This window comes from Parvibaculum sedimenti (genome assembly GCF_009184905.1).
GTDB lineage: Bacteria > Pseudomonadota > Alphaproteobacteria > Parvibaculales > Parvibaculaceae > Parvibaculum > Parvibaculum sedimenti.
Genome location: NZ_WESC01000018.1, coordinates 1 through 57,671, shown reverse-complemented (window position 1 = coordinate 57,671; position 57,671 = coordinate 1). Strand labels below are relative to the sequence as shown.

Sequence of the window (57,671 nt, the reverse complement as noted above, 5' to 3'; positions counted from 1 at the left end):
GACGGCGTCAAGATTCGCGGAAAAGTGAAGCCGGGCTATGAGCGTGTGCTCACTGCCGACGCCATCGCTTTCGTCGCCGAGCTTGAGCGCAAATTCGGTGCCCGCCGTCGCGAACTCCTCGCTGCCCGGGCCGAGCGTCAGAAGCGCTTCGATGCCGGCGAGCTTCCCGACTTCCTGGCCGAGACGAAGTCCATCCGCGAAGGCGACTGGAAGGTTGCGCCGATCCCCGCCGACCTGCTCGACCGTCGTGTCGAGATCACGGGCCCGGTCGACAACCGCAAGATGGTCATCAACGCGCTCAATTCCGGCGCCCAGTCCTACATGACCGACTTCGAGGATGCGGCCGCGCCGACATGGGACAACATGATCGGCGGCCAGCTGAACCTCATCGACTATTGGGACGGCAAGATCGGCTTCACCGACGAGTCCAACGGCAAGACCTACAACGTCAGCGACAAGCATGCCGTGTTGAACGTCCGCCCGCGCGGCTGGCACCTCGACGAAGCCCATGTCGAGATCGACGGCCTACCCATGTCGGGCTCGCTCTTCGACTTCGGCCTCTACTTCTTCCACAACGCGAAGAAGCTGAAGGCGCACAAGACTGGCCCTTATTTCTATCTGCCCAAGATGGAAAGCCACAAGGAAGCCCGCCTGTGGAACGACGTCTTCGTTCATTCGCAAAAGGCTCTCGGCATTCCGAACGGTTCGATCAAGGTCACCGTCCTCATTGAAACGCTGCCCGCCGCCTTCGAGATGCACGAAATCCTTTATGAGCTGAAGGACCACATCGTCGGCCTCAATTGCGGCCGCTGGGACTACATCTTCAGCTACATCAAGCGCCTCGGAAAGAACCCGAACTACCTGCTGCCGGACCGCGCGCAGGTCGTCATGGGCAAGAACTTCCTCAATGCCTATTCGCTCCTTCTGGTGAAGACCTGCCATGAACGCGGCGCCTTCGCGATGGGCGGCATGGCCGCGCAGATCCCGGTGAAGGGCGACGAGGCCGCGAACGAGGCCGCCTTCAACAAGGTGCGCGCCGACAAGGAGCGCGAGTCGACAAACGGCCATGACGGCACCTGGGTCGCCCATCCTGACCTCGTTCCCGTCGCCATGGAAATCTTCGGCAAGCTCACCGGCCCGAACCAGCTCGCCCGCCAGCGTCAGGACGTGCATGTCGGCCAGAAGGAACTGCTCGAGCCGCATCAGGGTGAGCGCACCGAGGAAGGCATGCGCGAATGCTGCCGCGTCGGCGTGCAGTACATCGAAGCCTGGCTCGGCGGCCGCGGCGCGGTGCCGCTCTACAATCTGATGGAAGACGCTGCGACAGCTGAAATCAGCCGCACGCAGATCTGGCAGTGGCTCTACCACGCCGCGAAGCTCTCGGACGGACGCACGGTGACGCCCGAACTCTTCCAGAACGTGCTCGACGACGAAATGAAGACGCTGCGCGCCACTCTCGGCGAGACGCGCTGGACGCAAGGCCATTTCGACGAGGCGATCCGCCTCTTCGCTGAAATGGCAACCGCCGAGGAATGCGAAGAGTTCCTGACGCTGCCGGCCTACAGGCTGCTCGTCAGCCACGAGAACTGAGACCCGAGATCACCTACCCCGACTGTTGACCCCTGAGGACAGACCCATGAGCAACAAGACCTTCTACGACCTGATCCCGAGCGCGCCCAAGGGCCGCTTCGACAATGTGAAGCGCAACTACTCCGTCGAAGACGTGGAGAAGCTGCGCGGTTCGTTCCCCATCGAGTACACGCTCGCCACCCGCGGCGCGAACAAGCTCTGGGAAGGCCTCCACACGGAAGACTACATCCACTCGCTGGGCGCGCTCTCCGGCAACCAGGCCATGCAGATGGTCCGCGCCGGTCTGAAGGCGATCTATCTGTCGGGCTGGCAGGTCGCCGCCGACGCGAACACCGCCTCGTCCATGTATCCCGACCAGTCGCTCTACCCGGCGAATGCTGGCCCGGAACTCGCGAAGCGCATCAACCGCACCCTGAAGCGCGCCGACGAGATCGAGCACTCGGAAGGCGGCGCGAAGCGCGACTGGTTCGTGCCGATCGTTGCCGACGCGGAAGCCGGCTTCGGCGGCCCGCTGAACTGCTTCGAAATCATGAAGGCCTATATCGAAGCCGGCGCTTCGGGCGTTCACTACGAAGACCAGCTCGCCTCGGAAAAGAAGTGCGGCCATCTCGGCGGCAAGGTTCTGATCCCGACCCGCGCGCATGAGCGCAACCTCAACGCCGCGCGCCTCGGCGCCGACGTCATGGGCGTTCCGACCCTCATCATGGCCCGCACGGACGCGGAATCGGCGAACCTGATCACCTCGGACATCGACGAGCGCGATCACGAGTTCATCGACTTCGACAAGGGCCGCACGGTTGAAGGCTTCTACCGCCTGAAGCCGGGCACGGGCGTCGACCATTGCATCAAGCGCGGCCTCGCCTTCGCGCCCTATGCCGACCTGCTGTGGTGGGAAACCTCGGTTCCGAACCTCGCCGACGCGAAGCGCTTCGCCGAGGCGGTCCGCAAGGAATACCCGGACCAGCTGCTGGCCTACAACTGCTCGCCCTCCTTCAACTGGGAAGCGAAGCTCGACAAGGAAACCATCGCGAAGTTCCAGCGCGAAATCGCGGCGATGGGCTACAAGTACCAGTTCGTGACGCTGGCCGGTTTCCACCAGCTCAACCACGGCATGTTCGAGCTGGCTTCCGGCTACCGCGATCGCGGCATGGCGGCTTACTCGGAGCTGCAGCAGGCCGAGTTCGCCTCGGAAGCCAAGGGCTACACGGCGACGCGCCATCAGCGCGAAGTCGGTACCGGCTACTTCGACCTCGTCTCGCTGGCGGCCGCCGGCGGCGAAAGCTCGACGACCGCTCTCGGCGACTCGACCGAAGCCGCGCAGTTCAAGTCGGGCCACTAATAAACGGCACGCCTAAAACGATCAGGCCGCGGAGAGCAATCTCCGCGGCCTTTTTATATGTGGGTGCTCTATCGCAACCGACGCTGATGAACGCCATGAGACCGGACCCTCTCGCCACAACGCACCTTCAACTGACAACTTGGCGCGACGGCGCAGTATCAGGTACCAATATTCTGCCTACACGTGCGCAGTCGTTATCTTTGCATCTTCGGGGGAGCGCTCGATATGATCCGGCTTGCCGCTACTTGTCAGATGTCATGGCTCGCTACCGCGATCTGCCTCTTCGCTGTAAACGCGAATGCTGCCCCACCGCGAATTTGTGAGAGCAAAGAACAGGCGATAGCCGTCGCTAAGGACATTTTGTCTTACGTCTACCTCGAGTTTCAGGCGGAGCGCCAAGCGTGGAGGCCGATAGTTGAGATTGAAGACGTTAAGACCTGGCAATATTGGGTAATCACATATGTCCCGTCCGGTAGCACAACTCTAGGCGGAGGACCGAAAATCGCACTTTCAAAGCCTGACTGCCATGTTCTTGAAATTCGCGAGACGGACTGAGAATCTTCATTGATGCCAGATGCCGATGATAGCCGGCCGCAACTCGCTGGAAGCCGAGCAGTTCCAGTAGGCACGCGCGCACATCCTGCGATCAGGCCGCGGAGAGCAATCTCCGCGGCCTTTTTCTTTGCCTCAGGTCGATCTTTGGGAGAGGCTACCGTTACACAAGAAAATCTCGGGAGAAGACAGGATGGACAAGACGGCGACAGATCAGCACGCCCAAATCACTCCCTACATTCCTTTCCCGACGACCGGTTCATACCCCGTGCGACATGGCAACATCGTGCGGCCTCTGATCGACGGCGAACCGGCCTTCCGGCGCATCGGCAAGGCCGTCGAAGCAGCGCAGAAGAGCGTGTGGGTTACCGTCGCATTCATGCATCCGGATTTTGAGATGCCGGACGGGAGAGGCAGCCTCTTCGATGTCCTCGATGCAGCCGTTGCACGAGGCGTCGATGTGCGCGTCATTTTCTGGCGCATGAACGAGGACGTGAATTTTCCAAGAACCTCCGTCTTTTCCGGCGAGCCGCATCATCTCGACCATCTCAGCAAGCGCAGCACTCAATTCCTCGTCCGCTGGGATCGCGCCCACGGTGCCTACTGCCAGCACCAGAAGAGCTGGCTGATCGACGCCGGCTTGCCGGAGGAAATCGCCTTTGTCGGAGGTATCAATCTGGATCCCGAATCCGTCGTGGCCCCCGGACATGGGAGCCATGCCGGAGAAAGTACGCATGACGTCTATGCGGAGATCAGGGGACCGGCTGCGACCGACGTTCATCACAACTTCGTCCAGCGCTGGAACGAGGCCAGTGATCGCGCCGAACGTGACGGCGTCTGGCCATCGCATGAACTGCAAGGCGACTTGCCGTTCCCGGGAGCGATTTCTCCCGCTGCGGGCGACGCCATCGTGCATATCCAGCGCACGGTCCGCGCTGGCCGTTATACCGACCCGACACCTCCGCCGGGCGGTGAGCCCTTTGCGATCCATGAGGGCGAGTCCAGCATCCATGCCCAGTATCTCGCCGCAATAGATGCGGCGCGACGCACGATCTATCTGGAAGATCAGTCCATAGCCTCGCAAGACATCGTGGACCGGTTGGACAGCGCCCTGACGCGCGGGGTCGATGTGGTCTATCTCGTTCCCGCCGACGCAAACGGATTCACGAAAGAAGCACGCGCCAATCCCCGCAGCCGTTCATTCTTCGAAAAGCTGGCTTCGCTCAGTCGTCATCCGCATTTCTCGCTCGTGGGCATCGCGGCGAGGGGAAGCGACGGGATTTCACGGAATGTCTATGTGCATGCGAAGATCTGCCTGATCGACGATTGCTGGGCAACCATCGGGTCTTGCAATGTCGCCAACCGTTCCTTCTTCGGTGATACGGAACTCAACGCGAGCTTCTGGGCGCCCGATGTGGTCAAAAGTCTGCGCCGCGACCTTCTCGAAGAACACCTTGGCATCGACACCTCTGCTCTCGACGACCGGTCGGCGCTCGAACTCTATCGGGAAATCGCGCGCGCAAATACCGAGCGACGCGCAAAGGGCGAGGAGATGGCCGGACTCGCCTTTGAAATTGATCCTGCCACCTACGGGACCTGACGCCGGGAAACGCACCGCTTTTCGGTTTGTCTGCCGGTCCTTCGGGCCTATTTCGCCATTCTGTCTGCGCGTTCAACTCCGGATATCAAGATGACCTCCCCCGCCACCACCGATCTCTCCGACGCACATCCCGACATTCAGCATGCCGAACCGATCTTCCGCGATTTCGGCGGCAAGCTCGCTTTCTCGGGGCCGATCACGACGTTCAAGACCTTCGAGGACAATCCGAAGCTGCGTCAGGCGCTTGAGGGGCCGGGAAATGGCCGTGTGCTGGTGGTCGATGGCGGCGGATCGCTGCGCTGCGCGCTTTTCGGCGGCAATCTCGCCGTGCTTGCGGCCAAGAATGGCTGGGCGGGCCTCGTCATCAATGGCTGCGTGCGCGATACAGCCGAGATCGCGGCGCAGCCTGTCGGCGTGAAGGCACTCGCCGCCCATCCGAAGCGGAGCGACCGCAAGGGCCTCGGCGAATATGATGTTGTGGTGAGCTTCGCGGGCGTGACCTTCCGCCCCGGCGAATATCTCTATGCGGATGCCGACGGCATCGTCGCCAGCGCCCAGAAAATCGACTGAGAAGATCGGCTGATGCGAAAGATCGTCAACGCCGCGCGGCGTCGACGATCTCCCGCACATAGGCGGGAAGCGCGAAGGCGGCCTTGTGAACTTCGGGCGTGTAATAACGCGTCTTGAAGCCCGCCGCCGCGAAACGATGTTCCAGCGCTTCGACCGTCACGGCCTTGGCGAATTCGTCATCCGTGCCGATACCCATGGCCATCGGTCCGCCGACATAGGTGGGGATCGTCGCCAGGTAGCAGCTGCAGACCTTGAAGAGACGGTGGAACTTCGAAATGGTGCTCGCAAGTTCCGCAGGTTGCAGGAACGGCACGCCGTTCTGCGTCACCATGATGCCGCCTTCGGTGAGACGGCCCCTGGCGTTGCGATAGAAGCTTTCCTCGAAAAGCACCGCACCGGGACCGACGGGATCGGTTGAGTCGACGATGATGACATCGTAGGTCTCGCCCTCGCCCTCGACGAATTTGGAGCCGTCGGCGAAAACGAGTTCGAGGCGCGGATCGCCGAAGGCGCCCGCCGAAATCATCGGCAGGTGGGACTTCGAGAAATCGGTCACCGCCGGGTCGATTTCGACCATGGTGATCTTCTCGATGCCCTTGTGCCGCGCGGCCTCGCGCAGGATGCCGCCATCGCCGCCGCCGATGATGAGCAGCTTCTTCACATTGCCATGCGCCAGCACGGGCACATGGGTCATCATCTCGTGATAGACGAACTCGTCGCGCTCGGTCACCTGCGTAGCGCCGTCCAGCGTCATCATCCGGCCAAAGGTCGGATTGTCGAAAATGACGAGATGCTGGTGTTCGGTCCCTTCTTCGAAAAGAACGCGGTCCGCGCGATAGGAGGTGCGAAGCCCTCCCTCTTCATGGAGGGTCTCCGTCACCCAGCGCGGACCGTTCTTTCCGTCGGTCATCAGACCATGCCCTGCCCGCGACGCAGTTCTTCGACGCGGATATTGGAAGGCCCGAAGGCTTCCTGCAGCACCGCGATCGAATTCTGCGGCTCAGCCTCGCCGCACATGAAGACGTCGAGAGCAGCATAATCCGCCTCGGGCCAGGTGTGAATCGAGATATGGCTTTCCGACAGCACCGCCACGCCCGACACGCCGCCATTGGGCGTAAAGTGGTGGAGATGGATGTGCAGAAGCGTTGCCTTCGATACTTCGACGCAGCGGACCAGCGTCTCCTCGATATGGGCGAGATCGTCCAGACGGCTCGCGCCGATCAGGTCGATGATGAGATGCGTGCCGGCGAAACGGACGCCATCGCGCTCAATGAAGAAATCCTTCCGCTCTTCGGCATGCGGGCGCGGTCCTTCGGACAGCGTCTCGACATTGGCGAGATCGGCAGCGTGATGAGGGAACTCGAGAACTTCCGCCTGGGTCTTCCTTGAATCGCGATTCAAGTCGATCCCCAATTGGAAGAGGGCGCGGGGCTCGGACATAGCCACTCTCCAACCAGTAGATGACCGGGCTTGCCGGACGCGCTCCGCAACAACGGAATATCCCTTCCGGGATGCGCCGGGGCCCATGAAACAAAAGCTTTCTTGAAGAAACGCTTCGCTAGGTTTTTGCCGAGTGCGGGGCGGTCTCGCCCGGCCTGTCCAGCTTCGCAGGACGGCTCGACTTTAATCCGGGGCGTTAGCCCCTCAGACTATAATCCGGCATATGCATTCTCCCTCGAAACCCAGCGGGTTTTGCCTGATGCGGCAGGCCGCCAAACTTTCCAAAAGAGACGCGTACGCCGTTACGTAACCAGTCTGGCCAGGGGCACGTGCGATTGCGTTTCGAGCGCTGATGTAATTGACGCAGTGCAGCGTGTCAATGAAAACCTAGGAAAACTGCCGCTTAGACGTGCAAAATTCACATTTCCGCCCATCACGAACGACAGGCCGCGTCGGTCGCCCACCCCCGTTACTATTGCGACTAATTCTCATTTGCGATATTCTTCGCTCGTCGCCCCAGCAGCGGAGATCACCGATGAAACAAGCCGACCGCGCCTTCTTTCCCAATCCCGCCACCCGCCACGCCTATTTTGCCGATCAGCCCGTTGCGGAACTCGGCTTTGCCGAGCAGTTCGCGACCTGGGCTCTGCGTGTGCAATGGACCCATATTGGCACCGGCAAACAGCGCTCCCTGGTGCTGCAGGGCGCCTTCGATGCTCTCGACATGCCGGAGGGCGCCGGACTGGTGGCGGATCTTACCGACGCATTGACGCAGGCGACCGGGCGGCCGCTTTCCATCCCCTGCCCGAAATGGCGCGTCCTGACGAGCGATGAGGCGCGCATCCTCATGTTCCTCGCCGCCATGCAGACACGCGACGGCACGCCGCTCGCCGCCTGCGATCCGGCATGGGCGTCTCGCGACGCGAAAAGCCTCTGGGCCGCCGCGCAACGTCTTGCGATAGCGTTCAACGCCACCGGCCTCCGCTTCGGCATGACGCGCATGGGCGAGTTGCCCTTCCCGCACGCCATGCCGCGCCTGCATTGAAAATCAGCCGAAGTTGCGTGCGCTCGCGTAGCCGCCCATCCGCTGCGAGATGGCGAAGAACTCCTCGACCATACCGTCGATGATCTCCTTCACCGGCTTCACCTCGTGAATGAGGCCGACCGACTGGCCGGCAAGCGCTGGCGCCGCCTCCATGTCGCCACCGAAATAGACATCCATGATGTTCTTCAGGATGTCGGGCGGCATGCGGCCTTCTTCATGAATCGGATCGAGCACCTTCGCCTTCAGCGCACGGATGCAAGGCGTCGCCTTCTTGTTGAGGACGTAAGTGCCCGTCTCCTTCGAGTCGATGATCTTCTGCTTGTAGTTCTGATGGACCGGGCTCTCGGCGGCGCTGACAAAACGCGTGCCCATCTGCACGGCCTCGGCGCCGAGCGCGAAGGCAGCCGCCATGCCGCGTCCATCCGCGATACCGCCCGCCGCGATGAGCGGCACGTCGACGGCCGCGCGGATTGCCTGCAGCAGCACCAGCGTGGAGACTTCTTCCGGGTTCTTGAAGCCGCCGCCTTCAGCGCCTTCGACTACGAGCCCGTCAATGCCCGCCTCGGCGCATTTCACCGCCGCGTCGAGCGTTGGTACGGCGTGATAGACGGTAATGCCCGCATCTTTAAGCGGCGCGATGAACTTCGCCGGACTTCCCGCCGAAGTCGTGACGAATTTCACGCCCGAATTGCAGACGAATTTCAGCATCGCGTCGTCGCGCAGGAACATGATCGGCAGGTTGACGCCGAAGGGAAGACCAAGCTCGATCATCTTCATGATCTCGGCCTTGCAGTTTTCCGTCTCACCCGACGATGTTTCGATGATACCGATGCCGCCCGCCTTCGACACGGCGGAAGCCAGCGGGTAGCGGGCGATCCAGCCCATCGGCGCCTGGACGATCGGATATTTGGCGCCCGTATGAGCGAGTACGCGGTTCATGGCAGTCCTCCCGGTCAGTTTTTAATGGCTTTGAATGCGAGTAAGCCCGGTCGCGCGGCGGCGCGCAATGGCAGGCAAAGCCTCGCGCAAAGAAAAAGCGCGAGGCCTTTCGGACCCCGCGCCCGCATCTCGCCAATCGGGGCGCTTACTTGAAGTGCCCATAGGCTTTGGCAACCGCCTCGGCCAGTTCCTTGTAGGCCCCCTCGACGCCGATCTTGATCTCGTCGAAGGCGCTTTCGCCCTGCCCCGCGAGAACCTTGAGCCGCTTCTGGAGCGCGCCACGGTCGGTCTTGAGCTGCGCGACCAGGCCGCGATAGCGCTTCTCCGCAGCCTTCAGAGCCTTCTTCGCTTCGCGCTCGGCCTTGTCGATATCGCGCGAAATGGTCTTGACCTGCTTTTCGAGCGCCTTCTTGGCCGTGGACTGTTCGGGCGAAAGCTTCGCAGTCTTTGCTGCTGTCTTGCGCGGCTTTGCCGCCGTCGTCGCCTTGGGCTTGGTCGTCGCCTTGGCCTTTGCCGGCGCAGCCTTTGTCGCCTTCTTCGCGGGCCGGGCCGCCGCCGGTCCTGCTCCCGCAGCGGCGCGTGCGGCGGCGCTGCGTGGCGCCTTGCGTGCAGTCGTCTTTCGTCTGTCCGTCATGATCATCCCCGATGAAGGTTTGGCGCCGAGCGTCCCGTACCGATCGGCATAACGGAAAGAGTGCCGACAATGTAAGGATCAATCAAGCGGCGCCTCGTCGCGCGCCGATGCCTCAACCCACCGCGAGATATTCGAGGCAGCCGGCTTCGCGCAGAGCCGGTGTGAGCCGCTCGCGCGCGGCGCCGCTCAAGGCGCGGAAACGCTCGCGCAACTGGGCAAGGCATTTCGCCTGATATCTGAACGCACCCTGCTCATAGCCCATGCCGAGCGCAACGAAGGAAAAGGTCTCTGCGCCCTCTTTCAAAGCCTCTTCATTGGCGACGAGAAACGGAAAATAGACTTCGCCCGCCATGGCGAGGAGCCCCTTCACCGCCGGCGAAAGCGGCGCGGCGGGGTTACGCCACTCGCCTTCGATACCCGACGCATCGTCGAGCTGGGCAAGCCAGCGGAATGTGTAAGGCGCGGCTTCGCGCATGAGGTCGGCGGGCGTCGGATCGACAGCAAGCTGCGAGAGCTGTCCCATCCAGCCGAAATCGGCCAGCGACGGTCGCGAGCCAAAGAGATAGGGCTCTTCGGTGACATGGACCTCGAGCAGGGCGAGGACGCGCCGCGCCGTTTCCTCAATCAGGGGCTGGTTCGCTGCCGTGCAGCCGACCAGCGCCATGCGGCCGATCTGCCGCGCGGCGAACAGTTCCGCATGCCTGTCGATCGACGCGCGGCCATGCCCCGCAAGCCTGTCGAAGGCGAGCCACTCCGACATCTGCTTCTGGTCGCGCTGACGGAACCAGCGGTAATGAAACATCATCTTGGTGCCCCACTCATCGGCCATGTCCTCAAGCAGGAAGGCGAGAAAGGCCTGCCCCTCGTCGTCGGGCACGATCGAACGCTGGCCGGCGTGAAGCCGCTCCAGCTCGAAGATCATCGGCGTCGAATCATTGTGCAGGGAACCGTCCGGAAACTGAATGATCGGAATGACGGCGGGCTTGACGTTGGCAATTTCGTAAGCGTTTCTGTCGTTCAATTGTACCCAGACATGCGGGAGTCGCCTGTAACGCAGGACGGCCCGCATTTTCATGGAATAGGGCGAGCCGAGCCCTCCGAGAATCCGATAGGTACCGCTGTTCATGATGCTTCTCCTCCCCAGTTCTTCCGGACGCCGCCGCAGCTGCGCCTTGCTTAATGATGAACATTAACATGATCTCGGGATGCGTGGCGAGCGGACGCGAGCGGACGATCATGCTGATCCACGGCATGTGGAGCCGCCCGGATGTCTGGGCCAACTTCCAGCACTATTTTGAAGATCGGGGTTATCGCGTCGTGACGCCGATCCTGCGCCACCGCTGCAGCGGTGGCGATACACACCCTCACCCGGACCTCGGCACGACAAGCCTTCTCGACTATGCCGCCGACCTTGAGGCAGACATCCGCAAGCTCGACGAGCCCCCCTTCATCATCGGCCATTCAATGGGCGGGTTGCTCACGCAGATGCTCGCCGCGCGTGGCCTCCTGCGCGCGGGCGTCCTGCTTGCATCCGCGCATTGCGGGCCTATCGTCGCCATCAACTCCTGTGTTGCCCGCATCTTCGCAAGCACGATGCTTCGACGGCGCTTCTGGGAGAAGCCGCAGCTTCCGTCCTACCGGACCATGCGCTGGGGCGTTCTCAACGGCTGCTCGGAAGAAGAGGCGGTCAAGCTCTACACACAGCTCATACCGGAATCGGGTCGGGCGCTGGCCGAAATCGCCTTCAACTATCTCGACCCTCATCGCGCCTCGTTGATACGGCGCGAAGAGATCAATTGCCCTCTCCTCTTTCTCACGGGGCGGCATGACCGTATAACCTCGCCCGTGCTCGCCAAGCGCAATGCCGAATATATCGGTGCGATGGCCCGGTTCGAACTGCTGCCAGGCCACGCTCATTGGCTGCCGAGCGAAGATGGCTGGCAGAAAATCGCCGAACGCGCCGCTCTTTTCCTCGAACATGAAGCCGCACGCATCGCTGCCGAAGTGCAAATGAAAACGGGCACCCCCGAAAGAGCACCCGCTCGTCGATGGGCCCTACCGGCCTGATTATTCGGCTGCGCGCGCAACGGGGGCGGACTTGTGCCCGCGCACGAGCTTGCCCGGCAGCGCGCCGGTATGCTCGCCGTTGCGATAGATGACTTCGCCCGAGCAGATCGTCGCCACATAGCCGTCTGCTTCCTGCATCAGACGCCGCGCGCCGGACGGAAGGTCGTAGACCATATGCGGCGGGCGCAGTTGCAGCCGCTCAAAGTCGATCACATTGACATCCGCCTTCATGCCCGGGGCGATGAGGCCGCGATCAAGAAGGCCAACCGCCTCGGCCGTGTCGCGCGTCTGGCTTTTCACGACGAAGGGAAGATCGAGCCGCTCGCCCCGCGTCCGGTCACGACACCAGTGCGTCAGCATATAGGTCGGCACACTCACATCGCAGATCGCGCCGACATGCGCGCCGCCATCGCTCAGGCCGAACAGCGTGTTCGGATTGCGCATCATGGTCAGCGTATTGTCGAGATTGAACTCGGTGTAGTTGTGCAACGGGAAGAAGAGGAAGCCCGTGCCGCCATTCGCCGTCAGAATGTCATAGACGATGGCGTCGGGATTCTCGCCCGTCGCTTTCGCCCGCGCGGCGATGCTCTCTTCGGGCGCCGGCTCGTAATTCGGCGGATCGCCGAGGTCGAACATCTTGTGGTAGGCGCCCGCAAGCGAATTGACGAAGGGATGCCCCGCCTCCGGCGCCTCGGCGAGAAGCTTCTCGCGGAATGCGGGTTCCAGCATGATGGCCACGCGCTCGGCAAGCGGCAGATGCGCGATCTTCTTGTAGGAAGGGCGCGTGACGAAGGGGTGGACCGAGCCCTGAAGCCCAAGCATCAGACCGACGGGACGCCCTTGCACCTGCGCCTTGATCGGAAGGCCGGCATCCGCCGCCTTGTCGAGACGCGCCATCAGATCGCGCCATTGGTTCGGAATCACATCGGCCTGCACCATGGAGAAGCTCAAAGGACGGCCCGACACCTGCACCAGTTTTTCGACGAGGTCGAACTCATGATCGAACTCGCGGAAATCCGATACCCATTGCAGGACACCCGCCCCCGCCTCGCGAAGCCCCTCGGCAATGGCGATCATCTCCGCGTCTGCCGCCCCCACGGTTGGCGTCAGATCGCCGTCGGCAGTTCGATGCACCATGGTGCGCGTGGTCGAGAAGCCGATGGCGCCGGCCTCGATCGCCTCGCGCGTCAGCCGCTTCATCTCGGCAATCTCGGTTTCCGTCGCAGGTTCGCGCTTCGCGCCGCGCTCACCCATCACATAGACGCGCAGCGCGCCGTGCGGCACCTGCGTCACCACGTCAATGTCGTGCGGCACCTTCTCGATCGCATCGAGATAATCGGCGAAGCTCTCCCACTCCCAGGAAAGCCCCTCATGGAGCGCCGCGCCCGGAATATCCTCGACGCCTTCCATGAGGCGGATCAGCGTGTCGTGGTCCGTCTTGCGCACAGGCGCGAAGCCCACGCCGCAATTGCCCATGATGACGGTCGTCGACCCGTGGATGGACGAGGGCGTCATCCGTTGGTCCCAGGTGACCTGCCCATCGTAATGCGTGTGGATGTCGACCCAGCCGGGCGTGACGAGGAGGCCCTTCGCGTCGATCTCCTCACGCCCCTGCGCCGAGACGTCACCCACCTCGACGATCACACCCTTGTCGATCGCGACGTCGGCGATGCGAGGGCTCCCTCCCGTTCCGTCAACAACCGTTCCACGACGGATAACCAGATCGACCTGGCGCATGTCTTCCTCCCAACATTCTTGAATCGCGTTTGTGATGTCTTGTTACGATCAGTCTAACGCTCGGGGCTCTGGCGGCAAGAAAGCCTCGCAAGACCGCAGCCGTTAACCGCCTTTCGTTAAACTTATACTAAAACTGAAATACGAATTTCACCCGCCTTTAAGAGACCACCCGTTAACTGATGAAAACCCCTTCAGTTAGCGTTACGGTCCCAGATGTCCACCAGGCCTCCCGGCATTCAGTCCCAATCCGACGCCAGACCTGCGGACGGAGGGCAGCAGGGGCGCAAGATCCTGGAGGGCAAGCGCATCCCGCAGCAGCTGATCGCCCGTATCGAAGAACTCCATCGTCGCTATCTGCTTCGCAAACCCAATGGCTGGCGCGCCCATCTTCGCGATTGCGATCTCAGTGGCCTCGATCTGCGCGGTCTCAATTTCGCCGAGGCGCAATTCGTCTCCTGCAATTTCGCCAATGCCGATCTTGAGGATGCGAGATTCTCCCGCGCCGACCTCTTCAGCGCGAATTTCGACCGCGCCAATCTGACCCGCACGAATTTCGATGGCGCGGATCTGCGTGGCGCGCAGTTCGAAGGCGCGGAACTCAACGCCGCGACGCTCGACGGCGCCAATCTCGGCCTCGGCGTGGTTTTCAAGCACGGCGCGGACAGCAGCATTCGCCAAAGCGTGTCGAGCTTCAAGAGCGCGAATTTGCGTGGCACCAATCTCTCCGGCGCGAAGCTCTCCGGCGCGAGCTTCGAGGGCGCGGCGCTCGACCGTGTCAACATGAAGGGCGCAGATCTCCGGGACACGAAATTCGCGGGCGCCAAACTTGTCGATGTCCTGCTCGCCGCCGCCAATCTCGACGACGCGGATTTGCGCGAAGCGATCATGGACGAGGATACGTTCAAACGTACGGACCTCTCCGGCGCAAGGCGATCCCGGCGCGCGCCATCGCCGGAGCATCTTGAGCAAATCCTCGCCGCCCATATCCTCTGGATTCACTCCGACCGCCGCGAAGGCATTCGCGCCGACTTCACCGAAACCTTTCTCGGTGGCTGCAACCTGGCGGGCAAAATCCTCGCCGGCGCGAAATTCGAACGCGCGATCCTCTCCGATGCCAATCTGGAAGGCGCGATCCTTGCCGCAGCGAATTTTCGCGGTGCGGTGCTGACCCGCGCAAATCTCTCCCGTGCCGACCTTCGCGGCGCCGACCTGCGCGGCGCAGACCTCACCGGCGCAAAGCAGGACCGCGTTCTCACCGGCAACCTCGAAGGCACGTCACTCGCGACACGGCGGGCCTAAAGCCGGAAACTGATCCGTCCGACCTCTTCGAGGTCTTCGGCCGAAAGCTCCCACTCGCCGGCCCTCACGTTCAACTCTACCTGTTCCGGCTTCGTTGCGCCCGCTATCACGCTGCCTACATGCGCTTGAGATACTAGCCAGCCGAAGGCGAGATCGAGGATCGTGCGATCGCGTGACGAGGCAAAAACTTCGAGCTTTTCGACAATATCGAAATTGTCGTCAGTGAGGATCGACTTCGCCCGCTCGCCCCACATGACGAGGCGGGAGTCGTTTGGCCCTGCCTGATTGCGCTTGTACTTACCGGTAAGCATGCCGCTCGCGAGCGGAAAATAGGGAAGCACGCTGGCGCCATAGGCATTTGCGGCTGGCACGATTTCCAGCTCGATCTTGCGGTCGAGCAGATTGTAGTGGTTCTGCGCAGTGATGAATTTTGAAAATCCGCTCTTCTCGGCGGCATACCAGGCCTCGACGATCTTCCAGCCCGCGAAGTTCGACGACCCGATATAGCGAACCTTGCCCGCCCTTACGAGATCGTCCAACGCCGAGAGTGTTTCCTCGATCGGCGTCTCGGGATCGGGAAAATGAAGCTGATAGAGATCGATATAATCCGTACCCAGCCGTTTCAGGCTCGCCTCAACCGCGTTGATGATATAGCGACGTGAGCCCCCCTTCATATACTCGCCATCGCCCATGGCCATGCCGAACTTCGTCGCGAGCACGATGTCCTTACGCCGCGCACCCAACGCATTGCCGAGCATCGTCTCCGACCCACCCCTGTTGCCATAGATGTCGGCCGTGTCGAACAGCGTGACGCCAAGATCAAGCGCGCGATGCACTACCGCATCGGTCTGCGCCTGATCGCACTTCATGCCGAAATTGTTGCAGCCCAGGCCCACGACCGAAACCTTAAGCCCCGATTTTCCGAGGGTTTTCATTCGCATCTGCGTTACTCCCCAATGCCGACAACATGTGAATACGGATGAAAGAGCTTAACGTATCTTGCAGCGCACAATGAGTAACAGTTCTGTCAGTAATCGCTCTTGCGCCGCGATTGCACCTCCAGGGCAAAATCTTTAGACTCCGGAATTAGGGCAATTACCCTAAAACAGAAGGCGGCCGCAAAAGAGCCCCCAAGGGCCCGGCGAGCGCGCCTGTCTCAGGAGGAGGAGACGGCCAATGAAATTCACCTGGTTCAATCTGATGCCATGGCCCTATCTACCGGACGACTTCCGCGAGAAGCATCGTTCGGTGTGGGTCGATATCGACTCGAAACTCTTCGATCCCGCGAAGAGCCACGACGTCTACAACTCGCATATGGACCTGCTCGAATACGCGTCGACGCTCGGCTTCGACGGCATCGGCGTCAACGAGCATCACCAGAACGCCTACGGCCTCATGCCGTCTCCGAACATCATCGCGGCAGGCCTTGCGCGGCGCACCAAGGATGTCGGCCTCGTCGTGCTCGGCAATTCCATCGCGCTCTACAATCCGCCGGTGCGCGTCGCGGAAGAATTCGCGATGCTCGACTGCATCTCCGGCGGCCGCCTTGTCGCGGGTTTCCCGGTCGGCACGTCGATGGACACGAATTATTGCTACGGCCAGATCCCGGCACTCACGCGCGAGAAATACAGCGAAGCGCACGACCTCATCAAACGCGCCTGGTCGGAACCGGAGCCCTTCGCCTTCAACGGCCGCTATAACAAGCTGCGTCATGTGAACATCTGGCCGCGCCCGATTCAGAACCCCATGCCGGTCCATATTCCCGGCGGCGGCTCGGTCGAGACCTACGACTTCTGCATCGACAATACCTACTCCTATTCCTACCTCTCCTTCTCCGGCTATATCCGCGCCAAGGCGTTGATGCAGGGATATTGGGACCGCGTCGCCGAACGCAATGCGCCTGATGCCTCGCCCTATCGCGCCGGCTTCGCCCAGACGATCTGCGTCGCCGAGACGGACGAGGAAGCCGAACGTCTCTACTCGGAGCATGTGAGCTATTTCTACAACCGCTGCCTCCATGTCTATGGCGGCTTCGCGGATGCGCCGGGCTATCGCACCATCAAGACGATCCAGACGGGCGCACTGTCGCAATACGCCCCGCCCGGCGAAGGCGGCTACAGCAAGCTCACCTGGAAGGACCTGATTGAGCAGGGGCACGTCATTGCGGGCAGCCCCGAAACGGTGCGCCAGCGCATGGAAGACCTCATCAAGGGGCTCCGCGTCGGCAACATCTTCTGCCTCCTCCATGTCGGCGACATGCCGAAGGAAAAATGCATGTATTCGACGAAGCTTTTCGCCGAGCGCGTCATGCCGAAGCTCCGCAACATGTTCCCGGAATATGCGGACGACAACCGATTCTGGTGCAAACCGCTGGCGAAGCAGGCAACGCCCGGCATCAGCGCGAACGAAATGAATATGGCCGCCGCCGTCGGAGGGAAGGACTGATGGAAACCAAGACGCTCGACACACACCACGTCCCCGTCCGCTATTTCGAAGGCGGCAAGGGTCAGCCGTTGGTCTATCTCCACGGCGCAGGCGGCGTTCTCGCCGAGGATCCGCTGCTTGTGAAGCTGGCACAGAAATATCATGTCTACGCGCCGCTTCTTCCCGGCTATGGCGACTCTCAGGAATGCGGCGAGCTGCGCGACATGCTTGACGTCACGCTGCATACCGCCGATGTGGTCGCGGGGCTGGGCCTCAAAGACCCGATCCTCGTCGGCCATTCGATGGGCGGCATGATCGCAGCCGAAATGGCTGCCGTGGCTCCGAACGATTTTTCGCGTCTCGGACTCATCTGCCCGGCAGGTCTCTGGCTCGACGATCATCCGATCCCCGATCTCTTCGCCATGCTGCCTTATGAGATGCCGCAATATCTCTTCCACGACGTGGAAGCCGGCACGAAGCTGATGACGGCGGGCGTCGCGCTCGATGACCCGGAATGGCTGAAGGCCTTCCTCGTCATGAATGCGCGCCAGATGGGCATGGCGGGAAAGATCCTCTTCCCGATCCCGGATCGCGGGCTCGCGCAGCGGCTCTACCGCGTGAAGGCGAAGACGGTTCTCATCTGGGGCGACAGTGACAGGCTCATCCCGCCTGCCTATGCCCATGCCTGGAAAAAGGCGATCAAGGGCTCGGAGCTGGTCTCCATCGCGGAAGCGAGCCACATGGTGACGATCGAAAAAACCGATCAGGTCATCGCCGCGCTCGGAAAGCTCGGTTGAAGGAATTCGGCGTCAATAAAAACGAACGGGACGTTGGATAGGAGCGAAGGGCCGGTGGAAACACCGGCCCTTCTGCTTATGCGTCAGGCATGCGCCGAGAAGGCGGCCATGAGGAGCGTGATGAGCGAGCCGACCAGAAGAATGGTCGTTGCCAGAATGCCGATGGTGAAGCCCAGCCCGCGCTTTTCGGCCGCATTGTAATAGCCGCGCGCATAGAGGATGCGCCCGACCGGATAGAAGATGCCGATGGCCGCCGCCCAGAGGTCATGTGTCGTGAGCGCGAAGAGCCAGAGCACAGGCAGGAAGAGAATGAGGCCTTCCATCGTGTTCTCATGGACACGGATATAGCGCATGAGTTCTTCCGGTCCGTTCATCGCAGGCGCAGGAACACCGTGCTTTGTTCGGGCGCGCCCTACATTGAGCGCCATCCAGAAATAGACGAGCAGCGAAAGCACGGTCACGAGGCCCGTGTGCGGATAGGCGAATGGCATGTGATTCCTCCCCTTTAAGCCTGCGGCATACTACAGGGGCGCGGCCATCCGCACCAAGCGCCCCTTGGGACTGGCGCGGGCCCCACCCTTCGAATTATTCTCTCCCCCAATCATTGGAGGATTTGAGATGCAGCTTTCACTGAACCCTGAGGACGAGGCTTTCCGGCAGGAAGTCCGCGCCTTCCTGAAGGAAAAACTGCCCCGCGACGTCGCGGAGGCGCATTCCGTCGGCATCAGTGTTCCGAAAGTCGCGCTCAAGAAGTGGCATCGCACCCTTTATGAACAGGGCTGGATCGCCCCCGCCTGGCCCGAAGCCGCCGGCGGTACCGGCTGGACGCTCACCCGGCAGCACATTTTCCAGGAAGAATGCGCGCAAGCCGGGGCCCCGTCGCTCATGCCATTCGGCCTCTCCATGGTCGGCCCGGTAATCTACACCTTCGGCACCGTGGCACAGAAAGCGCAGCACATTCCGGGCATCCTGTCGGGCGATGTCTGGTGGTGCCAGGGCTATTCGGAGCCGGGTTCGGGCTCTGACCTCGCCTCGCTGAAGACCAGAGCCGTGCGGGACGGCGACCATTATGTCGTCAACGGCCAGAAGATCTGGACCTCCTATGCCCATGAAGCGGACTGGATTTTCTGCCTCGTGCGCACCGACGATCAGGTGAAGGCACAGGAAGGCATTTCCTTCCTTCTCATCGACATGAAAACGCCGGGGATCACCGTTCGCCCCATCGTCTCCATCGACGAATTGCATCATCTCAACGAAGTTTTCTTCGAGGATGTGCGTGTACCGGTGGCGAACCGCATTGGCGAGGAGAACAAGGGCTGGACCTATGCGAAGTTCCTCCTCGCCCATGAGCGGACGGGCATTGCGGGCGTCGCCTCGTCGAAGAAGGCCGCCGAGGAGCTTCACCTCATCGCGGGCACCGAGCGCGCCGGCGACGGACAGCGCCTCGCCGACGATCCGGCGTGGCAGGCCGCGCTCGCCGAAGTCGAGGTGAAGCTCGCCGCGCTCGAGATCACCAATCTGCGCATTCTCTTCGCCGCCGAAAAGGGCGGTAGCGTCGGCGCCGAAGCATCGATCCTCAAAATCCTCGGCACGGAAGTGCAGCAGACGCTTCAAACGCTCGCCATGGAAGCCATCGGCTATTACGCACTCGCCTCGCATCGCGACCGGCTCGAAGGCCGCAGCAACGAAGCGATCGTCGGCCCTGACTATGGCGAGACCGTCTATGCGAATTACGGTTTCGGCCGTGCCTCCACGATCTATGGCGGCTCGAACGAAATTCAGCGCAACGTGCTGTCCAAAGCCGTCCTCGGCCTTTAATCAACGCGCAAAGAGCCTCGCTGTCGTTCCAGCGAGGCTCAGACCCGCGATGGCCAGCGCCATCGGCATGGCCGTGCCGTCATTGAGCGCGCCGACCAGCGCGCCCGCGCCTGCGGCAAGCGCAAACTGAATGATGCCGGTGAGCGCCGCCGCCGCGCCGATGCGCTCTCCCGCCCGCGCCATGGCTGCCGCCGTCGCATTGGCGCCGATGAAGCCGAGACTTCCAATCAGTATGAAGAGGCATACCATCAGCACCGCGAGCGACTGAGGCATGAAGATGCTCGCGCCCAGCAACGCAAGCGCCGCCGCGAGATGCGCGCTCATCGACGCATTGAGAATGGTTCGGCCCGACACCCGTCGAAGCAGAAAGGCATTCACTTGCGAGGCGGTGATGAGACCGAAGGCATTAAGGCCGAAGGCCATCGCATAATGTTCGGGGCTCAGCCCGTGCAGCGTGATGAAAACGAAGGGCGAACCGGTGATATAAGCGAACATGGCCGCCGAGATGCAGGCATTGGCCAGCGAAAACGCCATGAACGGCCCGTCGGCAAAAAGCCCGATATAGGCGCGCAGCACATGGCCGAGCCCGCCATGCGAGCGCTTTTCGCGCGGCAACGTTTCGCCGAGCCCGAGCCAGACCGCAATGAGGCAGGCAAGGCCGAAGCCTGCCAGACACCAGAAGATGACCGGCCAATGATAATGGGCAATCAGAAAACCGCCGATCATTGGCGCAAGAATGGGCGCGAGGCCCATCACCAGCATCAACATGGAGAAGACCTGCGCCGAGGCCCGCTCGTCGAAAAGATCGCGCACCATGGCGCGCGAAACGACGATGCCTGCGCAACCGCCCAACGCCTGCACAAAGCGCGCGGCGACGAGGCTTTCGATATTGGGCGCTTGCGCCGCCCATATCGCGCCGAGAACAAAAGCGCCGATGCCGAGAAGCATCGGTGGTAGCCGTCCGGTGCGATCGGAGAGCGGCCCGAGGACGCTCTGACCCAACGCAAGGCCGACGAAATATATGGCGAGCGTCGCCTGCACCTCGCCGGCACTCGCGTGGAAATGCGCAGCGATAGCGGGAAAAGCCGGCAGATACATGTCGATCGACAGCGGCGCGAAGGCGGTGAGCGCGCCGAGAATGACCACAAATTTCAAGTGATCCGTGTCGAAGCGCCGCACTGCCATGAATACGATCCCTGATGAGCCGCCATGCGAAGTCTTACACGCAAACGCGCCGCCTTGCCAAAGCGGCGCGCCGGGATCATCGGAGTTATCGTGTCAGATCTTCTTGTCGCCCTGCCAGTAACGGTCGCGCACTGCGCGGCGAACGATCTTGCCCGACGGCATACGCGGAAGGTCGTCCGTGAAGTCAACCGAGCGTGGGCGCTTGTAGCCGGGGAGCCGCTCGGCTGCGAAGGCAAGAAGCTCCTGCTTCAGTTCTTCGCTAGGCGCGACGCCCTCCTTGAGCTGCACCACAGCCTTGATTTCCTCGCCCCATTCCTCATTGGGCACGCCGACGGCCGCGACATCGAAGACGGCGGGATGCTTCAGTATCTCCTCGTCGATCTCGACGGGGTAGATATTGACCCCACCCGAGATGATGACTTCGGCGCTCCTCCCTGTAAGGAACAGGAACCCATCCTCATCGAGATAGCCCATGTCGCCCATCGTGAAGTGGTCGCCGCGATAGGCGCCCTCGGTCTTTTCCGGTGCCTTGAAATATTCGAAGCGGCCCTGCGCTGGCGCCTTGAAATAGATCGTGCCGACCTCGTTTGCGGCCGAAGGCTCGCCCGCATCGTTGACGACGACGAGTTCGACGCCGGGAAGCGCGCGCCCGACCGTGCCAGGCTTCGTCAGCCACTCCTCGCTCTCGACGAAGACGCCGCCGCCCTCGGTCGCCGCGTAATATTCGAAGACCACGGGCCCGAACCATTCGATACTGTTCTGTTTCACATGCGCGGGGCAAGGTGCCGCGCCATGAAGTATCCACCGCAGCGACGAAGAATCATACTTGCTCCGCACCTCCGACGGCAGACTCAGCATACGGTGAAGCATGGTCGGCACGACATGCGTATGCGTTACGCCATACTCCTCGACCAGACGCAGGGTTTCCTCGGCATCCCATTTGTCCATCAACACGCAGCCGACACCGGCATTGAGCGGGAATACGAGATTGAGCGCGAGCGGCGCCGCGTGATAGAGCGGCCCCGTGACCAGGGCCATATCCTCGCCCGGACGGAACTGCGCGGTCTCGGCGAGCTTCACCTGAAGCGGCGCAACCGGTGGCGCCTCACGGCGGAAAACACCCTTCGGATAACCCGTCGTGCCTGATGTATACATCATCTGCGTGCCGAGCACCGGATCGTCGAGATCGTGATGCGCCTCAGGACTCACGACATCGTCATAGGAAACGAAGCCTGGAATTTCGCCACCGACCGCAAGCCGCGCCTGTACCGCCGGCGCCATCGAGGCGGCTTCAGTGGCATTGCCCGCGAAACGCACATCGGCGATGAAAGCTTTCGCCTCGCAATTGTCGACGATATAGCCGATCTCGGATCCCTTGAGATGCCAGTTCACCGGCGTCAGGCGAAAGCCGCCGCGCTGACAGGCGCTGACCACCTCGACAAATTCGGGCCGGTTGGAGCAGAGAAGCGCAACGGCGTCGCCTGCCTGCAGACCGGCGCGGCGAAGCGCACGGACGAGCTGGTTCGCGCGCGCATTAAGCTCCCCGTAACTGCGCCTGCCTGCCCCCGAAATGATCGCCGGACGATCCGGGTCTTGAGCAGCGTGCCACGCGAGCACCATTCCCACGGCGGCCGCAGCCTCGCGGCTCGCGGCTGCGTTTTGCGCTATATTCATGTTTCCCTCCCCAGGGTGGCCGGTTCTTGTTTTTGAAGCTTGACCGCCACCATTGGACAGCGGTGCCGGCGCCATCGTCAAGCACGCTGGTGACACCGGGATGTCGAGACTTGAACAGCTGTTTGTGATTACATCATATGGGGGGTATCTGGAGTTTTCACTGCATGACATCCGTTTGCCGCGTTCTATCCGCAGCCTCGCTCCTTTGCGCTGCCACAATGGGCACGGCCCTGCCTGCCTTCGCGGAAGAGATGGATAACGGCTTCATCTCGCTGCAGGTCGAGAACGATCTCTTCGCCAAGCTCGCCAATACTGACCGGCACTATACGAACGGGCTTCAGGCCGCGTGGCTCTCGGCCCCGCGAGACGACCTGCCGGAATGGCTGAACAACCTTTCCGCGCCCCCGCTTTTCGGCCTCTTTACCGACGACGCGAATGTCGTGAGCGTGACGCGGCGGATCGGCGTCAATATCGGTCAGGAAATCTTCACGCCCGACGATACCGACGCGACCGCACCTCTTCTCCACGACCGGCCCTATGCGGCATGGCTCCATTCCACCTTCACGCTCCAGAGTGTGCGCGAGAACGCGGCGGGTGGCGCCTGGCAGGACCAGTGGAAACTCGATCTCGGCGTGGTCGGCCCCTGGGCTCTGGGACGGCAGGTGCAGAATGGCTGGCACAAGCTCATCAATGTCGAACAGGCAAATGGCTGGGCAAACCAGCTCCGCAATGAACCGACCGTCAATGTGAGCTTCGAACGCGCATGGCGTTCGGAGCGGACTGATTCGATCCTCTTCGATCTCGACACAGACACGATCCCCTATAGTGTCGTCGCCCTCGGCAATGCGCAGACCTATGCGGGCGTCGGCGCCATCATCCGCTTGGGGCCGGACCTGCCCGATGATTTCGGCCCGAGCCGCATCTATCCCGGCATCGGCGGGTCGGACTGGTTCCGCGCGACGCCCGGTTTCGACTGGTATGTCTTCGGCGGCGGCGAACTGCGCGGCGTCGCGCGCGACATCTTCCTCGACGGCAATACGTTTCGCGACAGCCAGAGCGTCGACAAGAAGCCCGTCGTCACCGACATCAAGCTCGGCGCGACCGCGATCCTCGGCGATACCCGCCTGAGCTTTACCCATGTGTTCCGCAGCAAGGAATTCTACGACCAGCCGAAGGCCGACCAGTTCGGCTCCATCACCCTCACCTTCGGCCTCTAGGCGCGGGCTTTCGCAAGGCGGCGGAAGCGGACTAGAATAAAGGCCCCGGCAACGACCGGGCCGACTGCAAAATACAAATCCCCGGGAGCGAAATCATGGCCATCATGTCCGTCGGACAAATACCCGCCTATTGGGCAGCGCGCGATCCGAATGCGCCTGCGCTGACGCATGAAGGCCGCACCGTCACCCGCGCCGAATTCGATGCCCGCACCAACCGGCTTGCCCGGGCCTATCAGGAAGCCGGCGTCGGGGAAGGCGATCTCGTCACCATCGGCCTGCCAAACGGCATCGAATTTTTCGAAGCCTGCTTCGCCACCTGGAAGCTCGGCGCGACGCCGCAGCCGGTTTCCTCGCGTCTACCCAAGGCGGAGCGCGACATGATTGTTGAGGTCGGGCAACCCACGCTCGTCGTCGGCGCGGAACCCGGCATGCATGGCGGAACGCCCTGCCTCCCCATCGGCTTCGAACCCGACGAGTCCCTGTCGGACGCTGCGCTCCCGGAGATTACCGCACGTTACTGGAAAGCGCCGACATCGGGCGGCTCGACGGGCAGGCCCAAGATCATCGTGTCGGGCATGCCCGGCGCCTTCGATCCAGATGAGGCCCTCTACCATCAGCAAATTGGACGCGCGCAGCTCGTCCCCGGGCCGCTCTATCACAACGGTCCGTTCAGCTTCTCCATGCTCGGCTTCATGACGGGCAACCACATCGTCATCATGTCGCGCTTCGACGCGGAGGAAACGCTGCGCCTCCTCGCCGAACACAAGATCGACTGGGTGATGCTGGTGCCAACCATGATGCATCGCATCTGGAACCTGCCGGAAGACGTGCGCAACAAGTACAACCTCTCGCATCTGCGCGTCGCGTTGCATCTCGCGGCGCCCTGCCCGACATGGCTGAAGGAAAAATGGATCGAATGGCTCGGCGCCTCTCGCATTCACGAACTTTATGCCGGCACGGAAGCGCAAGGCGGCACATGGATCACGGGCGAGGAATGGCTCGAACATCGCGGCTCGGTCGGCAAGCCCAACGCCGGCTGCGAGATGAAGATCGTCGGCAAGAACGGCGAAACACTGCCGCCGGGCGAAGTCGGCGAGGTGTTCATGCGCCCGCTTTCGGGCCCCGGCACGACCTATCATTATATCGGCGCCGATCCGAAACAGATCGAAGGCGGGTGGGAGTCGATCGGCGACGTCGGCTACATGGACGAGGACGGCTATCTCTATCTCGCCGACCGTCACACGGACATGATCCTCTGCGGCGGCGCGAACATCTATCCCGCCGAAGTGGAAGCCGCGATCGACTCGTTTCCCGGCGTTCGCTCGAGCGCCGTCATCGGCCTGCCGCATGACGATCTCGGCAACGTGGTCCACGCGATCATCGACGCGCCCGGTGGTTTCGATGAGGGGGCGCTGAAGGAATATCTCGCCGAACGTCTCGTGCGTTACAAGATTCCGCGCAGCTTCGAAGTCGCGCATGAACCCTTGCGCGACGATGCGGGCAAGCTTCGCCGCTCAGCTCTGCGCGCGGAGCGGATCAAGGCGCCGGCAAGCTGAAGGTCGAAATCAGACTTCCGTCTTGGTCCCGAGTTCGACGACGCGGTTCGGGGGAAGCTGAAAATATTCCGTCGGGCCCAGCGCGTAGTCCATCAACAGGATGAACAGGCGCGACTGCCAGGCCGGCATCTTCGAAGAGTGCTCATGCACCAGCGTCTGCCGGCTGACGAAATAGGATGTTTCCATCGGCGGGAAATCGAGGCCGAAGGTGCGGCAGCGTTCCAGCTGCTCGGGCACGTCGACCTGCTGCATGAAGCCGTGACGAATTTCAATGCGGGCGAAACCGTTGGTCAGCGTCTCGACCTTGAGCTGCTCGGCAAGCGGCACGCGCGGCGTGTCCTCGGTGCTGACGCGCAGCAGCGCCACACGCTTGTGCAGAACCTGATTGTGCTTGAGGTTATGCAGAAGCGCGGTCGGCACGACATCGAGGTTCGCGGTGAGGAATACCGCCGCGCCCTTCACACGCTGGATCTTCTGATCCGCCGCCTGTTTGAGCAGCGTCTCGAGCGGCACGGCGCCATCGAGGAACTGCTCGGCCAGAAGCTTGCGGCCGCGTCGCCACGTTTCCATCAACACGACGAGAGCAAAGCCCACCGCGATGGGCAACCAGCCACCTTCGAGAACCTTGGTCAGGTTCGAGGTGAGGAAGCTGATATCGATCGTGAGGAAGATCGCAACGACGATCGCCGTCGGAATGAGCGGCCACTTCGCGATGCGGCGGAAATAGTAGAAGCCGATGAGGGTCGTGATAACCATCGTGCCAGTCACGGCAATGCCATAGGCATAGGCGAGGTTCGACGAGGATTCGAAGCCGACCACGGTGGCGAGCACGCCGACCATCAGCGCCGCGTTGATCTGCGGCACATAGATCTGGCCCGCTTCGCGCGCAGAGGTATGACGGATGCGGACACGCGGGAGCCACCCGAGTTCCACGGCCTGGCTCGTCACCGAGAAGGCACCCGAGATCACCGCCTGCGAAGCGATGATGGCGGCCATGGTAGCCAGCAGCAGCAGCGGCACGCGCAGGATTTCCGGCGCAAGGAGGTAGAACGGATTTTCGACAGCAGTCGGATCGGAGAGCAGCAGCGCGCCCTGACCGAAATAATTGAGGATAAGCGCGGGCCAGACGAAGACAATCCAGACGCGCCGGATCGTCGCCCGGCCGAAATGACCCATGTCCGCATAAAGCGCCTCGGCGCCGGTGATGGCGAGCACGACGGCGCCAAGCAGCAGCAACGGATGGGTATGGCCCGCCATCAGCAGGTCGATGCCGTAACGGGGATCGAGCGCGGCCAGCACACCGGGGTGACGGAAGAGACCGTAGACGCCGAGCGCGGCGAGGACCGCGAACCAGACGCCCATGACCGGGCCGAACAGGGCACCAACCTTTGCCGTGCCGTTGCTCTGGGCAAGGAAGAGACCGACGAGCAACACGGCCGCGATGGGCACCGTCATGCCGTTGAAGATCGGGGAGATGACCTCAAGACCCTCGACCGCGCCGAGGACCGAGATCGCAGGCGTGAGGATGCCATCGCCATAGAAGAAGGCCGCACCCAGCATGCCGCCGCCAATCATGGCCGACGCGAGCCACGAGCCCGGCACTGCCTGCTTGAGGGCCAGCGCCGTCAGCGCGAGCACACCGCCTTCGCCCTTGTTGTCTGCGCGCAGGATGAAGATGACGTACTTCACCATCACCACCAGCGTGATCGCCCAGAAGACGAGCGAGAGCACACCAAGGACGGTCTCCGGCGTGACCTTCAACCCCACGGCGGGGTCGAAACACTGGCGGATGGTGTAAAGCGGGCTGGTCCCGATATCGCCGAAAACGACGCCCATTGCGGCGACGTGGAGAGCGAGCTGGAACGGCCGTTCTCCGTCGGATGGAGCGATGCTCAAAGGATCGAGCCCTTTAGGGTTGCGAGGGGGCGCATGCTGTCCGAAGTGAGCGGCGAGGTCAACCGGTCCCGCTCCTGCGAATTGCGACCTTCTGTCCCCTCTGTTAGAGGAGTCCGCATCGCTCTTGCAAATCCAGAAGTATGATTATGGGAGAATAATATGTCCGGTGCAACCACCGAACCCGTCATCCTCGTTGAAAAGTCCGGCGGCGTCGCCCTCGTCACCCTGAACCGCCCGAATGCGATGAATGCGCTGTCGGGCGAGCTCCGCTCCGCGATCGCCGAAACCTTCGAGGCGCTGGAAGCCGATCCCGAGGTCCGCGCGGTGATCCTGACCGGTGCCGGCAAGGCCTTCACTGCGGGCCTGGATCTCAAGGAACTGGGCTCGGGCGCGAGCACGGTGGGCAGCGCCGTCAACGACAAGGACCCCGTAACCTCGATCGGCCAGTTCTCCGGCCCTGTGATCGGCGCCATCAACGGCGTCGCCATCACCGGCGGCTTCGAACTGGCATTGGCCTGCGACGTCCTCATCTGCTCGACCAATGCCCGCTTCGCCGATACCCATGGCCGCGTCGGTATCCTGCCCGGCTGGGGCCTCAGCCAGAAGCTTTCCCGCGTCCTCGGCATCTACCGGGCGAAGGAACTCTCGCTCACCGGCAATTTCCTCTCCGCCGCGCAGGCCTATGAATGGGGCATGGTCAACCGTGTGGTCGAGCCGGACGAGCTCATCCCCACCTGCCGCAAGCTCGCCGAAGACATGCTCTCCCTCATCCCGGATTGCCTCGTCACCTACAAGAAGCTCATCGACGAGGGCTTTGCCGAGACCTTCGGCGAGAGCCTCAAGACCGAGCGCCGCTTCACCAGCGAGCGGAACCAGGCGGTCGATGCCGGCGAAATCGAAGCTCGCCGCGAAGCGATCAGGCAGCGGGGCCAGCAGCAAAAAAATTAAAGTCCGGGACCCGGATACCTCCCCGGCCTTGCGAAATCCGCTAAGCTTCCCGCCAAAGACCATTAAAGAGCATCTGGGAGGAAGCCATGCATGATCTCGTGATCCGGGGAGGCACCGTTTTCGACGGCACCGGAGGAAAGCCTTTCGAGGCCGATATCGCCATTGATGGCCAGACCATCGTCGCGGTGGGCAAGATCGAAGGACAGGGCCGCGAAGAGATTGATGCGCGCGGCCAGATTGTGACCCCCGGCTTCATCGACGTGCATACGCATTACGATGGCCAGGTTACCTGGGATCCCTATCTCCAGCCCTCCACCTTTCACGGCGTCACCACCGCCGTTCTCGGCAATTGCGGCGTCGGCTTCGCGCCCTGCAAGCCTGAACAGCGCGAATGGCTGCTCGGCCTGATGGAAGGCGTCGAGGACATTCCGGGCACCGCGCTCGCCGAAGGCATCAGATGGAACTGGGAGAGCTTCCCGGATTACATGAACGCGGTCGAGGTCTCGCCTCTCGCGCTCGATGTCGGCCTTCAGGTGCCGCATGCCGCCGTCCGTGCTTATGTGATGGGCGATCGTGCCCCGGCGCTCGAACCGGCCACGGCGGAAGAAACGGAAGAGATGGCGCGGCTCGTCGTGGAAGCGCTCGACGCGGGCGCGCTCGGCTTCTCCACCTCGCGCACGCTGAAGCACCGCGACAAGCATGGTGCCTCGACGCCGACGCTGAAGGCGGAAGCCGAAGAGCTCCACGGCATCGCGCGGGCCATGGGCAAGGCGGGCAAGGGCGTCCTCCAGCTCATCGCCGATTTCAAGGACACGGACGCCGAATTCGCCATGCTGCGCGGCATGGTCGAGATTTCCGGCCGCCCCATGTCGATCACTATTGAGCAGGACGACCGCTGGCCGACCGTCTGGAAGCGTGTGCTCGACAATATCGCCGCCGCCAATGCCGCCGGTCTTTCGATCAAGGGTCAAGTGCCGCCGCGCGCGACGGGCCTCCTGCTCGGCCTCACGGCCTCGCTCAACCCCTTCGTCATGCACCAGACCTTCCGCCAGATCTGGGGCGCACCGCTCGAAACGCAGGTGAAGGCGCTCAACGACCCCGAGTTCCGCGCGAAGCTCCTCGCCGAGGAACCGGCATATCCGGCGGGCGAGATCATCGAGATGATCTGCACCGCCTACCACAAGATGTTCGCGCTGGGCGAGGTGCCGAACTACGAACCTGCGCCCGGGGAAAGCGTGAAAGCGCGTGCAGAACGCGCAGGCAAGAATCCGCGCGAGATCGTCCTCGACCTCATGCTTGAGCGGGACGGCAAGGCACTCATCTATTTCCCTCTGATGAACTATTACAGCGGCAGCCTCGCCGATGTCGAAACCATGCTTACTCACCCGAACACGGCCTTCGGCCTTTCGGATGGCGGCGCCCATTGCGGCATCATCTGCGACGCAAGCTTCCCTTCGACGCTGCTCACCCATTGGGGCCGCGACCGGACGCGGGGACGCAAGCTGCCCCTCGAATGGCTGATCCATGGCCTGACCGGCCGCAATGCGGATCTCGTGGGTCTGAAGGATCGCGGCATTGTAGCCCCCGGCATGAAGGCCGACGTCAATGTGATCGATTTCGACCGCCTCAAGCTCTATTCGCCGCACATCGTCAACGACCTGCCGGCAGGCGGAAAGCGCCTGATCCAGCATGCGGACGGCTATACGGCGAGCGTCGTTTCCGGCTCGGTCGCTTTCCGGAACGGCCAGCCGACCGGGGCGCTGAACGGGCGGCTGGTGCGCGGCGCGCAGGCGCGGCCTTCGGGCGCGCGGCTTCCCGCCGCGGCCGACTGACGCGCCGCTACTGATGCAGAGGCCGGGCGCAAAGGGCGGAGCATGAGCCAGACGCCAAAGCCCAACGAAACGGCGATGTCGCAAAATCGAGGGCCTTATGCCTTCATTTCGCATTCATCGCCGGTTCATCGCCCGGCAGCTAATTCTACTCTCGGCAAAACCCTGAAATGCGGTATGCGTAATCGCGTGACAGGCAATATCCCAGACGAAGCCGATGGAGCTGGGCCTTCGGCGTGCTGGACAGTTTAGCGATCATCCCCCAGACGGCTCTTTTTTCGGGACCTTAAATGGACAACCCCGCTCCCCGTCCCTCGAGCAAGAATTCGCTCGCTCGCGTCGCGGCCTTCTTCGTCTTCGTTCTTCCCGTGGTCATCGTGGCCAACCTCGCGATATGGGCGGCCTTCAACCAGCCGCATGAGGCAGAAGCCTGGACGGGCGAAATCGTCGGCTTCTCCTATAGCCCCTATCAGCTGGGCCAGGATCCGACCAAGAACATCCACCCCACGCAGGAACAGATCGACAGCGACCTGAAGCTCCTTTCCGGCACCGTGCAGGCGATCCGTACCTACAGCGTCATCAGGGGGCAGGAGAACATTCCCGATCTCGCAGCCAAGCATGGACTTTCCGTCGCGGTCGGCGCCTGGATCGGCACGGACCCGAAGCGCAATGACGAGGAAATTGCAAATCTGATTTCCATTGCGCCCAAACGCAATGTCGTGCGCGTACTGGTCGGCAATGAAGCGCTGCTGCGCAACGACCTCCCGGTCAGCGAACTCATCGACAAGATCCGCTATGTGAAGACGAAAGTCTGGAAGCCGGTCTCAACCGCCGAGCCGACGCATATCTGGATCAAATATCCCGAGCTCGTGAAGGAGGTCGATTACATCGGCGTGCAGATTCTTCCCTACTGGGAAGGCATCCCTGTCAATCAGGCCGTCGATGCCGTGTTCGACCGCCTCGACGAGCTGCACAAGGCCTATCCCGACAAGCCCATCGTCATCACCGAAGTCGGCTGGCCGAGCCGCGGCAAGATCATTCCGCGCAAGGCCTATCCCGGTATTTCTGAAGCCGAGCTTTCGGGCGAGGCCGTGCCCTCGCTCGTCAACCAGGCAACCTTCATGCGCGAGTTCCTGAACCGCGCCAAGGAAGCTGACCTTACATATTATGTGATGGAAGCCTTCGACCAGCCATGGAAAGCGGCCGAGGAAGGCGCGGCGGGCAGCTATTGGGGCATCTACAACGCCGAGCGCCAGCCGAAATTCCCGATGGCCGGCAGCATCATCGAAGCGCCGCAGTGGCGGCTCTGGGCCTCGCTCGCGGCGGGCCTCGCCTTCGTCATGGCGGTCATGTTCATGCTGCGCCGCCGGAACGTGCAGACGGCGGGCGTCATCATCTTCACGATCATGACTCAGGTGGCGGCCTCGGCGCTCGCTTGGGCGGGCCTGTCGGTAACGGGGCTCTATCTCACCTCGGTCGACACGATCATCTGGGGCTTCCTGTTCCTTGCTCAAGGATTGCTGCTCATCGTTCTCCTCGCGGAAGCGATCGAATTCGTCGAGGTGATCTGGACGCGGCATGGCGAACGCCATTTCGAGCCCTTCGATCACACGCGCGGCTATCCGAAGAACAAGGTGTCGATCCATGTTCCGATCCACAACGAACCGCCGGAGATGGTGCGCGACACGCTGACAGCGCTTTCGAAGCTCGATTATCCGAACTTCGAAGTGCTGATCCTCGACAACAACACCGTCGATCCCGAGGTCTGGCAGCCCGTACGCGACTACTGCGCGCAGCTCGGACCGCGCTTCCGTTTCTTCCATCTGGAAAACTGGCCGGGCTTCAAGGCAGGCGCGCTCAATTTCGGCCTGAAGATGACGGCGGAAGACGCCGACATCATCGCCGTCATCGACAGCGACTATCAGGTTTCGCCGGACTGGCTGCGCACCATGGTGCCCTATTTCGAAAAGCAGGATGTGGGCTTCGTGCAGTCGCCGCAGGATTATCGCGACGGCCATGAGAGCGTGTTCAAGAACATGTGCAACTGGGAATATGCCGGCTTCTTCCATATCGGCATGGTCCAGCGCAATTACTTCAACGCCGTCATCCAGCACGGCACCATGACACTCGTGCGCAAATCCGCGCTCCAGAAGGTCGGTGCCTGGGCCGAGTGGTGCATCTGCGAGGACGCGGAACTCGGCATGAAGCTCTACCGAGCAGGCTATGACAGCGTCTATGTCAACCACTCCTTCGGCAAGGGTCTGACGCCGGACACGCTTGCCGGCTATATCGGCCAGCGGTTCCGCTGGGCCTATGGCGCTGTGCAGATCGTGAAGCACCACTGGGATGCGCTCGCGCCCTGGTCGCGCAAGGGGGGCCTCACACCCGCCCAGCGCTACTACTTCCTTGCAGGGTGGCTCCCCTGGTTTGCGGATGGACTCGCGCTGCTCTTTACGATTACCAGCATCGGGCTCTCGCTCTTCGCGCTCTATGCCCCGAAGATGGTACAGCTTCCCGTGGCGGCCTTCCTCATCCCGACCATCGGCAGCTTCGTCTTCAAATTCGTGCGCTCGCTCTGGCTCTATGCCGTGCGCGTAAAGGATTGCACCTTCATCGAAAGCCTCGGCGCGGGCGTAGCCGCTCTCGGCCTCACCCATACGGTGGCCAAGGCGATGCTCAACGGCATGGTGACTTCGGGCAAGCCCTTCTTCCGCACACCGAAATGTGAGGACAAGCCGCCGCTCGCGGCAGCCATCATTCAGGTCCGCGAAGAAGCGGTGATGCTGACACTCCTCTGGGGCCTCGCCATCGCCTTCTTCTTCAACCAGGACTTCTCGGACAGCCTGTCGCGCCTATGGATCTGCGTGCTGCTCGTGCAGTCGGTCCCCTATGCAGCGGCGGTACTTCTCTCCTTCATCAACGTCCTGCCCGCAATCTTCAAACGCTCGAAGGACGAACCCAAGGGCGCGCTGTCGCCTGCGGAGTGAAGGACAAAAAGACAAAAGAAAAGGCCGGCAAAAATGCCGGCCTTTTTTTGTTTGCTCGCAACATCCACCAATGTCACCCCGGGTCTGTCCCAGAGTGGCGGCACAGGGATCGACTAGTTCCCGCCGCCGTCGATGTTGAGCTTCTGCCCATTGGCGTAAGGATTGGCGTCCGAGACGAAATAGACGACCGCCGCCGCAACTTCTTCCGGCGAACAGACATGACCGAAGGGATATTGCGCGTCGAGCTCGTGGATATCCATGTCCTTCTTTCCGGCACGGGCGGCCGCGAGGCGTCTGCCCATATCGGTATCGGTCAGGCCCGGCGCGACGATGTTCGTGCGGATGCCGTATTTGCGCTCCTCCTTGGCGAGCGTCAGCGCCAGCGCTTCGGCTGCCGCCTTGCCCATGTTGTAGGGGCCGCCATTGGCGCCCATGTGGAGCGTCGCCACCGAGGAAATGATGATGATGTCGCCGCGCTTCTCCTTGCGCATGTGCGGAATGACGAGCTTCGACATGAAATGCGGCGCCAGCGCATGGACGCGCAGTACGCGCTCGATCTCCAGCGGATCGGTATCGGCGACAGACTGGCCACGCGAGGCAATGCCTGCATTGTTGACGAGAATGCCGATGGAGCCGAAATCCTTCAGCACGTCGGCAACCATCTTCTGGTCTTCCTCGAAATTCTCGACGGAGGCCGAATAGGCCTTCGCCTTGCATCCAAGCTTCTGAATTGCAGCGACGGTTTCGGCGGCAGCCTCTTCGTCGCGGCGATAATTGAGCGCAATGTCGGCGCCCGCTTCCGCAAGCGCGATGGCGATGGCGCGGCCAATGCCGCGCGAGCCGCCGGTGACGAGGGCGACGCGGCCCTTCAACGAGATTTCCATTTTCTCCTCCCTGTCTTGATTATTGAAGAGCCCGCGCACCCTCCCCCGAAAGCGCGCGGGCCTTTTATCGTCAGGCTGCGCCCTGGCCGATATATTTCTTCATGTCCTCGCGCAACTCCGTCTTGAGGATCTTGCCATTGGCGTTTCGTGGCAGCGGCTCGTGGCGAATCTCGATGCGGATCGGCACCTTGAACGCGGCGAGGAGCTTGCCGACATGAGCCTTGAGCTCTTCCTCGGTAACGCTCTTGCCGGGCGCCACCTGCACGACGGCGCCGACTTCCTCGCCCAGAACCTTGTGCGGAATGCCGACCACGGCAGCGTCCATCACGGCGGGATGGGCATAAAGCGCGCCCTCAACCTCGACGCAATAGATGTTCTCGCCGCCGCGAATGAGCATGTCCTTGGCGCGGTCGAGAATGAAGACGAAGCCTTCGTCGTCGATGCGCACGAGATCGCCCGAATGGAGCCAGCCATCGGTGAAGGAAGCCTCCGTCGCTTCGGGCTTGTTCCAGTAGCCCTTCACGACATTCGGCCCCTTGATCCAGAGCTCGCCGATCATGCCTGTGGGCACCTCCTTGCCGTTCTCGTCGACGACCTTGAGATCGCAGACGGGAACCGCCGGACCGGCGCTTTCCGGACGGTTCACATAATCCTCGGCGGTATTCTGCGTCGTCACCGAAGAGGTTTCGGTGAGGCCGTAGCCATTGCCCGGATGGACCTTCGGGAACTGCTGCTTGATGCGCGTGACGAGATCGGGCGCCGACGGCGCGCCACCATAAGAAACAGACTCGACGCTCGACGTATCGTATTTGTCGAAGTCGGGGCTTTCGAGCACCTGCCAGACCATGGCGGGCACGCCGCCAAAGGCCTGAAGCTTCTCCTCCTCGATGAGCTGGAGCGCGCGCTCAGGTTGCCACTTGTGCATGATGACGAGCTTGCCGCCACCCGCATACATGGGCACCAGGATCGAATGACAACCCGTGGCGTGGAAGAGAGGCACGGAGAGCAGGATCGAGCGCTGCGGATCGCTCGGATTCGGCGGCTGGGGAATCTCGCCGCGACGTAGGCAGGCGCGGGCTGGCGCATAGGCCATGCTGACGAGGTTCGTCATGATGTTGCGCTGCGTCCCGAGCGCGCCCTTGGGCTTACCCGTCGTGCCCGAGGTGTAGAAGATCGTCGCATCGTCTTCGGGAACGAGGCCCGGATCGGGCAGAGGATCGGCGGAGAGCGATGCATAATCGGAAGGCTTGCCGACGAGATCCTCGAAGGCTTCGGCAACGCCGAGTTCTTCCTTCGGCGTGCGCACCGCGACAATGCCCTCAAGCGCGAGGTTGCGGAAATGCGGGCGCAGGCGATCGACGCGCTCATGATCGAGGACGACGACCTTCGAGCCGGAATCCGCGATGCAATATTCAAGTTCGGGTCCCGTGCCCCAGGCATTGACCGGAACGACGACGGCGCCGAGCGCGGCGATGGCCCAGAAGGCAATCGACCATTCGGGGAAGTTCCGCATGGCGATAGTCACGCGGTCGCCCTTCTTCACGCCATATTTGTTCGCGAGCACACGGGCGAAGGCCGTCGCAGCGCGATAATGGTTCTCAAAGGAGAGGCGTTCGCCCTCATAGACGATGAAGTCGCGGGCGCCATAGGCGCGGCCGGCTTCGAAGATGAACCGGAGATGCGGCGGCGCGTTCTTGTAGACCCGCGTCGGAATCCCGCGAATCGTCACGGTTTCCATTTCGAAGGGCGTGCCAGGAGCCGTGAGCAGACTGTTAGCGTCCGCAATGCTCATGGCGGGCCAAGGCGTGTCGGCCATTGTGAACCTCCCAATGCGCTTGTGATTTTGGTGTGTCGCTTGGGTATTCAAATAGCTGGTTTGAAGCGGTTTTTGAAGGAAAGAGATGGATGGACGCGGCGGTGGTCCGCCCCGCCGCCGCGTCCAGGTCGAAAAGGCTCAGAGACCGAGCTTGGCGACGAACCCGCTTTCCTCGGCGATGCAGGCCGCAAAGCTCGGTCGGGCGTGGATCGCCTTCAGGAAGCGCGAGAGATTGGGCCATTTCTTCTCGTCGACCGAGTAGCCCGCATGCGCGAAGTTCACGAATTGCGTGGCCACCGAAATATCCGCAATCGAGAAGGCGCCGCCGACATAGAACTCGTTTCCGCCGATTTCCTTGTCGAGATAGTCGAAATATTTGGGCAGTTTCTCGGCAATGGCCTTTTCGGCCGCCGCGCGGTCGGAGGCCTGGCCCATCAGCTTCGCCAGCACGACCGGGCGGAAGACGCCCATGCCGATATTCGCCGCGAGTTCGGAATCCGCATACTCCTCGAACCAGAGCGCGCGCCCATAGGCGAAGCTCTCCTTGGGATAGAGCGCAGGCTCAGGCTTCTTGCGCTCGAGATAAGCACAGATGACGGAGCTGTCCGGCAACGTCGCGTCGGGGCCCACATCCTCGTCGCGCAGCACCGGAATGCGGCCGAGCGGCGAAATTTCCTTGTACCAGTCCGGCGCCGGGAAAGGCGTCACGGGGTCGAGCTTGTAATCGAGCCCCTTTTCGGCAAGCACAACGCGCACCTTGCGCACGAAAGGCGACAGCGGCGCCCCGTAAACGATCAACCCCATTCGTCCCTCCTCCGGTTTTTTGGTTGCGCGATCCTGCTGTGCGAATCCGGTCGACGCAAGCTGCAAAGGAACCCGAAAGGGCAAAGACCTGCACGCCTCAACGGGCGCCCGAATTTCTCTTGTATTTGGGGAGAATGGTACAGGCGCCCCGGATCGAACGGGGGACCTCTAGATCCACAATCTAGCGCTCTAACCATCTGAGCTACGCCTGCACCGGCGGCGGGATGCAGGGCCGCCATAGGGGCCCCTCCCGCAGTGGCCGGGAACTTAATTCGGCAGGATTGCGAAGGCAAGCCTTGGAATACGCAGTTCTTCCCGCTTATTTGCCTTCGCCTCATTCGCCGGGCTTCCAGTCAGGCAGCGCGGTGGCGACGCGGGTGAGCAAGCGGCGCAATTCGGCCATTTTGTCCGCACCGATGCGCCCGGCCAGCAGGGCTTCATATTCCGCGCCCAGCGCAGCCGCCGTCGCCATGAGCTTGCGTCCCCGCCGCGTCAGCCGCGCGAGTTTGGCGCGCTTGTCCTTCGGATCTGGCACGATTTCCAGATAATCGAGATCAATGAGGGAATCGACCAGATAGGCCATGCTCTGCTTCGTCATGCCCGCCCGCTCCGCCAGCGTGGTGACGCGCGAGCCTTTTTCGGCATCAATGGTGCGGACGACCGCGCTATGGGCGACCCGAATGTCGGGAAAGCCGCGCTCCTGAAGCCGCGCATAGAGCCAGCCGAGATAATGGGAGTAAGGCTCGCGAAAAAGCGCCCCGAATGTGATCTGACGGGCGGGTCCGTCGATTTCGTCCATCACCCCTCCTTGATATAGCCAGATAGATCATCTTTTTTAGACAGATATTCTGACCATACTGCCCAGGCTGACGCAGGACAAGCATGAGACGGCACTGCCCCCGGACTCGGTGAACACGGAACTGCGCCAGCGCCCCGGCGGAGAAGGAGAATGGACACCATCACTGCGACCATCGACTATTCGGAGACATTTCTGCCCCGCAGGCGCATTCGCGCGCTTCGCCGTTCTCTCGCCCCAGATCGACCTTGGCACCTCCCCAAATCGCGTATAGTGACGCCCGGAATCAACGACAAGAATGCCGGGAGAGAATATGGCCGTCCATCCGATCGAAACCGCCTTCATCGAGGCGAATGGCATCGCCTTCGAGGTCGATATGTGCGGCGACGGACAGAAGCTCGCCCTGTTCCTTCACGGCTTCCCGGAAAACAAATTTTCCTGGCGTCACCAATTGCCGCTTCTCGCCGAACTCGGCTACACGGCCTGGGCGCCCAATCTGCGCGGATATGGCGGCACGACGCGGCCCAAGGGCGTCGATGCCTACCGCATGGAACATCTGACGGCCGACGTAGCAGCGCTGATCGATGCAGCGCGCGCACGTGGCGTCACAGGGCCCGTGACGCTCATCGCCCATGACTGGGGCGGCGCCATCGGCTGGGCCTTCGCGCTTTCAGGCGCACGTCCACTCGAACGCTTCATCGTCATGAACCTGCCCCATCCCGCGCTCTTCATGAAGGGGCTGAAGACTTGGGCGCAGATCAAGCGCTCCTGGTACGTCTTTTTCTTTCAGCTTCCATGGTTGCCGGAAAAAATCTTTACGGCGAACCGCGCGCAGGCCGTGGCGCAGGCCTTTCGCGGCATGGCGGTCGACAAGAGCCGTTTTCCCGATAGCGTTCTCGAGCAATATCGAAAGACCGCGATGCTTCCCGGCGCGATGACGGCGATGATCAACTATTATCGCGCCGCCTTCCGCAACCGCAGCGGTACGGGCGCGCTCACCAATCCGCCGCAGCTCAAAACGCCAACGCTGATGATCTGGGGCGAGGAGGATTCGGCACTTGGCCGCGAGCTGACCTACGGCACGGAAAAGCTCGTAAAGGACTTCACGATCCGTTACCTGCCGCAGGTTTCGCACTGGGTGCAGCAGGAGGCGCCGGAAGCGGTCAACGCGATGCTCCGCGCCTGGATCGAAGGCCGCCCGGTGCCCATGGCCGGGCTGCGCGGGCAAATCCTTCTGAGCGAAGACGGCGGCGCCTAGGACTTCGGCTGAACGGTAACTGTCGCCGTCTGGCCTGCGGCGAGGCGAACGCCATCGGGGACCTTGTCGATCACGATGCGGACCGGAATGCGCTGCGCGAGGCGCACCCAGCTGAAGGTCGGGTTGACGTTGGCAAGCAGATTGTCGCTGCTCGCAAGCTCGCGGTCTGCAATCGCGCTTGCAATGCCGACGACGTGCCCGGTCAGTGCCTTGCCGACACCCATGAGATGTATCGCAACCGGATTGCCGTCATGGATGCGCGGAAGCTTCGTCTCCTCAAAATAGCCGTTGATGTGGAACGTATCCGCATCGACAAGTGCGAGGAGCGGCGCGCCCGTATGGCCATAATCGCCGCGGCGCAGCTTGAGATTGGTCACAAAGCCATTGACCGGCGCGCGCACCGTGGTGCGCTCGAGGTCGAGCTTCGCGACCGCAAGGGTCGCAAACGCCTGGCGATAGGCAGCGGCCGCGGCAGCCGCGCTAGTATTGGCCTGCTCGCGCGCGGAAGCGCTCACAGCATCGTCGCGAAGCCCACGCTTGCGGGCGGCATCGCGCTCGAACTGCTCCATCTGCGCCTTACGGTTCTCGACATTCGCCGCCGCCTCGTCGAGCGCGAGACGGAAGCGCTCCGCGTCGATGGTGAACAGGGGATCGCCCGCGCGCACATACTGATTGTCCACGACGGAAACCTGCACGACGAGTCCCGAAACATCGGGCGCGACCTCGACGACATCGGCGCTGACGCGGCCGTCCCGCGTCCAGGGCTCGCTCATGTAGTAGCTCCAGAGATGATAGCCGGCGAAGACTGCGAAGAGCAAAACGATCGTGGTGATCGCGACGCGCACGGGAAGCGGGGCGGACTGCATTTCAAACCTCCAGAAAACCGAAAGGCCGGGCCACCACTGCAAACAGCAGGACCAGCAGGGCCAGATCGAAAAGCGCCGGGTGCCACACCCAGCGATAGACGCCAAGCCGCACAAAGCCCGCACGCAGGACCAACCAAAGAAAAAACGCCAGCTCAGCACTGCCAAGCAGTGGCGTGAAGAAAACACCGCCGATGTCGAGTTCCGTCATCATGCCGCCCTCCTTCCCGCCACCCTGTAGATCCGCGAGCCGACCCAACTCTTCGCCAGCGTGACACCCGAAGCCGGCGGTGCGCGAAAGAAATCGGGGTGACCGAGCATGATCTGGCGCAAGCCACTCAGCCCGATCAGAACCGGCGTCGCTTGCTCGCCTTCGTCATGCGCGACTTCCGCAATGGCCTCATCGAGCGCGGCCCCCATGGCGGCGTAACTCGTCTCGTGTTCTCGATTGGAGGGCGAGAAATGCGTCGCGATGATCGCGAAGACGCGGGCGAGCACCCTCGTCTTGTTGCGCGGCAATCCATGCACATGCCTGCGCAGGGCGGCGATGTTGAGCCCGACGCGAACCGACGCAAGCGCGCCATCGATCAACGCATCTATATCGCCGCTGCCGCTGCCGCGCCGCTGCATCAGCCCTTCGACGCGGTCGAGCATCACGCTTTCGAAGCTTTCACGCGTGAGCTTGCGGTCGCCGCGGGCGAGCCTGCCCAGGTCCAGATGGATCGCGCCGGTTATGCGCCGGATCATCAATTCCGCACCCGAGGCGCGCGCGACCGCGAGCACTGCCGCGGCAAGCGCGATGCCGAACACCTGCGCAACGCCAAAGTTCATGAAGATGGCGAAGTCGTAGGTCATCCTGTTCTCGATATTCATCATCGCCGTCATGGTGAGCAGCATCGGAAGGGCGAGCGGCGTGTAGGCGGGCATGGCCATCATCGTGCAGAGCAAAAGAAATGCTGGCGCTAGCGCAAGCGCCAGCATATCGAAGCCACTCAAGACGGGAAAAACGCCGAAGATATAAAATGCGGCGATGACCGTGCCGATGACCGTGCCCTGCAGGAACTTCAAGAGGAAGCCCGCCGGATCGTCGAACGTCGCACCGAGACTGCATCCAACCGCGGCCATCATCGCTGCGGTATAACCGTCCGGCCATGCCGCCCCGATCCAGAAGGCGCAACAAATGCAGATGACAATGACCGCCGCGAGACCAGAGAATGCGGCCATAAGATAATCCGCATGGAATGTCCGCTGCTGCACCGCCTCGCGGAGAGGGCGCCCCGACTTCACACCGCTGCGGGAGGTCAGGCTTTCGTTCCAGACGAGAACGAGATCGCGCAAGCGCTCGACCAGCGCGGCGAAGAGCCTTAGCTGCGGATCGGCGCGCAACGACAGGCCTGAAGGGCGCGTTGCGTCAATCGACGCAAGAAGCGCGGCGCTTTCGGCGGGGCACGCGGGGCCCATCGCTGTGGCGCGCAGCCATGAAATGAAGTCTCCGTGAATACCGCGCAGCCGCTCGACGAGATCGGGCCGCTCGCGGCGCAGGATTGTCAGCCGATCCTCGACGGCAAGAAGCAACGAAAGGATCGATTGCATATGCGTCTGCAGCCGCCCGATGGCGGCGGCGGAGCGCCTGAGTTCCGGCGTATCGTAAAGCGCGTGAACGCGAAGCCTCTCGATGTCTCCCGACTCCGCGACGAGACGTCGATGATCGAAAGCGCCCCTCGCATCATTGTCGGGCCGTCCAACGACATATTCGACCCAGCGCGCGGCATCTGCGAACCACCTGTCAATCATGTGCGAAAGCACAGGGCCCGCTCGTTGCGGCAGCACGATGGTGTGAACGAGCGTCGCGCAGAGAATGGCGAGAATTATCTCCTCGGAGCGCGCAATGGCGGCGTCAAAGATTCCGGCCGGAGCAGAGACGGTAGGAAAGCCGATGAAAACCGCCGTGTAGCCGGAAAGAAGAAATGCATAGGCGCGTGGGCTGCGCTCAAGGCAAGCAACATAAATGCAAAGCCCCACCCAGACGGCGAGCGCCAGCGCCTGCAATTCCGGCGCGTCCGCAAAGCCGATCAATATGAAGCTTGAAATGACGGCGCCGACGATTGTGCCCGCGACGCGATAGACAGCCTTCGACGCGACCATCCCTGCGAAAGGCTGCGAGACAATGAACACGGTCAACATCGACCATGATGGGCGCGGCAAATCAAAGGAGAATGCCAGATAAAGCGCGAGCAGCGCCGCGCCGAAGGTCTTCACCGCGAAAATATAATGCTGCCGACTTGGGAGGGTCATTCCCGGCTCCGTTGCGCCTTCTCCTGATGGAGAGCCTGGGCAGCAGCTTGAATCTTGCCCATCACCTCGAAGCAGGTCGCGAGATCTTCCTCGCTCACCTCGGCGAGGAGACGCGCGCGAATATCGGCGAGATGCGGCTCCAGCTTTTTCAGCAACGCCTCGCCCCGCGCGGTGAGGAAGAGGGTCTTGGCACGGCGGTCCGTCGGGTCGGGCTTTCTGATGACAAGCTTCGCCTTTTCCAGCGCGTCGAGTTGCGGCACCAGCGAAGGCCCTTCAATGCCCAGCGCGGCGGCAAGCTCCATCTGGCGAACGCCGCCGCCCAACCGCCCGAGCTGGACGAGCGGCAGCGTGGTCGCCTCCGAGAGGCCGAACTCCTCCACGGCAGCATTGGCCTCCCGCCGCCAGAGGCGGGAAACGCGCAGTAGCCAGAGGCCGAATTCATTTCTGGTGAGATGTCGCTCCATGGATTATAGATAACCTCCTATGTATTAGTCTTCAATCTATTTGCGTGACTTATCCCCTATATTTTTGATGTCGGCGGCGAGCTGGCCGCATTGGCGCTTCGCTCATGCCAACCGCGCGGTCACAATTCTGCCCACGGCTCGGGTCCATAATCCGTGTCGAATCGGCGCCCCTCGAAGCGCCACAAGCCGGGAGGAAAGTCATGTCGCGTCTTATCGCCATCATTGTCGGCATCGTGGTGCTGCTCGCAGCCATCGTCGTCGCAGTGCCGATGTTCGTGCCCGCCAGCGTCTACAAACAACGCATCGTTTCGCTGGTGAAGGCGCAGACCGGTCGCGACCTGACGATCGGCGGCAATGTCGGACTGTCCTTCTTCCCGCGTCTCGCGGTGAAGGTCGAGAATGTCAGTATCTCGAACGCGCCCTGGGCCAAGGACCGCGACATGGCGTCGATGCGCGAAATGCGTGCCGCGCTGAAGATCATCCCGCTCTTCAAGGGTGATGTTCAGATCGACAGCTTCATGCTTGTCGATCCTGTGATCCATCTCGAAGTGAAGGCCGACGGCACTCCGAACTGGCAGTTCGAGAGCGCGGGTGCCGCGCCCACCGAAACGAAACACGCGCCCTCCACACAGGGAACGGGCGCCCCGACGCTCCGCCAGCTCAGCCTTGGCGACGTCTCCATTGAAAACGGCACGGCGACCTATCGCAATCAGAAGACGGGCGCCTCGCTCGCGTTCGAAAAGGTGAATGTCGATCTCGCGCTGCCGAGCCTCGACGACCCCTTCACCGCCAATGGCTCTCTCGTCTGGAACAGCGAAGCGCTTTCGCTCGAACTCAAGGCAGATCGTCCGCGCGCACTGACCGAGGGCGGTGAGACGCCAATCGAACTTGCACTCAAATCCTCAAAGATCAACTCGACTTACAAGGGCACGATCAGGCCTTTCGAAGGGTTGAAGTTCGCAGGCAATGTGACACTCGACGTCGCCTCGGTGCGCGACCTTGCCGCCTGGCTCGGCAATCCGATGCCTGCGGGCAAAGGTTTTGGGCCGCTCTCCATCGAAGGCAAGGCGTCAGGCGGCAATGGCGTCTATAATTTCTCCGACGCGAAAATCGGCTTTGACGGCATGAACGCCACCGGCACACTCGCGGTCAATGCGAGCGGCAAGCGGCCCTTCGTCAAAGGCCTGCTCACCGTCGACCGTATCGACGCCAACACCTATCTAGCATCCGACGGCACGGCGCAGAGTGGTGGCGGCAGCAATGGTGGCGGCGATGCGGGCTGGAGCAACGAACCCATCGACCTGTCAGGCCTGCGCGCGGCGGATGCGGACTTCACCTTCAGCACGCATGAGCTTCTCATCAAACAGATAAAGATCGGCGAAAGCGCGCTGGCCTTGCGGCTCAACAATGGCGTGATGAACGTCGACCTGACGAAGCTCGCGCTTTACGACGGCGCGGGTAACGGCAAGCTGACGCTGGATGGTTCGCAGCGCGTGGCGCAAATGGCCGCCTCGTTCTCTATCTCCGGCGTCTCGGCAAATGGTCTTCTCACCGACGCGGCCGACTTCAAGCGCCTCGAAGGCAAGACCGCGCTGAACTTCGCCGTTCAGACAACCGGCCAGAGCCAGCGCCAGATGGTCGGCAACCTCGGCGGCAAGGGCGAGGTGAAATTCACCAACGGCGCGATCAAGGGCGTGAATATCGCGCAGCTCGCGCGCAATGTCGGACAGGGTGCGCTGACCGGCTGGGACAGCGGCGGTTCGCAGGACACGGATTTCTCCGAGCTTGGCGGCACCTTCACCATCGACAAGGGCATCCTGACCAATAACGACCTGAAGATGCTGAGCCCGCTGGTGCGCGTCGCTGGCAATGGCACGGTGGATCTGCTCAACCGCACGCTCAACTACCACGTCAATCCGAAGCTCGCGGCAACGCTGGAGGGCCAGGGCGGCGCATCCGACGCCAAGGGCCTTGAAATCCCGCTCATCATCGAAGGACCCTGGACCGCGCCGAAATTCCGCCCCGACCTGGAGGCCATGCTGAAGAACCCCGAGGCCACTATCGACCAGGTCAAGAGCCTCAAGGGCGGCGGCGGCAAGGAATTGCTGAAGGGCCTGCTCGGCGGCGGCGCGAAGACTGACACGCCCGGCGCCACAGGCGCGACGACAGGGACAGGCACAACGACCGGCACAGGCTCCACCACCGACAGCGCACCCCAGGAAGCGCCCAAGCCCGCCGACCAGTTGAAGAAGCTCTTCGGCGGCTAGACTTTCTTCACATCGGACAAGGCGGCGTATTCCTTCTCGCCGTCAATCCGGTACATGCGAAGACCGGCGCGGGGATAGGTGCAGACATCGATGGGCGAGCGCGTCCCGCCCATCAGATAAACGAGGTCTTCACCCGCCTCCGCGGGCACATGCATGGAATGGGCAGGCGAACCCTTGGTGAAGCCGAGGAAATCGCCCGGCCCTACCATGATCGTCGTTTCGCCTATGCTCGCCTCGCCCCGGCCCGACAGCACGAAGAGAAACTCCTCGTCCTGCCCGTGGAAGTGATGCTCGGTCGAGTCCCGGCCCGGCTCGACCCGGACGAGGTGAATACCCATGTCCGAAAACCCCGCAAGGTCGCCCAGCGAGCGGGTATGGCGGATGGCATTGGAGTTGAACTGATGCACATGCGCCCGCTCCGTCAGCCCGGCGATACGCTCCGCGCTCCAGAAACAAGCCTTCAGCGCCTTCTCGTCTCCATTGCCAGGCATAAAACCCCTCCCCAAGGCTTGTTCCGCCGCCGCGCCCGTCTAAACTGTCCCAAATAGAGATTTGCCGGCCGGGGCGGCACAGCATGATTTATAACGCCTTGTCGACGCTCATAAAGTTCATACTCGTGGCGGTGCTGATCGGAGCCGTCCTGAATGAGTTCGACATCAGCGCCGATCAGGTTCTCACCGATGTGGGATTTACACCCCAGCACATCATGGCGATGCTGCGCGAAGGTTTCGACTGGGCGCTGCCGCATTTCATTCTCGGCGCGCTCGTCCTCATACCGGTCTGGATCGTGCTCTTCTTGCTGAAGCCACCGAGCATCGGCAAATGACACCGGCAAAACTGTCTGAGAATTAAGAGACGCGGGCGGGCGAGAGCTCTCGCAAGGCTCGTCTTGTCCGGCGGCGCGGGCTAGATTGCCCAATCAGAATCAACGGACTCGCCGATGCCTGCCTTCTCCCTGACTTGCCGCGCCGCATTGACGGCTACCCTCCTGCTCACGCCCGTAACGGCCTGGGCGGATGTAGGGTCAGGCCTCGTCGGGAATACGGTCGAACTCACGGGCCCTGCAGGCACAACCAAGATCTACTATCCCAACCGCAAGCACATCATTGTCCGCGGGCTTGACGGCAAGCAGGCGAAGGGATGGTGGCGCGTGAAGGGCAAGAGCATCTGCACCAAGATGCCGAAAGCGGACAAGGAAAGCTGCACCGACCCGATCGCTGAGCCACCCGTCGCCGGAAGCTCCGGCGAGTTCACGGGCGGCGATGCCACGATCAAATGGTCGGTGAGCAAGGGCAAGGGTTTCTGAGCCGCCCTAGTCAGCAAAAACGACCGTCCGCTTTCCGTTAAGGAAAACGCGCCGCCCCGCAAGCGCCGCAACGGCGCGCGCCAGCACCAGCGCTTCGACATCGCGCCCCGCCGCAATCATCTGATCCACCGTCGTCGTATGGCTCACCCGCTCGACGCGCTGCTCAATGATCGGGCCTTCGTCGAGATCGCTCGTCACGAAATGTGCGGTGGCACCGATGAGCTTCACGCCGCGCTCATGCGCTTGGTGGTAGGGCTTCGCGCCCTTGAAGCTCGGCAGGAAGGAGTGATGGATGTTGATGGCCCGGCCCGCGAGCGCGCGGCATGTCTCGTCCGACAAAACCTGCATGTAACGCGCGAGCACGACGAATTCCGCCCTGGTTTCCTCCACCAGTTCCAGCATGCGGCGCTCGGAGTCGGCCTTCGTCTCCTTTGTCACCGGTATGTGGAAGAAGGGAATGCGATGCTGCTGCGCGAGCGGCGCGAGATCGAGATGGTTCGAGACGATTGCCGGAATGTGGATCGGCAGCGCATCCGTCCGGTAGCGATAGAGAAGATCGTTGAGGCAGTGATCGGCCTTGGAGACCATCAGCAGGAAAGAGGGCCGCACGCCGACATGATGGAGACGCCATTCCATGCCGAAACGAGTCGCTACTGAACCGAATTGTTCGGCAAAACGGGCCTGCCCGAATGCACCCGTCTCGACAGGATGGAAGGCCGTGCGCATGAAGAAGCGCTTCGTGTCGGGGTCACCGAAATGGGAGGATTCGGTGATGAAGAGATTTTCGGCCGCGAGCAGCCCCGCGACCGCCGCAACAATGCCTACCGCGTCGGGGCAGGAAATAGTCAGGATGTACTGGTTCTCGTTGCCGGGCATGTGCTCGCCTTGTCTTCATCGTCGCAGGACCCCCAAAGGCCCATGCGGGTGCCTTCATACACCGCCATACCCCATAAAGACAAAAAAGCGCCGCAGCTCTCACTGCGGCGCAGTATTCAAATGACATTCGGAACCCAAGAGAGCCTTGCGTCAGGGGGCCGGACGGACCGGCAGCCCTGACGCGAGACCGCCCCTCTTATTCGTAAACGAACTCGGCGGCGTCGAGATTGATTTCGGGCAGTTCTTCCTTCTCGACCCAATAGTCCTGCGTATGCTGCCACTCGGGCTTATCACCGCGCTTTGGCAACAGATGCATGCCGCGCATCAGATAGCCCGGATTGAAGTTCTCCGGATCTATCCAGGGCATGAGCTTCATGTCCTTGTCTTCAGGACGCAGCTTCACCGTGACACGCTTTGCGCCCTTTTCCTTCATGTGGTTGAGAAGGCGGCAAACGAAATCGCCGAGCAGGTCGACACGCAGCGTCCAGCTCGCCCGGAAGTAGCCGAAGACCCAGACCATGTTCGGGATGCCGGTGAACATCATGCCGCGATAGGTGACGGTGTCGGCGAAGTTGAGCGGCTTGCCATCGATTTCGAAGTTGATGTCGCCGAGCACGCTGAGGTTGAAGCCCGTGGCCGTGATGATGATGTCGGCCTCAAGCTCCTTACCGGATTTGAGCAGAATGCCCTTTTCCGTGAAGGTCTCGATCTCGTCGGTGACGACCGACGCCTTGCCGGCCGCAGCGGCCTGGAAGATGTCGCCATCGGGCACGAAGGCAATGCGCTGGCGCCAGGGGCGATATTTCGGCGTGAAGTGCTCGTCCACGACTTCCTGCGGAAGGAACATGGCGACGCCGGCGAGCAGCTCCTGCTTCACGACATCCGGCTCCTCGAAGGAACGGCGCGTGAACTCTGCCTGATCGGCGAGTACCTTGCGGCGCGTGATCTCGTGGATCCATGCCTCGTCGATCTTCAAGGCGCGCAGTTGGTCGGCAAGCTCGTTTTCATTGCGTCCGGGAATGAAGTAGGTCGGCGAACGCTGAAGCAGGGTGACATGCTTGCAATCGCCCGCGATGGCCGGAACGAGCGTTGCCGCCGTCGCACCCGAGCCGATGACGAGGACATTCTTGTCCTTGTAATCGAGGTCTTCGGGCCAAGTCTGGGGATGGACGATATTGCCCTTGAACTTCTCCATTCCAGGCCATTCAGGCGTATAGCCCTCCGAGTGGCGGTAATACCCCTGGCACATCCAGAGGAAGTTCGCGGTGAAGTGGAAGACTTCGCCCGTGTCCGTGCGCGTCGCCTCGATGGTCCAGAGATTGTCCTTGCTGGACCAGCGGGCCGAGGAAATCTTGTGCTTGTAGCGGATGTGGCGAGCGAGATCGTTCTCGTCGATGACCTCGCCCATATAGGTCAGGATTTCCTCTGCGCTGGCGATCGGCGCGCCGGTCCAGGGTTTGAAGCGATAGCCGAAGGTGTAGAGGTCGCTATCGGAGCGGATGCCCGGATATTTGTGCATCAGCCAGGTGCCGCCGAAGCTCTCAAGCGTCTCGAGCACGAGGAAGCTCGTGCCCGGGCACTGATCCTGGAGGTGATAGGCGGCGCCGACACCGGAAATGCCCGCGCCGACGATCAAAGTGTCGAAATGTTCGACCTTGCCCCCAGCGGTCTTGGGGGCGGGTTTCGTGAGCGTTTCTGTCCCTGTCATTGACTGCGTTCTTTCTTTTTCTGATTCACGGCCTGTTCCGACCGAGGTCTCGGCCCTTCCGGCCTTTTGGATACTCGATTTTTGGAAACGACAGGCCGCAGGTCAATCTCTATCTGAAAAGAACACATGTCAAAATTGACGCAGGGGCCCCAAGACCCGCCATGGTTGACAGGGCCCCGCTGGGCCGACCGACGGTTCAGAGGGCTACGGCAAGCTGCTTTTCGGCAGGACCGCGGAATTGCAGGACATGCAGATGGGCATAGAGCCCGCCCGCGGCGATGAGCTCGGCATGGGAGCCGGATTGGAGGACCTTGCCCCGCTCCATGACATAGATTCGATCCGCATTGCGCACCGTCGAGAGGCGATGGGCGATGACGACGGTCGTTCGGTGAACCATCAACCTGTCGAGCGCCTCCTGAACCTTCGACTCCGACTCGGCATCGAGTGCGGAGGTAGGCTCATCAAGGAGCAGGATCGGCGCGTCCCTCAGCATGGCCCGCGCGATCGCGATGCGCTGGCGCTGGCCGCCTGAAAGATGGCCGCCCCCCTCCCCGACGCGCGTTTCGTAGCCGCCGGGGAGTTCGGTGATGAACTCGTGCGCATTGGCGTTGCGGGCGGCCTCGACGATCTCGTCTTCCGCGGCGCCGGGCTTTCCATAGGCGATGTTCTCGCGGATCGTTCCATCGAAGAGGAATGTGTCCTGCGTCACCAGCGCGATGTTGCGGCGAAGCGACTCGAAGGACACATGACGGAGATCCTGCCCGTCGATGGTCACGATGCCTGAGACCGGATCGTAAAAGCGTTCGATGAGGGAGAAGACCGTAGACTTGCCGCCGCCCGAAGGCCCCACCAGCGCAGTGACTGCGCAGGGCCTTGCGTCGAGGGTGACGCCGTTCAGAGCCGGCGTGGCACCATAGGCAAAGGCGACATTGTCGAGCCTGACCTCCCCCTTCGTCACCACGAGATCGACGGCATCGGGTGCTTCCACCGTCCTGATGGGATGATCGAGCAGGTCATAAAGCGAGGCCACGCCGACAATGTTCGTGTGCAACTGGACATTGAGACGGGCAAGGCGCTTCGCTGGTTCATAGGCCATCAAGAGCGCGGTGATGAAGGAGAAGAAGCCGCCCGCATCGGCGCCGCGCGAGATCACATTCCAGCCGCCATAGACGATGACGGCGGCGACAGCGAAGCCGCCCAGCGTTTCCATCAGCGGGCCCGTCATCGCGCTCGTGACCGCAATCTTGTTCGAACGCGTCTCGACATCCCTGATCGACTGCGCCATGATCTCGCGCATGTGACTCTCGAGGTTGAACGCCTTGACGATGCGAATGCCCGTCGCGGTCTCCTGCAAGGTCGAAACGATCTTCGCGATCGATAGAAGCTCAGCCTTCATGACGAGCTTGACCCGCTTCACCAGAGTGGCGACACCGATGACCGCGCCGGGCATGATCACCAGAACGAGAAGCGACATCAGCGGATCCTGCGCCACCATGACGGCGGTGAGCGCAACGACCGACATCAGATCGCGGCCGAGGCTCGTCATGACGAGATCGATCACAGAGCGCGCGGCCTGCGCATTGTAAGACATGCGCGTGGCGAGATCGCCGAAGGCATATCGCTGGTAGAAGTCCAGCGTCTGGCCGAGAAGGCGGTCATATATGCGTCGCTGCAGCGACGCGATGATGGCATTTCCGATCCGGGTCAGAATGACTTCCTGACCATAGCTCGAAAGGCCCTTGATCGTATAGATCGATACCACCGCGCCCGCGATCAGCCACACCATCGCCTCTTCTCTCTCGATGAAGATGCGATTGATGATGTCCTTCATGATCCAGGCGCTGCCGCCCGTCGAGGCGGCGACCAGCGCCATGCAGCCGAAAGCCGCGAGATAGCCCGGCACATGCTCACGCACATTCTCGATGAAGAGACGCCGCAGCAGAGGCAAAGCCTGATCCGGATTACCGAAGAGCTTTGAGACGATCCAGAGTTTCAGCGCATTCAAATTAGGCGATCCAGTTCTGCCGTGGGTGTCAAGGCCGGATTACCGGCGGCGTGGTGTCGGGACGATTGCGCGCGACCGGAATTGAAGCATTGCGCCGGCGTCTGGCCTGTCGCGCCATCATTCAGTTGCGCCAGCGCGCCAAGGCGGCCCAAGGCGCTGGCGAAACGCAACCGATCGCATTTCACGACGGAAATCGCCAAACGTTTCAGGGCCTTGCGCCGCTCGTATCCCGGCTCGAAGGGCAGCGCATATTTTTTCGCAATATAGAATCGCGAGAGCAGACGTTGCGCGGACTTGAACCTGGCGATGGCCGACGTTTGCGGGCTCGACCGGCCCGATCCGTGAAAGACCTCGGCCTCAGGTTCATAGAGCAAGGACCAGCCTGCCCTGCGCAGCCTCAGACAGAGATCGTCATCCTCGTAATAGAGGAAAATATTTTCATCGAAGCCGCCGACCTGCTCGAAGGCCGAACGGCGGCATAAGAGTGCTGCGCCGGTCAGCAGCGGCATGCAGCAGACGCCTTCGGGTTCGCATGGCGCGTTGAGAGCGTCGTCAGAAAGGGGATGCAGGATCGACGAGTAGCGCAGGCAGGTGCGACCCTCACCGTCAATCAAACGCGGCCCGACGATGGCTGCGTCGGGAAAGCGCATCGCTGCGCGATACATGGCCTCGAGCGCATGCTCACCCAGCACAGCATCCGGATTCAGGAAGAGGATAAACTCGGCACTGGAGCGCGCGGCGCCGAGGTTCGACGCACGACCAAAACCAATATTGCTATCGCAAGTTATGCAACGCGCACCCTCCGCACCCGCAACCAATACCGATTGGTCCGCGCTCGCGTTATCGACGACGATCACGTTCATTCCGCGCGGCAAGGACCTGACGGCATCCCGGACAACGGCAGCGCTGTTAAACGTTACAATTATAACGTTGATATTTCTTTCCCAGTGATCCGCCGTTTCTACACGCATCGAAACCATACAATCCGACGCCTCGCTCCAGATCGTCTGAAGGTGGCGCTCTTTAATGTGCAACTAACTGCGCACCGCTTCGACGAATGAAGTGCGGGCCTGCGAGATTTTTTTCAAGACGACGATAGGAATTGTAGTGACGAGTGTAAACCTGTGATTTTATGATTGAACGTGGCTCTCAAGTTTATTGGTGGCATTTTAATCAACTGCATTACGAGAACGAGGGAGGTTATGTGAAGCTTGTAGTAGTAGTAACAGGCGGAGCTGGTTTCATTGGCTCAGCCGTGTGCCGATACCTGATCGGTAAAACAGATGCGGAAATAGTAAATTTCGATTCTCTTACATATGCGGCCAATCTTCGGTCTCTCGCCGCGCTAGAAAATCACCCGCGCTATAGTTTCACCAAGGGCGACATACGCGATCAGGCACAGATCGACGAAATGTTTCGTCGCCACGAACCAGACGCTGTTATGCATCTCGCAGCCGAGTCGCATGTAGATCGCTCGATCACAGATTCAAACAATTTTATTCAAACTAATATTTTTGGAACTTACACGCTGCTCGAATGCGCGCGGCGATATTGGGAAGGCTTGCCGGAGGCTCGGCGCAGGAACTTCCGCTTTCTTCATGTATCGACCGACGAGGTCTATGGCAGCCTCGGACCGGATGGAACCTTCTCCGAGACAACGCCTTACAGCCCCAATTCCCCCTACGCAGCGAGCAAGGCGTCGTCCGACCATCTCGTCAACGCATGGCACCACACCTACGGGCTCCCGGTTCTCATCACCAATTGCTCGAACAATTACGGCCCCTATCACTTTCCCGAAAAGCTTATTCCGCTTGTGACGATCAATGCGCTCGAGGAAAAGGCGCTGCCCGTCTATGGCAAGGGCGACAACATTCGCGACTGGCTTTATGTGGAGGATCATGCGCGCGCGCTCGATCTCGTGCTCCGGCGCGGCGTCCCCGGCGAGAAATATAATATCGGCGGCCGGAACGAGCGCACGAACCTCGAGGTCGTGGAAGCGATCTGCGATCGCCTGGACGAATTGAGACCCGCCGCTTCCGTCGTCCGCCGCCGCGATCTCATCACCTTCGTCGCTGACAGGCCCGGCCATGACCGGCGCTACGCGATCGACGCGAGCAAGCTCGAAAATGAGCTCGGATGGCGCGCGCAGGAAGACTTTGAATCCGGGCTGCGCAAGACTGTCGACTGGTATCTCGCCAATGAGAACTGGTGGCGGCCGCTGCGCGCGGGTGTCTATGGCGGCGAACGGCTGGGCCTTCTCACCGGCGGAAAGCCCACCGGCTCCCCCCGCAGTCCGAAGCCTGATCGGCGCCCCGTTCTCATTATCGGGCACAATGGTCAGGTGGCGCAGGCGCTCGACGCTAGAGGCTTCGGGGCCGTGCCCCATGTGGCGCTGGGTCGCGACGTCGCCGACCTGACCGACGTCAACGCTCTCGCGCACGCTTTCTCCTTGCACCAGCCGCGGCTCGTCGTTAATGCCGCGGCCTATACCGCCGTCGACAAGGCAGAGAGTGAACGCGACCTCGCATTCGCTGTGAACCGCGATGGGCCGGCGCATCTCGCAAGGCTGTGCGCGACGGCCGGCATTCCCCTCATTCATCTATCGACGGACTATGTGTTCGACGGAAACAGGTGCGGCGCCTATGTTGAAGACGACCCCACGACGCCCATTAACGTATATGGCGCATCGAAGGCGGAGGGTGAGGCCGCCATACGCGCCACCCTGCCGGCACATGTGATCCTGCGCACAAGTTGGGTTTACAGTTCAACCGGCAGCAATTTCGTGAAGACAATGCTGCGGCTCGCAGAGACCCGCGACCGGCTGACCGTCGTCGACGATCAGTGCGGCTCGCCGACATTCGCAGCAGATATTGCGGATGCTATTGCTGCGATCGTCGAGCAGATCCTTGGTGGCCGCGCGGAATACGGCACCTTCCACCTCACAGGTAGCGGAGCGACGAGTTGGGCTGGCTTTGCGCGCGAGATATTTTCCCGGGCCGCCCGCCATGGTGTTCGTTCTGCCGAGGTCGTGCCCATTCCCACGAGGGACTATCCGACGCCCGCGAAAAGGCCCGCCAACTCGCTTCTCGATTGCAGACGGATCAAGCGCCACTACGGCATCGCCCTCCCGACATGGCAGGTCAGCCTGGAGCACTGCCTCGATGAAATACTGTGCAAGTCAATTGAGGAGCAGGCGTCATGAAGGGCATCATCCTGGCGGGCGGGTCCGGCACGCGCCTTTTCCCCATCACCCTTGCGGTCAGCAAACAGCTGCTCCCCATCTACAACAAACCAATGATCTACTATCCGCTCAGTACACTGATGCTGGCCGGCATACGCGACATCCTTCTCATCTCCACGCCGATCGACCTGCCGCTCTTCCAACGCTTGCTTGGCGACGGATCGCAATGGGGCATCAACCTCTCCTATGCCGAGCAGCCCAGTCCAGACGGCCTCGCGCAAGCCTTTCTCATAGGCGAAGAGTTTATTGGCGCAGACTCCTGCGCACTCATTCTCGGCGATAATCTCTTTTACGGCGACAGATTGCAGGAAAAGGTGCAGCGCGCGTCGATTAACCGGGGCGCAACGGTCTTCGCCTATCAAGTCAGCGACCCGGAGCGATATGGCGTGGTTGAATTCGACGACGAAGGCCGCGTGCGCAGTATTGAAGAAAAGCCAAAAGCACCTCGCTCCAACTGGGCGGTGACCGGACTCTATTTTTACGACAATCAGGTCGTCGATATTGCCAGGAACATTCGCCCGTCGGCCCGAGGCGAACTCGAGATCACCGATGTCAATCGCGTCTATCTGGAGCTAGGCGAATTGCGTGTCGTGCAGCTGAAGAGCGGCCATGCGTGGCTCGATACGGGGACGCACGACTCATTACTGGAGGCCTCCGAGTTTGTAAGGACGATAGAACACCGACAAGGCGTACAGGTCGCTTGTCCCGAGAGCATCGCGTTTGAGCTTGGTTACATAAGCGACAGTCAGCTGCTGGCGGCCGCAATGCGGATGGGCAAGTCGAGCTACTCAAAGAATCTGCTGCGAATTGTCGATGAGCTCGAGCCCGGGCCATCGAATTCCTGTCGCAAATTTCGTGAAAATTGAACGTCAGTACGAGTGAGAAAGAGAGAGTCGATGGCGATCGAAGAGATCGAGACGCGATGGGGCACAATATTTGTCATGGGGAACGATCGGCCGATCGCAAGCTCTCTGGAGGCATATGGCGAGTGGGCACAGATCGAGATTGAATTCCTCGCGCAATTCATCGCCGAAGGTTGCTCCATTATCGATGCCGGAGCCCATGTAGGCATACACAGTCTCGCGCTTGCAGATCTGTCCAGAGAAACTCGGATTCATTCATTCGAGGCACAGCCTCAGTTGGCTGCTCTGCTCATGCGCAACACTACAGCACTGCGCAACAGAATTACCGTATATCCATGCGCCATCAGCGGCTCTGACGGAACGGGCTTCATGTCCGAACTGCCGGATGAGCGATATGTCAACGCAGGCGCGCAGAGCCTGGAGCATCGGCCCGGCGAAGGCCGGATTGATGTGCCGATAAGGGCGCTCGATTCGCTCGGCTTGAACGGCGTCAAGTTTATCAAACTCGATATTGAGGGATGCGAGGCCGCAGCGCTGCAAGGAGCGGCTCGGACAATCGCGCGGGACAGGCCCACCATCTATTGCGAGGTGAATTCAATTGGTGCGGCATCGGATATCTTCCGGGCCATGCAGGGACGGGACTACGCCTTCTACTTTGTGTCGACACCAGCATTCAATCCGGAGAATTTTCGTTTAGCATCGTCAAATCTGTTCGGCGTCGCCCACGAAAGCGCCCTTCTCCTGCTGCCTGCCGATCACCTCGCCCCGGAAATTCGCCGCGCCAGCGTCTGCTGCCAGGTGCACAATCTGGACGAGTTTGCGCAGCATTTCATAAAGGTGCCGCGCTATGGCGATGAACGCGATCATGATCGCGACGCGCAGAGCCTGAGGTCTGAAGGCAAGGCTCTGCGCGAGAAATTGGCATTAGATAAGGCGGAAGCGTTGCGCCGCGATCAGGAGCATGCTCAGTCGAAGGCCGAGACAGATGCGCTTCGCGAACAATCCCGCGCGTATCAGAGAGAGTTGACTGCACACGCCGATCGAGCGGCGCGGGCGCAGGCCGAGATTGACGCGCTAGCGGTTGCTCTACGCGAAGCGCGAGCCGAGCGTGCACAACGGGAGCAGATGCTCACCGTGGCGCGGAACCGGATCGACGCGCTGGAAGAGGAGTTGGGGGTCCAAAAGCAAAGATACCATGCACTCGCCCCGTTCCTGTGGAAGAGTGATTTGGCGGCGCGGCGGCGGAGCATCGTTGGACCGATCGCGCGGCGCTTGGGGTATTCGGAATTGGCCAGAGCCTGCCGGACGCTGACTGGCTCGGGCCTGTTTGACAGGAAGTGGTACAAGCAAGCCTACGGGGATGTCGCCGCTTCCGAGCACGAACCGGTCGTTCATTATTTGCTGTTCGGCGCGTTCGAGGGCCGAAAGCCAAACCGGATTTTCGACAGCGCTTATTATCTGCGCGAAAATCCGGACGTCAGGCATTCGGGCATGAACCCGCTTTTGCACTACATCCACTACGGCGAGCGGGAGAATCGTCGCCCAAGCGCAGATTTCGATCCAGCGTCTTTTCTTGTGGCGCATCCTGCATTGAAGGGCCCCGGCGGCTCGCTTTTGAAGCACTTTTTGGCGGCGGGGGGCATCGATGCGCCTGTCATGCCGCCATTCAAGCCGGTAGCGCCCGACTGGAGCGCCTTTGAAGCATTGGCGGGCTCGTCGCGTGATTACATGCGACGCAGCACGCCACTTGTGGACGTGATCATACCTGTCTATCGCGGTTACGACGATACGTTGTCCTGCATCTTTTCGGTGCTGACAAGCCGCAACACAACGCCTTTCGAACTGCTCGTGATTGATGACGCCTCGCCGGAGCCCGCCCTGTCGGAGGCGCTCGATCGGCTGTCGGACATGGAACTTATCACCCTGCTTCGAAATGAGCGGAATCTCGGATTTGTCGGCACCGTCAATCGCGGCATGGCCACGCACCCGGAACGCGACGTACTTCTGCTCAACAGCGACACGCTCGTGTTCAACGACTGGCTGGACCGGATTCACGCCCATAGTCTGATGTTGGACATCGCCACGGTCACTCCCTTCACCAACAACGGAACGATCTGCAGCTATCCGGAATTCTGCAAGGACAACCGAAACGAATTGGAAATCGCATTTTCGGAAGTCGATCTTCTAGCCGCGGCAATGAACCGGCAACAGGCGGTTGATGTGCCGACTGGCGTGGGCTTTTGTATGTACATCACACGGAAGGCGCTTGACGAGGTAGGACTCTTCGATGTCGAGACATTCGGCAAGGGCTATGGCGAAGAGAACGATTTTTGCGTTCGCGCCTCCGAGCGCGGCCTGCGGAATCTCCATGCGCTGGATGTGTTTGTATTCCACTCCGGCGAGACGTCATTCGGTGCCGGCGCCACGCAAGCCAAGAAGACCGGCCTCAACGCGCTGACTGCAAAGCATCCAGGCTACATCAGGGAGGTGGAGAAATACGTTGTCGCCGATCCGGCAAAGGAAGCACGAGCAAGGCTCGACATCGGGCGTCTGTTGAAGCGCCCACCAGAGCGCATCACATTATGCTTCACGCATCTTTTGGGCGGCGGCATTGCACGCTATCTGACCGACCGCGCAGCTTCGATGGGTGAAACTGGCGAAGGCTTGCTGCTCGCCGTCCCCGCGTCGCCGGAAGGCAGAGCGATCAGGCTGATGGGAATTGACGACACGCCTTACCTGCCCAATTTGCGAGAGTTCGACATCGACAAGGACGGCGAGGCCTTTGCGCAGTTTTTGAAGTCGATCGCAATAAATGCGATCGAAGTTCACAGCACGGTGGGATGGTCGTCCCGCGCCCTCCAATTCATTCCAATGGTCGCCCGGTCGCTCGGAATGCCCTTCGACTTTATGGCGCATGACTATGTGCCGATTTGTCCGCAGATTAATCTGGTCAATCAGAGCGGCATCTATTGCGGCGAGCAAGTGACGTGCCACTGAGATTTTCGTCCAGAAGGATTTAGAGTCCGGCCCTATGGAAGGGAGACGGACGATGAAGAGGCAGCGTTTTACGGAAGAGCAGATC

At 61.6% G+C, this 57,671-nt stretch carries 46 protein-coding genes, 1 tRNA gene and 1 pseudogene (1 of these 48 running past the window's edge); 23 read left to right on the top strand and 25 right to left on the bottom strand.

The window, feature by feature from the left end; genetic code table 11:
- From aceB to rraA, 4 genes are all read left to right on the top strand, one after another.
- A protein-coding gene (gene aceB, locus F2P47_RS16205; protein ID WP_152217428.1) for a malate synthase A crosses the window boundary here: on the top strand, positions 1-1,590 show its 3' portion. 30 nt of this gene lie to the left of the window's left edge; 1,590 of the gene's 1,620 nt are visible here — the last part of the coding sequence; its start codon lies off the left edge, out of view; its stop codon occupies positions 1,588-1,590.
- 46 nt (positions 1,591-1,636) lie between these two features.
- Positions 1,637-2,929: an isocitrate lyase gene (aceA, locus tag F2P47_RS16200; protein WP_152217427.1), complete on the top strand. Its 1,293-nt coding sequence runs from the start codon at positions 1,637-1,639 to the stop codon at positions 2,927-2,929.
- Positions 2,930-3,674: 745 nt separating this feature from the next.
- Complete coding sequence (locus tag F2P47_RS16195; RefSeq protein WP_152217426.1) at positions 3,675-5,081, top strand: phospholipase D-like domain-containing protein; 1,407 nt, start codon at positions 3,675-3,677, stop codon at positions 5,079-5,081.
- A 90-nt stretch (positions 5,082-5,171) separates the two neighbouring features.
- Positions 5,172-5,651: a ribonuclease E activity regulator RraA gene (gene rraA, locus F2P47_RS16190; RefSeq protein ID WP_152217425.1), complete on the top strand. Its 480-nt coding sequence runs from the start codon at positions 5,172-5,174 to the stop codon at positions 5,649-5,651.
- A gap of 25 nt (positions 5,652-5,676) precedes the next feature.
- Here rraA and speE read toward each other — a convergent pair whose 3' ends face one another.
- Together speE and speD are read right to left on the bottom strand one after the other, a co-directional pair.
- Positions 5,677-6,561, bottom strand: coding sequence for a polyamine aminopropyltransferase (gene speE, locus F2P47_RS16185; RefSeq protein ID WP_152217424.1), 885 nt, complete (start codon positions 6,559-6,561; stop codon positions 5,677-5,679).
- Positions 6,561-7,052: an adenosylmethionine decarboxylase gene (speD, locus tag F2P47_RS16180; protein WP_343032321.1), complete on the bottom strand. Its 492-nt coding sequence runs from the start codon at positions 7,050-7,052 to the stop codon at positions 6,561-6,563. Before speD ends, speE begins: the two co-directional genes overlap by 1 nt.
- A gap of 574 nt (positions 7,053-7,626) precedes the next feature.
- Between speD and F2P47_RS16175 the strand changes: the two genes are divergently transcribed.
- Positions 7,627-8,136 carry a hypothetical protein gene (locus F2P47_RS16175; protein WP_152217422.1) on the top strand — a complete coding sequence of 170 codons (510 nt, stop codon included), beginning with the start codon at positions 7,627-7,629 and terminating at the stop codon, positions 8,134-8,136.
- A 3-nt stretch (positions 8,137-8,139) separates the two neighbouring features.
- Here the strand turns inward: F2P47_RS16175 and F2P47_RS16170 are convergent, their stop codons facing one another.
- From F2P47_RS16170 to F2P47_RS16160, 3 genes are all read right to left on the bottom strand, one after another.
- On the bottom strand, positions 8,140-9,075 hold the full coding sequence (locus F2P47_RS16170) for an NAD(P)H-dependent flavin oxidoreductase (protein WP_152217421.1): 936 nt from the start codon (positions 9,073-9,075) through the stop codon (positions 8,140-8,142).
- A gap of 145 nt (positions 9,076-9,220) precedes the next feature.
- Positions 9,221-9,709 carry a sll1863 family stress response protein gene (locus F2P47_RS16165; protein WP_152217420.1) on the bottom strand — a complete coding sequence of 163 codons (489 nt, stop codon included), beginning with the start codon at positions 9,707-9,709 and terminating at the stop codon, positions 9,221-9,223.
- A gap of 112 nt (positions 9,710-9,821) precedes the next feature.
- Positions 9,822-10,835 (bottom strand): glutathione S-transferase N-terminal domain-containing protein, encoded by a 1,014-nt coding sequence (locus tag F2P47_RS16160; protein WP_152217419.1) that lies wholly within the window; start codon positions 10,833-10,835, stop codon positions 9,822-9,824.
- Positions 10,836-10,888: 53 nt separating this feature from the next.
- Between F2P47_RS16160 and F2P47_RS16155 the strand changes: the two genes are divergently transcribed.
- The gene (locus F2P47_RS16155) at positions 10,889-11,776 is read left to right on the top strand and encodes an alpha/beta hydrolase (RefSeq protein WP_152217418.1); all 888 of its coding nucleotides are present in this window, start codon (positions 10,889-10,891) and stop codon (positions 11,774-11,776) included.
- Here F2P47_RS16155 and F2P47_RS16150 read toward each other — a convergent pair whose 3' ends face one another.
- Positions 11,777-13,513 carry an N-acyl-D-amino-acid deacylase family protein gene (locus F2P47_RS16150; RefSeq protein ID WP_152217417.1) on the bottom strand — a complete coding sequence of 579 codons (1,737 nt, stop codon included), beginning with the start codon at positions 13,511-13,513 and terminating at the stop codon, positions 11,777-11,779.
- Between the two features lie 213 nt (positions 13,514-13,726).
- Here F2P47_RS16150 and F2P47_RS16145 point away from each other — a divergent pair, with 213 nt between their 5' ends.
- Positions 13,727-14,812, top strand: coding sequence for a pentapeptide repeat-containing protein (locus tag F2P47_RS16145; protein WP_152217416.1), 1,086 nt, complete (start codon positions 13,727-13,729; stop codon positions 14,810-14,812).
- On the opposite strand, the gene F2P47_RS16140 is transcribed toward F2P47_RS16145, so the two are convergent.
- Positions 14,809-15,753, bottom strand: a complete 945-nt coding sequence (locus F2P47_RS16140; protein ID WP_152217415.1) for an aldo/keto reductase — start codon at positions 15,751-15,753, stop codon at positions 14,809-14,811. The genes F2P47_RS16145 and F2P47_RS16140 overlap by 4 nt on opposite strands.
- 235 nt (positions 15,754-15,988) lie before the next feature.
- Here F2P47_RS16140 and F2P47_RS16135 point away from each other — a divergent pair, with 235 nt between their 5' ends.
- Positions 15,989-17,257: an LLM class flavin-dependent oxidoreductase gene (locus F2P47_RS16135; RefSeq protein WP_152217414.1), complete on the top strand. Its 1,269-nt coding sequence runs from the start codon at positions 15,989-15,991 to the stop codon at positions 17,255-17,257.
- Complete coding sequence (locus F2P47_RS16130; protein ID WP_152217413.1) at positions 17,257-18,033, top strand: alpha/beta fold hydrolase; 777 nt, start codon at positions 17,257-17,259, stop codon at positions 18,031-18,033. The genes F2P47_RS16135 and F2P47_RS16130 overlap by 1 nt, the downstream gene beginning before the upstream one ends.
- Positions 18,034-18,116: 83 nt before the next feature.
- On the opposite strand, the gene F2P47_RS16125 is transcribed toward F2P47_RS16130, so the two are convergent.
- Positions 18,117-18,524, bottom strand: a complete 408-nt coding sequence (locus F2P47_RS16125) for an MAPEG family protein (RefSeq protein ID WP_152217412.1) — start codon at positions 18,522-18,524, stop codon at positions 18,117-18,119.
- A gap of 127 nt (positions 18,525-18,651) precedes the next feature.
- Between F2P47_RS16125 and F2P47_RS16120 the strand changes: the two genes are divergently transcribed.
- Positions 18,652-19,851, top strand: a complete 1,200-nt coding sequence (locus F2P47_RS16120) for an acyl-CoA dehydrogenase family protein (RefSeq protein ID WP_152217411.1) — start codon at positions 18,652-18,654, stop codon at positions 19,849-19,851.
- Here F2P47_RS16120 and F2P47_RS16115 read toward each other — a convergent pair whose 3' ends face one another.
- Entirely contained in the window at positions 19,852-21,036 is a 1,185-nt protein-coding gene (locus F2P47_RS16115) for a multidrug effflux MFS transporter (RefSeq protein WP_152217410.1), read from the bottom strand.
- 93 nt (positions 21,037-21,129) lie between these two features.
- The gene (locus F2P47_RS16110) at positions 21,130-22,710 is read right to left on the bottom strand and encodes an AMP-binding protein (RefSeq protein ID WP_152217409.1); all 1,581 of its coding nucleotides are present in this window, start codon (positions 22,708-22,710) and stop codon (positions 21,130-21,132) included.
- Between the two features lie 164 nt (positions 22,711-22,874).
- On the opposite strand from F2P47_RS16110, the gene F2P47_RS16105 reads away from it, so the two are divergent.
- A complete protein-coding gene (locus tag F2P47_RS16105) occupies positions 22,875-23,927 on the top strand; it encodes a lipid A deacylase LpxR family protein (protein ID WP_185681162.1) in 1,053 nt (350 codons plus the stop codon).
- Positions 23,928-24,022: 95 nt separating this feature from the next.
- A complete protein-coding gene (locus F2P47_RS16100; protein WP_152217407.1) occupies positions 24,023-25,483 on the top strand; it encodes an AMP-binding protein in 1,461 nt (486 codons plus the stop codon).
- 9 nt (positions 25,484-25,492) lie between these two features.
- On the opposite strand, the gene F2P47_RS16095 is transcribed toward F2P47_RS16100, so the two are convergent.
- Complete coding sequence (locus F2P47_RS16095; RefSeq protein WP_152217446.1) at positions 25,493-27,319, bottom strand: potassium transporter Kup; 1,827 nt, start codon at positions 27,317-27,319, stop codon at positions 25,493-25,495.
- A 219-nt stretch (positions 27,320-27,538) separates the two neighbouring features.
- On the opposite strand from F2P47_RS16095, the gene F2P47_RS16090 reads away from it, so the two are divergent.
- From F2P47_RS16090 to F2P47_RS16080, 3 genes are all read left to right on the top strand, one after another.
- On the top strand, positions 27,539-28,327 hold the full coding sequence (locus tag F2P47_RS16090; protein WP_152217406.1) for an enoyl-CoA hydratase: 789 nt from the start codon (positions 27,539-27,541) through the stop codon (positions 28,325-28,327).
- An 86-nt stretch (positions 28,328-28,413) separates the two neighbouring features.
- Complete coding sequence (locus F2P47_RS16085; RefSeq protein ID WP_152217405.1) at positions 28,414-30,159, top strand: N-acyl-D-amino-acid deacylase family protein; 1,746 nt, start codon at positions 28,414-28,416, stop codon at positions 30,157-30,159.
- A gap of 287 nt (positions 30,160-30,446) precedes the next feature.
- On the top strand, positions 30,447-33,143 hold the full coding sequence (locus tag F2P47_RS16080) for a glycosyltransferase (RefSeq protein ID WP_152217404.1): 2,697 nt from the start codon (positions 30,447-30,449) through the stop codon (positions 33,141-33,143).
- A 113-nt stretch (positions 33,144-33,256) separates the two neighbouring features.
- On the opposite strand, the gene F2P47_RS16075 is transcribed toward F2P47_RS16080, so the two are convergent.
- The 5 genes from F2P47_RS16075 to F2P47_RS16055 all read right to left on the bottom strand — a co-directional run bounded on the left by F2P47_RS16075 (position 33,257) and on the right by F2P47_RS16055 (position 37,446).
- Positions 33,257-34,027 carry an SDR family NAD(P)-dependent oxidoreductase gene (locus tag F2P47_RS16075; protein WP_152217403.1) on the bottom strand — a complete coding sequence of 257 codons (771 nt, stop codon included), beginning with the start codon at positions 34,025-34,027 and terminating at the stop codon, positions 33,257-33,259.
- A 70-nt stretch (positions 34,028-34,097) separates the two neighbouring features.
- On the bottom strand, positions 34,098-35,843 hold the full coding sequence (locus F2P47_RS16070) for a class I adenylate-forming enzyme family protein (protein WP_152217402.1): 1,746 nt from the start codon (positions 35,841-35,843) through the stop codon (positions 34,098-34,100).
- 138 nt (positions 35,844-35,981) lie between these two features.
- Entirely contained in the window at positions 35,982-36,647 is a 666-nt protein-coding gene (locus tag F2P47_RS16065; RefSeq protein WP_152217401.1) for a glutathione S-transferase family protein, read from the bottom strand.
- A gap of 135 nt (positions 36,648-36,782) precedes the next feature.
- Positions 36,783-36,859, bottom strand: a tRNA-His gene (locus tag F2P47_RS16060).
- A gap of 122 nt (positions 36,860-36,981) precedes the next feature.
- Positions 36,982-37,446, bottom strand: a complete 465-nt coding sequence (locus tag F2P47_RS16055) for a MarR family winged helix-turn-helix transcriptional regulator (protein ID WP_152217400.1) — start codon at positions 37,444-37,446, stop codon at positions 36,982-36,984.
- Between the two features lie 310 nt (positions 37,447-37,756).
- Between F2P47_RS16055 and F2P47_RS16050 the strand changes: the two genes are divergently transcribed.
- A complete protein-coding gene (locus F2P47_RS16050; protein WP_152217399.1) occupies positions 37,757-38,701 on the top strand; it encodes an alpha/beta fold hydrolase in 945 nt (314 codons plus the stop codon).
- On the opposite strand, the gene F2P47_RS16045 is transcribed toward F2P47_RS16050, so the two are convergent.
- From F2P47_RS16045 to F2P47_RS16030, 4 genes are read right to left on the bottom strand one after another with little or no spacing between them, the layout of a single operon-like run.
- Entirely contained in the window at positions 38,698-39,567 is an 870-nt protein-coding gene (locus tag F2P47_RS16045) for an efflux RND transporter periplasmic adaptor subunit (protein WP_152217398.1), read from the bottom strand. The genes F2P47_RS16050 and F2P47_RS16045 overlap by 4 nt on opposite strands.
- Position 39,568: 1 nt before the next feature.
- On the bottom strand, positions 39,569-39,778 hold the full coding sequence (locus tag F2P47_RS16040) for a DUF1656 domain-containing protein (protein ID WP_152217397.1): 210 nt from the start codon (positions 39,776-39,778) through the stop codon (positions 39,569-39,571).
- Positions 39,775-41,859: an FUSC family protein gene (locus F2P47_RS16035; protein ID WP_152217396.1), complete on the bottom strand. Its 2,085-nt coding sequence runs from the start codon at positions 41,857-41,859 to the stop codon at positions 39,775-39,777. The genes F2P47_RS16040 and F2P47_RS16035 overlap by 4 nt, the downstream gene beginning before the upstream one ends.
- A complete protein-coding gene (locus F2P47_RS16030; protein WP_152217395.1) occupies positions 41,856-42,323 on the bottom strand; it encodes a MarR family winged helix-turn-helix transcriptional regulator in 468 nt (155 codons plus the stop codon). Before F2P47_RS16030 ends, F2P47_RS16035 begins: the two co-directional genes overlap by 4 nt.
- A 200-nt stretch (positions 42,324-42,523) precedes the next feature.
- Between F2P47_RS16030 and F2P47_RS16025 the strand changes: the two genes are divergently transcribed.
- Positions 42,524-44,590 (top strand): AsmA family protein, encoded by a 2,067-nt coding sequence (locus F2P47_RS16025; RefSeq protein WP_185681161.1) that lies wholly within the window; start codon positions 42,524-42,526, stop codon positions 44,588-44,590.
- Here F2P47_RS16025 and F2P47_RS16020 read toward each other — a convergent pair.
- Positions 44,587-45,081, bottom strand: coding sequence for a cupin domain-containing protein (locus F2P47_RS16020; protein ID WP_152217393.1), 495 nt, complete (start codon positions 45,079-45,081; stop codon positions 44,587-44,589). The two genes, F2P47_RS16025 and F2P47_RS16020, sit on opposite strands and share 4 nt — an antisense overlap.
- An 83-nt stretch (positions 45,082-45,164) precedes the next feature.
- Between F2P47_RS16020 and F2P47_RS16015 the strand changes: the two genes are divergently transcribed.
- Both F2P47_RS16015 and F2P47_RS16010 read left to right on the top strand, forming a co-directional pair.
- Entirely contained in the window at positions 45,165-45,416 is a 252-nt protein-coding gene (locus F2P47_RS16015) for a DUF6460 domain-containing protein (RefSeq protein ID WP_152217392.1), read from the top strand.
- 114 nt (positions 45,417-45,530) lie between these two features.
- Positions 45,531-45,896, top strand: coding sequence for a hypothetical protein (locus F2P47_RS16010; protein WP_152217391.1), 366 nt, complete (start codon positions 45,531-45,533; stop codon positions 45,894-45,896).
- Between the two features lie 6 nt (positions 45,897-45,902).
- Here the strand turns inward: F2P47_RS16010 and purU are convergent, their stop codons facing one another.
- The 4 genes from purU to F2P47_RS15990 form a co-directional block, all read right to left on the bottom strand.
- The gene (gene purU / locus F2P47_RS16005) at positions 45,903-46,772 is read right to left on the bottom strand and encodes a formyltetrahydrofolate deformylase (RefSeq protein ID WP_152217390.1); all 870 of its coding nucleotides are present in this window, start codon (positions 46,770-46,772) and stop codon (positions 45,903-45,905) included.
- 196 nt (positions 46,773-46,968) lie between these two features.
- Positions 46,969-48,480 (bottom strand): flavin-containing monooxygenase, encoded by a 1,512-nt coding sequence (locus F2P47_RS16000; protein WP_152217389.1) that lies wholly within the window; start codon positions 48,478-48,480, stop codon positions 46,969-46,971.
- A gap of 196 nt (positions 48,481-48,676) precedes the next feature.
- Positions 48,677-50,485, bottom strand: coding sequence for an ABC transporter ATP-binding protein (locus tag F2P47_RS15995; RefSeq protein WP_246176934.1), 1,809 nt, complete (start codon positions 50,483-50,485; stop codon positions 48,677-48,679).
- Positions 50,482-51,456, bottom strand: a complete 975-nt coding sequence (locus F2P47_RS15990) for a glycosyltransferase family 2 protein (protein WP_246176936.1) — start codon at positions 51,454-51,456, stop codon at positions 50,482-50,484. Before F2P47_RS15990 ends, F2P47_RS15995 begins: the two co-directional genes overlap by 4 nt.
- A 233-nt stretch (positions 51,457-51,689) precedes the next feature.
- On the opposite strand from F2P47_RS15990, the pseudogene rfbB reads away from it, so the two are divergent.
- The 4 genes and pseudogenes from rfbB to F2P47_RS15975 all read left to right on the top strand — a co-directional run.
- Positions 51,690-52,745: pseudogene (gene rfbB / locus F2P47_RS17965) on the top strand (dTDP-glucose 4,6-dehydratase); the annotation flags it as partial.
- A complete protein-coding gene (rfbD, locus tag F2P47_RS17960; RefSeq protein WP_281349316.1) occupies positions 52,734-53,687 on the top strand; it encodes a dTDP-4-dehydrorhamnose reductase in 954 nt (317 codons plus the stop codon). The pseudogene rfbB and the gene rfbD, both read left to right, overlap by 12 nt.
- Positions 53,684-54,592: a glucose-1-phosphate thymidylyltransferase RfbA gene (gene rfbA / locus F2P47_RS15980; protein WP_152217386.1), complete on the top strand. Its 909-nt coding sequence runs from the start codon at positions 53,684-53,686 to the stop codon at positions 54,590-54,592. Before rfbD ends, rfbA begins: the two co-directional genes overlap by 4 nt.
- Positions 54,593-54,622: 30 nt before the next feature.
- On the top strand, positions 54,623-57,586 hold the full coding sequence (locus tag F2P47_RS15975; RefSeq protein WP_152217385.1) for an FkbM family methyltransferase: 2,964 nt from the start codon (positions 54,623-54,625) through the stop codon (positions 57,584-57,586).
- Positions 57,587-57,671: the final 85 nt, after the last annotated feature.

Coding starts and splice junctions, on each gene's coding strand:
- F2P47_RS16160 (WP_152217419.1), bottom strand. CDS start 10,835: ATGAACAGCGGTACCTATCGGATTCTCGGAGGGCTCGGCTCGCCCTAT.
- F2P47_RS15975 (WP_152217385.1), top strand. CDS start 54,623: ATGGCGATCGAAGAGATCGAGACGCGATGGGGCACAATATTTGTCATG.
- F2P47_RS16170 (WP_152217421.1), bottom strand. CDS start 9,075: ATGAACCGCGTACTCGCTCATACGGGCGCCAAATATCCGATCGTCCAG.
- F2P47_RS16090 (WP_152217406.1), top strand. CDS start 27,539: ATGTCCGGTGCAACCACCGAACCCGTCATCCTCGTTGAAAAGTCCGGC.
- purU (WP_152217390.1), bottom strand. CDS start 46,772: ATGCCCGGCAACGAGAACCAGTACATCCTGACTATTTCCTGCCCCGAC.
- F2P47_RS16010 (WP_152217391.1), top strand. CDS start 45,531: ATGCCTGCCTTCTCCCTGACTTGCCGCGCCGCATTGACGGCTACCCTC.
- F2P47_RS16000 (WP_152217389.1), bottom strand. CDS start 48,480: ATGACAGGGACAGAAACGCTCACGAAACCCGCCCCCAAGACCGCTGGG.
- F2P47_RS16020 (WP_152217393.1), bottom strand. CDS start 45,081: ATGCCTGGCAATGGAGACGAGAAGGCGCTGAAGGCTTGTTTCTGGAGC.
- F2P47_RS16035 (WP_152217396.1), bottom strand. CDS start 41,859: ATGACCCTCCCAAGTCGGCAGCATTATATTTTCGCGGTGAAGACCTTC.
- F2P47_RS16150 (WP_152217417.1), bottom strand. CDS start 13,513: ATGCGCCAGGTCGATCTGGTTATCCGTCGTGGAACGGTTGTTGACGGA.
- F2P47_RS16105 (WP_185681162.1), top strand. CDS start 22,875: ATGACATCCGTTTGCCGCGTTCTATCCGCAGCCTCGCTCCTTTGCGCT.
- F2P47_RS16175 (WP_152217422.1), top strand. CDS start 7,627: ATGAAACAAGCCGACCGCGCCTTCTTTCCCAATCCCGCCACCCGCCAC.
- F2P47_RS16110 (WP_152217409.1), bottom strand. CDS start 22,710: ATGAATATAGCGCAAAACGCAGCCGCGAGCCGCGAGGCTGCGGCCGCC.
- rfbA (WP_152217386.1), top strand. CDS start 53,684: ATGAAGGGCATCATCCTGGCGGGCGGGTCCGGCACGCGCCTTTTCCCC.
- F2P47_RS16125 (WP_152217412.1), bottom strand. CDS start 18,524: ATGCCATTCGCCTATCCGCACACGGGCCTCGTGACCGTGCTTTCGCTG.
- aceA (WP_152217427.1), top strand. CDS start 1,637: ATGAGCAACAAGACCTTCTACGACCTGATCCCGAGCGCGCCCAAGGGC.
- F2P47_RS16095 (WP_152217446.1), bottom strand. CDS start 27,319: ATGGGCGTCGTTTTCGGCGATATCGGGACCAGCCCGCTTTACACCATC.
- F2P47_RS16165 (WP_152217420.1), bottom strand. CDS start 9,709: ATGACGGACAGACGAAAGACGACTGCACGCAAGGCGCCACGCAGCGCC.
- speE (WP_152217424.1), bottom strand. CDS start 6,561: ATGACCGACGGAAAGAACGGTCCGCGCTGGGTGACGGAGACCCTCCAT.
- F2P47_RS15990 (WP_246176936.1), bottom strand. CDS start 51,456: ATGCGTGTAGAAACGGCGGATCACTGGGAAAGAAATATCAACGTTATA.
- F2P47_RS16055 (WP_152217400.1), bottom strand. CDS start 37,446: ATGGACGAAATCGACGGACCCGCCCGTCAGATCACATTCGGGGCGCTT.
- F2P47_RS16025 (WP_185681161.1), top strand. CDS start 42,524: ATGTCGCGTCTTATCGCCATCATTGTCGGCATCGTGGTGCTGCTCGCA.
- F2P47_RS16130 (WP_152217413.1), top strand. CDS start 17,257: ATGGAAACCAAGACGCTCGACACACACCACGTCCCCGTCCGCTATTTC.
- F2P47_RS16080 (WP_152217404.1), top strand. CDS start 30,447: ATGGACAACCCCGCTCCCCGTCCCTCGAGCAAGAATTCGCTCGCTCGC.
- F2P47_RS16030 (WP_152217395.1), bottom strand. CDS start 42,323: ATGGAGCGACATCTCACCAGAAATGAATTCGGCCTCTGGCTACTGCGC.
- F2P47_RS16085 (WP_152217405.1), top strand. CDS start 28,414: ATGCATGATCTCGTGATCCGGGGAGGCACCGTTTTCGACGGCACCGGA.
- F2P47_RS16045 (WP_152217398.1), bottom strand. CDS start 39,567: ATGCAGTCCGCCCCGCTTCCCGTGCGCGTCGCGATCACCACGATCGTT.
- F2P47_RS16070 (WP_152217402.1), bottom strand. CDS start 35,843: ATGGCCGACACGCCTTGGCCCGCCATGAGCATTGCGGACGCTAACAGT.
- F2P47_RS16040 (WP_152217397.1), bottom strand. CDS start 39,778: ATGATGACGGAACTCGACATCGGCGGTGTTTTCTTCACGCCACTGCTT.
- F2P47_RS16075 (WP_152217403.1), bottom strand. CDS start 34,027: ATGGAAATCTCGTTGAAGGGCCGCGTCGCCCTCGTCACCGGCGGCTCG.
- F2P47_RS16195 (WP_152217426.1), top strand. CDS start 3,675: ATGGACAAGACGGCGACAGATCAGCACGCCCAAATCACTCCCTACATT.
- F2P47_RS16140 (WP_152217415.1), bottom strand. CDS start 15,753: ATGCGAATGAAAACCCTCGGAAAATCGGGGCTTAAGGTTTCGGTCGTG.
- F2P47_RS16050 (WP_152217399.1), top strand. CDS start 37,757: ATGGCCGTCCATCCGATCGAAACCGCCTTCATCGAGGCGAATGGCATC.
- F2P47_RS16115 (WP_152217410.1), bottom strand. CDS start 21,036: ATGGCAGTGCGGCGCTTCGACACGGATCACTTGAAATTTGTGGTCATT.
- F2P47_RS16100 (WP_152217407.1), top strand. CDS start 24,023: ATGGCCATCATGTCCGTCGGACAAATACCCGCCTATTGGGCAGCGCGC.
- F2P47_RS16120 (WP_152217411.1), top strand. CDS start 18,652: ATGCAGCTTTCACTGAACCCTGAGGACGAGGCTTTCCGGCAGGAAGTC.
- rraA (WP_152217425.1), top strand. CDS start 5,172: ATGACCTCCCCCGCCACCACCGATCTCTCCGACGCACATCCCGACATT.
- F2P47_RS16015 (WP_152217392.1), top strand. CDS start 45,165: ATGATTTATAACGCCTTGTCGACGCTCATAAAGTTCATACTCGTGGCG.
- F2P47_RS16135 (WP_152217414.1), top strand. CDS start 15,989: ATGAAATTCACCTGGTTCAATCTGATGCCATGGCCCTATCTACCGGAC.
- F2P47_RS16065 (WP_152217401.1), bottom strand. CDS start 36,647: ATGGGGTTGATCGTTTACGGGGCGCCGCTGTCGCCTTTCGTGCGCAAG.
- F2P47_RS16145 (WP_152217416.1), top strand. CDS start 13,727: ATGTCCACCAGGCCTCCCGGCATTCAGTCCCAATCCGACGCCAGACCT.
- F2P47_RS16155 (WP_152217418.1), top strand. CDS start 10,889: ATGATGAACATTAACATGATCTCGGGATGCGTGGCGAGCGGACGCGAG.